Here is a 57671-nt window from a genome sequence, read left to right as displayed (position 1 = left end):
GGATGGTCGGCGAGCCGAAGGAGTCGACGATGACGATCGTGCGGCCCTTGCCGGTGATGCCCTCCTGGTACAACGGGTTCAGGTTGTAGGCGTTCCGGTACTGCAGCGGCGAGTAGCAGTGGATGCCGATCTGGCTGACGCACTGGGTGGTGGTCAGCGGGGCGGTGCGGCCCTGGGCGTTGTGGTGCCCGAAGGAGGCGGGGCGGACGTGGACGCCCGTGAGGTCGTGCGCGGGGGCGGCGGTCGCGGCGCCGACCGCCGGGACGGCGATGGTGCCGGCCGTGAGGGCGGTGGCCCCGACGGCGAGCAGAGCCAGGGCACGGCGAAGGGGGGCGGGGCTGCCCATGGGACTCCTTGGGGCGCAGGGCCCGACCTGGTCCGGTCGGGTCGGTCCGGCCATCCCATCGACTGCCGCATGATCATGCCATAGTCATTTGGTGGGGTCGCCCGATCAGAGGCATGGTCATGCTCGGCCACGCGAAAAGGTAAAGGCCGTCCCAGGTGAAGGTAACCCCACGCCCGAGACGGCTATGTGACAACACGTCAGTATTATCGTACTAATGCTGAAGGGTCCTTGAAGGTCCCTGCCCGGGCTAGACCTACCGCGCCCCGCCGTTGACGTACAGCGTCTGCCCGCTGACGTACGAGGCGTCCTCGCTGGCCAGGAAGGCGACCACGGACGCGATCTCCTCCGGCTGTCCCACCCGGCGCAGCGGGGTCCGGGCGGAGACCTCCGCCTGCTGGTCCTCGGCCGTGCTGCCGACCCGCTCGGCGGTGGCCGCGGTCATCGCGGTGGCGACGTACCCGGGGGCGACGGCGTTGACGTTGATGTTGAACGGCCCCAGCTCGATCGCGAGGGTCGCGGTGAGCCCCTGGATGCCGGCCTTGGCGGCCGCGTAGTTGGCCTGTCCCCGGTTGCCGAGGGCGGAGCGCGAGCTGAGCGAGACGATCTTCCCGTACTTCTGCGCCACCATGTACTTCTGCGCGACGTGGCTGCAGTTGTACGCGCTGGTCAGATTGACGGTCAGGACCGCGTCCCAGTCGGCCTTCGGCATCTTGAAGAACAGGTTGTCCCGGGTGATCCCGGCGTTGTTCACCAGGATGTGCACCCCACCGAGGTCCGCCGCGACCTGCGCGAACACCGCCTCGACGGCGTCGTAGTCGGCCACGTCGCAGCCGTACGCCCGTGCGGTGCCGCCCTTGGCGGTGATCGCCGCGACCGTCCCAGCGGCCCGTTCGGCGGTGAGGTCGACGACGGCGACGGCCGCGCCCTCCTCGGCGAGCCGGTGGGCGGTGGCCGCGCCGATGCCCTGCGCGGCGCCGGTCACAACGGCGACCCTCCCCGCGAACCTGCCCGCCAGGCCCGTCACTTCGGCCACTGCGGCTACTTCAGTCATTCCCGGTGCTCCCTTGAACTCGGACGTGAACTCGAACTCGGACGTGAACTCGGACGTGAACTCGAACTCGGACGTGAACTCAGACGTGAACGCGAACTCGGACGTGAACGCGAGCGCGAACGCGGGCGCGCACTCAGTCAACGTTCTCGACGAGGACGGCGGTGCCCTGACCGACCCCCACACACATGGTGGCGAGGCCGCGCCGGGCGTCGGTGCGGCGCATCCGGTGCAGCAGGGTGGTGAGGATGCGCGCGCCGGAGCCGCCCAGCGGGTGGCCGAGCGCGATCGCCCCGCCGCTCGGGTTGACCAGTTCGTCGGCCTGTTCGGGGGTGAATCCGATGCCGTCGGCGGAGGCCAGGGCCTGGGCGGCGAAGGCCTCGTTGAGCTCGGCGGTGTCGAGGTCGGCCAGCGACCAGCCGGCCCGGCCGAGCACCTTGCGGGTGGCCGGCACCGGGCCGATGCCCATCACATCGGGGTGCACCCCGACGGAGGCGCCGGCGACGTACCGGCCGAGCGGGCGCAACCCGAGGTCGCGCAGCGCCTCCTCGCCGACCAGGAGCAGCCCGGCCGCGCCGTCGTTCATCGGCGAGGCGTTGCCGGCCGTGACGGTGCCGCCGGGGCGAAAGGCGGGCTTGAGGCGGGTGAGCTTCTCCAGGCTGGTGTCCTCGCGGATGCCCTCGTCCTGGCTGACCATCACGCCGTCGGGCCGTTCGACCGGGATCAGCTCGGCGTCGAAGTGGCCGTCCTTGCGGGCGGCGGCGGCCCGTTGGTGGCTGCGCAGCGCGAAGGCGTCCTGGCGTTCCCGCCCGATGCCGTACCGGCCGGCCACCTCCTCGGCGGTCTCGCCCATGCTGAGCACGCCGTGCAGTTCGGCCATCCGGGGGTTGGTGAGCCGCCAGCCGAGCCGGGTGTCGTAGGTCTCGATCCGGTGCGGGAGGGCCTCGTCGGGGCGGGGGAGGACGAAGGGGGCGCGGGTCATCGACTCGCAGCCGCCGGCCAGGACGACGTCGGCCTCGCCGGAGCCGATGGCCCGGGCGGCGAGGGTGACGGCCTCCAGCCCGGAGGCGCAGAGCCGGTTGACGGTGGCGCCGGGGACGGTCTCCGGCAGGCCGGCCAGCAGGACGGCCATCCTGGCGGCGTTGCGGTTGTCCTCGCCGGCCTGGTTGGCGGCGCCCCAGTAGACGTCGTCGATGCGGGCGGGGTCGAGGGCGGGGACGTCGGCGAGCAGGGCGCGCAGCACGGTGGCCGAGAGGTCGTCCGGGCGGACCGTGGCGAGCGCTCCGCGCAGCCGGCCGATGGGTGTGCGGCGGGCTGCGGCGAAGTAGACGGGACGCACGTCGTCGGGCTCCTATCCGGTTGAATCCGAGTGATCTCAGTGATCCGAGTGATCTGAGCAGTCGGGGTGATCCGAGCAGTCAGGACGGTCCGGGTGGTCAGGACGGTCCGGGTGGTCCGATTGACCCGTCCTGGCTGATCGGATGGGATGAACGGGCTGGTCAGAAGGCGTTGACCCCAGTGAGGGCGCGGCCGATGAGCAACTGGTGGATCTGGCTGGTGCCCTCGTAGAGGGTCATGACCCGCGCGTCGCGCAGGTACTTGCCGACCGGGTACTCGTCGATGAAGCCGTAGCCGCCGAACACCTGGAGCGCGTTGTTGGCGGCCCGGACGGCGGCCTCGCTCGCGTAGAGCTTGGCGACGGAGGATTCGGTGGCGAACGGCAGGCCGCGTTCGATGTGGTCGGCGACCTTCCAGGTGAGCAGCCGGGCGGCCTCGACGTCGACGGCGATGCCGGCCAGCAGTTCCTGGACGAGCTGGTGCGAGGCGATCGGGCGGCCGAACTGCTCGCGCTCGCCGGCGTAGCGGACGGCGGCCTCCAGGCAGGCACGGGCGATGCCGACGCAGCCCGCCGCGACCGACATCCGGCCCTTGGCGAGCGCGGACATCGCCACCCGGAACCCCTTGTCGACTTCGCCGAGCCGTGCGCTGTCGGGCACCCGGACCCGGTCGAGGGCGAGTTCGGCGGTGGCCTGGCCGCGCAGGCCGAGCTTGCCGTGGATCTCGGTGCGGGTGAAGCCGGGCAGGTCGGTGGGCACCAGGAAAGCGGTGATGCCCTTGTGGCCCTGCCGGTCGGGGTCGTCGCCGCCGGTGCGGGCGAAGACCAGGGCGACGTCGGCCCAGGTGCCGTTGGTGATGAACATCTTGGCGCCGCTGATCAGCCAGTCGTCGCCGTCCCGGACGGCACGGGTGCTGAGGTTGGCCGCGTCGGAGCCGGTGCCGGGTTCGGTGAGCGCGAAGCAGCCGAGCGACTCGCCCGAGGTGAGCCGGGGGAGCCAGTGCCGCTTCTGCTCCTGAGTCCCGTAGCCGTTGACGGACTTGGCGACCAGGCCGAGCGTGACCGAGACGATGCCGCGGACGGCCGAGTCGCCGCGGCCGAGCTCCTCCAGGACCAGGCAGTACGCGAGGTGGTCGCCACCGCTGCCGCCGTACTCCTCGGGGATGGTGAGGCCGAGGAAGCCGAGCCCGGCCAGTTTGCCGATGATCGCGCGGTCGACGGACTCGGCGCGGTCCCACGCGGCGGCGTGCGGAGCGATCTCGCGATCGGTGAAGGAGGCGGCGAGGTCCCGGACGGCGCTCTGCTCCTCGGACAGCTCCAGGTTCACGGCGGCTCCAGATCCATTAAACTAGCGCTGCAAGTTTTATGGAGGGACTGTAGCCCCGGCCGGCCCGCGCTGGGAAGGGGCGCCTGCCAGAATCGGTCCCCGCCCCACCCGACCGGAGGAACCGGAGGCAGCACCCCGATGGCCCGCCCGCGCACCCCGCTGCTCAGCCGCGAGCGCATCGTCGCCGCTGCTCTGCGGCTGATCGACGCCGAGGGCCTGGCGGCCCTCTCCACCCGCCGCCTCGCCACCGAACTGTCGGTCAGCGGTCCCTCGCTCTACAACCACGTCGCGACCAAGGACGAACTGCTGGACGCGGTGGTGGACAGCGTGATCGGCGAGGTCGACTTGTCGATGTTCGGCACTCCCGACGGCACTCCCGACGGCACTCCCGACGGCGCGCCCGACCGCTCGCCCGGCGGTAGGCCGACGCCCTGGCCGGACGCGCTGCGCGACTGGGCCCGCTCCTACCGCGCCGCCCTCGCCGCCCACCCCAACATCGTGCCGGTGCTCGCCCAGGGCCCGGGCCGCCGGCCGAACGCGCTGCGCCTGGCCGACGCGGTCTTCGGCCACCTGGTCGAGGCCGGCTGGCCGCGCGGCCAGGCCACCCGGATCGGCGCGCTGATGCGCTACTTCGTCACCGGCTCGGCGCTGGCCTCCTTCGCGGCCGGCTTCCCCGCGGACGCCGAGGTGTACGACGCGGCCGACTACCCGCACCTCGGCGAGGCGCACCGGCTGGCCGGGCATCGTGGGACGGTGGACGAGGGCGCCTTCGAGACCGGCCTGGAAGCGCTGCTCGACGGGCTCGTCCTGCGCTTCGACCGCCTCACCGAACGCTCCTAGACTCCGCCGCCGGCCTTCCCCCCGTCCCGCTGCTTCCGCTGTTTCCGCCGTTCCCTCCCCCGCCGCCTCACCAGGGCTCGCGCGGCAGGAAGGCCGGCCGCAGCGACGGGTCCACCGGGTCGTAGTACCGGTGGTAGACGGGCGTGAGCCCGCCGGAGACCGGGGGCACGATCCAGCTCCAGTCCGCCGGGGTCGGCCGGCCGAGCCGCTTCTCCTGGGCGACGTGCCGGAGGAAGCGTTCGGACTCGGTGTGGTGGTCGGCGATCGTCACTCCGGCCTCCTGGAAGGAGTGCAGCACCGCGATGTTGAGTTCGATCAGCGCGCGGTCGCGCCAGAGCGTGCGCGCGCTGGAGGTGTCCAGGCCCAGGCGCTCGGCGACGGTGTCGAGCAGGTCGTAGCGGTCGGCGTCGGCGAGGTTGCGGGCGCCGATCTCGGTGCCCATGTACCAGCCGTTGAAGGGCGCGGCCGGGTAGCGGACGCCGCCGATCTCCAGCGTCATGTCGCTGATCGCGGGCACCGCGTACCAGCGCAGGCCCAGGCCGGCGAACCACTCGTACGCGGGGTGGGTGAGCGGTACCTCCAGAGTGGTGTCGTCCGGCAGCTCGTACCAGTGCGGGCGCTCGCCGGGGTGTTCCTGGACGAGCAGCGGCAGCACCTCGAAGCGGTCCTCGGCGCACTTCCAGCCGAGGTCGCGGGCGCGGGCGGCGAGTTCGGTGCCGGCCGGGTCGCCGACGACGGCGTCGCCGACCCGGTGGCCGGCGTAGCGGACCAGCTGCTGGTTGACGATGCGGGCGGCCGGGCGGCCCGGGCGGTCGGGGGCGAACACCGAGACCACCGGGCGGATCCGTCCGCCGTTGCCGGCCAGCCGCAGGTGCTCGAAGCACTCGGCGGCGATGTCGTCGGCCGAGCCGAGGTGGCGCAGGTCGCGCACCACCAGACTGCGCCAGTACAGCCGGCCGATGCAGCGGGCGGCGTTGCGCCAGGCGAGCTTGGCGCCGTAGGCGAGTTCGGCGGGGGTGTGCTCGTAGCTGCCGGTGCGCTCGATCTCGTCGAGGACGGCCCGTATCCGGGTGTCCGGGGCCCCGGTGGCGGGCTGCTCGTGATGGAAGCGGCGGATGAACTCGGCGGCCTGCTCCGGGTCGGTGAACGGTGGTGGGGACGGCGGCGGGGATGACGGCGGGGGCGACGGTGTGGGCGACGGCCGGGCCGCGGCCGGGGAGTGGGTGTGGGCGTGGGTGTGGGCGTACGGGCAGCCGGCGGTGGCGGTGGCGGTGACGGCGGCTGGTCTGCGGGCGCGGAGCCGGTTGAAGATCAAGGACACATCCCTCCTGGCGAACAGGAGTACCGGAGGTGTCCGGGCCGCCGCAGGGAGTGAACGATTCGGCCCCCGCACCCGCGATGATCGCGCTAGGGTGCGGGGGCCGATGGTCGGACTGTCGGATCAGCCCATGTCCTCCAGCCGGACGCCCTTGGTCTCCTTCATGAACTTCGCCACGAAGACGATCGACAGCGCCGCGAACGCCGCGTACACCAGGTAGGTCGCCGACAGGTTCCAGCGCGACATCGACGGGAACGACACGGTGATCGCCCAGTTGGCGATCCACTGCGCGGAGGCGGCGACGGACAGCGCGGCGGCCCGGATGCGGTTCGGGAACATCTCGCCGAGCATCACCCAGACGACCACGCCCCAGGACATCGCGAAGAACAGCACGAAGGCGTTGGCGGCGACCAGCGCGACGGTGCCCTGGAGGTCGGGCAGCGTGACGTTGTCGCCGCTGCCGGTGGCGGAGGAGAACGCCCAGCCGGCCGCGCCGAGCGCGACGGCCATGCCGGCCGAGCCGATCAGGGCGAGCGGCTTGCGGCCGATCCGGTCCACCAGCAGGATCGCGACCACGGTGCCGAGGATGTTGATGACCGAGCCGACGAAGCTGATCAGCAGCGAGTTGCTCTGGTCGATGCCGACCGACTGCCACAGGATCGACGAGTAGTAGAAGATCACGTTGATGCCGACCAGCTGCTGGAAGACCGACAGGCCGATGCCGACCCAGACGATCGGCAGCAGGCCGAAGCGCCCGCCGAGCAGGTCGCCGAAGCGCGGGCGGTGGTCGGAGGCGATCAGCCCCTGGACCTCGGCGATCCGGGCGTCGGTGTCGACGTCCTGGCCCTCGACCTGGGCGAGCACGGCGCGGGCGTCGTCCAGCCGGCCGGCCTGGATCAGGTAGCGCGGGGACTCGGGGATCACCGAGGCGAGGGTGAAGTAGACCGCGGCCGGGACGACGCAGATGCCGAGCATCCACTGCCAGGCCTCCAGGCCGAGCAGCTGGCCGCGGGTGTCGCCGCCGGCCGCGTTCGCCAGCAGCCAGTTGACCAGCTGGGAGATCGCGATGCCGAGCACGATCGCGGCCTGCTGGAAGGAGGCCAGTCGGCCCCGGTACTTGGTGGGCGCGACCTCGGCGATGTAGGTCGGGGCGATCACCGAGGCGATGCCGATGGCCGCGCCGCCGAGCACGCGCCAGAAGGCGAGGTCCCAGGCGGCGAAGGGGAGCATCGAGCCGATCGCGCTGACCGCGAACAGCAGCGCGCCCGCCTTCATGACCTTGATGCGGCCGTAGCGGTCGGCGAACCGGCCGGCCAGTGCGGCGCCGATCGCCGAGCCCAGCAGGGCGGAGGAGACGATCAGACCGGTCACGCCGTCGCCGACGCCGAACTTCTCCTGGATCCCGGAGACGGCGCCGTTGATCACGGAACTGTCGTAGCCGAACAGGAACCCGCCGAGGGCTGCGGCGGCGGTGATGAAGACGACGAAGCCGAGGCGGCCGGGCGCTGAGGCCTCGACCGCCCCGGAGGGCTGCTTGGTGACGCTCACGATCTTGACTCCTGGTACTCAACGCTGAGCTCGGTAGCCGAGATCGTAACCCTTATTCGTTTAAGTCTTGTGCACCGGAAACCTCAATTTTTGCTCTGAGGATTCGTAAGGTGAACAAGCAAATTCAGCTGCGCCGACCGTCCCTACGCCGGGGCGGACAGTGACAGCCCGAACCGGCCCTCCTCGTCCGTCCACCAGTGGCTCAGCCGCAGCCCGGCCGCCGCCAGCTCGGCGGACACCCGCTCCCGGCGGAACTTGGCGGACACCTCGGTGCGCAGTTCCTCGCCCCGGTCGAAGTGCACCGGCAGGTTCAGTGCCGGGATCTTCACGGTCTGCGCGCGCAGCGAGCGCAGCCGCATCTCGATCCACTCCCGGTCCGGGTCCCACCGCGCGACGTGCGCGAACGCGGTCGGGTCGAAGTCGGCGCCCAGCTCGCGGTTGAGCACGTTGAGCACGTTGAGGTTGAACTCGGCGGTCACCCCGGCCGCGTCGTCGTAGGCGGCGACCAGCACCGACGGGTCCTTGACCAGGTCGGTGCCGAGCAGCAGGAAGTCGCCCGGGTCGAGGGAGGCGCGCAGCCCGCGCAGGAAGGCCGCCCGCTCCTCGGGCAGCAGGTTGCCCAGGGTGCCGCCGAGGAAGGCGACCAGTCGGGGGCCGCCCTCCGGGGGCAGGCCGAGCCGGGCGGTGAAGTCGGCCAGCACGCCGTGCACGGCGAGCCCGGGGTACTCGGCGGCGAGCGCGACGCCGGCGGCGGTCAGCGCGCTCTCGCTGACGTCCACCGGGACGTACGTCTCCAGGGTGCCGAGCGCGCGCAGCGCGTCCAGCAGCAGCCGGGTCTTCTCGGAGGAGCCGGAGCCCAGCTCGACCAGCGTGCGGGCCCCGGTGGCGGCGGCGATCTCGCCGGCCCGGGCGGTCAGGATGGCCCGCTCGGCGCGGGTCGGGTAGTACTCCGGCAGCCGGGTGATCTCCTCGAACAGCTCGCTGCCCCGCGCGTCGTAGAACCACTTCGGCGGCAGCCACTTGGGTTCGGAGGTCAGGCCGTGCTGCACGTCGTGGCGCAGCGCGCTGCTGAAGTGGTCGGCGGGCAGCAGCCGGGTGAGATCAAATGTGTCCATGACAGGGTGGGTCCTCTGTTCAGAAGATGAAGGGGCGGTGGAGGATCAGTAGCGGCCGAGGAGCTGACGGACGGTGACGCCGCGCTCGTCGACCACCACCAGCGAGCCGTCCGGGACGGCCGTCCAGCCGGGAGCGTCGTCGTACGGCTCGGAGGCCACCACCGTGCCGAGCCCGGGCAGGTCGCGGTGGTGCAGGGTGTCGCCCCAGGCGGTCGCGGCGAGTGTGCGGCCGTCGGTGAGCAGCAGGTTGAGCCGGCCGGTGGTGTGCGCGGTGACGTCCGCGACGGTGCCCGCCAGCGCCTCGCCGAGCCCGGCCCCCGCCCGCAGCCGGTGCAGGACCAGGGCCCACAGCAGCGCCGAGTCGGAGCGTGCCTCCAGCTCCAGCAGCTCGGCCGGCGGGAGCAGGGCGGCCAGCGCGTCCAGCTTGCCCGGCCAGCCCGCCACCGCGCCGTTGTGGCTGAACAGCCAGCGCCCGGCCGCGAACGGCGCCGCCGCGCTCTCGCCCGCCGCGCAGCCCTCGGTGGCGGAGCGGACCGCCGCCAGCAGCGCCCGGGTGCGGATCACCCGGGCGAGGTCGGCGAACGCGGCGTCCGCCCAGATCGGCCCGTCACGGCGGTAGCGGGCCGGCACCTCGTCGCCGTCCGCGTACCAGCCGAGGCCGAAGCCGTCCGCGTTGACCGTGCCGTACTGCTGCGCCCGGGGTGCCCAGGACTGCCGGTACAGGCCGTGCGGCGGGTGCACCAGCAGCTCCCGTGGCGCCACCGGCCCACCCAGGTAGGCGAGGTGGCGGCACATCAGGCCACCTCCAGGTCGCGGGCGGTGCGGAACCCGGCGAAGATCTGCCGCCGGACGGGGTAGTCCCAGTTGCGGAAGGTGCCCCGGCAGGCGACCGGCGCCACCGCGAAGCAGCCGCCGCGCAGCACCTTGTACTCCGGTCCGAAGAAGACCTCCGAGTACTCCTGGTAGGGCCAGGCCCGGAACCCGGGGTAGGGGCGGAGGTCGCTGGCCGTCCACTCCCACACGTCGCCGATCAACTGCCGTACGCCGTACGGGGACTCGCCCGCCGGGTAGCCGCCGGCCGGGGCCGGGCGCAGGTGTCGCTGCCCGAGGTTGGCGTGCTCGGCTCCGGGGGCCTGGTCGCCCCACGGGTAGCGGCGGGAGCGGCCGCTCGCCGGGTCGTGCCGGGCCGCCTTCTCCCACTCCGCCTCGGTCGGCAGCCGCCGTCCGGCCCACCGGGCGTAGGCGTCCGCCTCGTACCAGCTGACGTGCAGGACGGGTTCGTCCGCCGGGACGGGCTCCACCGTGCCGAACCGGCGCCGCAGCCACTGGCCGCCGTCCAGGCGCCAGAACAGCGGGGCGGTCAGGTCGGCCCGCCGCCGGTGCTCCCAGCCCTCGGGCGTCCACCAGCGCGGCTCGTCGTAGCCGCCGTCCGCGATGAACCGCTGGTACGCGGCGTTGGTGACCGGCGTGGTGTCCAGCAGGAAGGCGGGCAGCTCGACCACGTGCGCGGGGCGCTCGTTGTCCAGTGCCCACGGCTCGGTGTCGGTGCCCATCGTGAACGGTCCTGCGGGGACGAGCACTTCGGCGGGCAGCGCGGCCGCGTCCGCCGGGGCGGGCGGCGGCGGGGGAGCGGCCAGCGCAGGCTCCCCCGGGCGGAGCTGGTGGGTGATCAGCATCGTCTCGTCGTGCTGCTGCTCGTGCTGGGCGATCATCCCGAACGCGAACCCGGCGTCCAGCAGCGGCGCCCCCTCCAGCGGACTGGCCGCCAGCAGGTCCAGCACCCGGCCGCGCACCTCGTGCGCGTACGCCCGGGCCTCGGCGGGTGCCAGCAGCGGCAGGCTCGGCCGCTCGGCCCGGGGGTGCTGGAAGGCGTCGTACAGCGGGTCGATCTCCGGGTGCATCGGGTCGCGGCCGCCGACGTTGCGCAGCAGCCAGAGTTCCTCCTGGTTGCCGATGTGCGCCAGGTCCCAGACCAGCGGGGACATCAACGGCGAGTGCTGGGCGGTGAGGTCGCCGTCCTCGACGCAGTCGGTGAGCGCGGCGGTGCGGGCGCGGGCGGCCAGCAGCTCGGCCGCGATGGTCTCGCGCAACTCCTCGGTGCCCGCCGCCGGGGCGGCAGGGGGGCGGACGTCGGTCATGGTGCGGCCTCCTCCGGAGGAGTGCGTCGGGTGCCGGAGCGCAGGGCGTCCAGCTGGTCGTCGGCCGGGCAGCGGCCGCGCGCGGGGTAGCGCTCGGCGAACTCGGCGACGGCGGCGCGCAGCCGACCGGCGCCGGGCAGGCGGCCCAGCGCGGCGTCGGCGGCGGCGAAGCAGGTCAGGGCGGCGCGGCGCAGCTCGGGATCGGCGACGGCCAGCGTCGCGGCCCGGCGCCAGACGTCGCTGCGCGGCGGGCGCGGACCGTCCGGGCGGCCCAGCGGCTCCAGCGCGGCGAGCGCGGCCTCGGCGGCCGGCACGTCGTCCAGCAGCGCGGTCACCAGGGCGGTGGGCACCACCCAGCCGTCCCCGGGCTGGGCGTCGATCATGCGCAGCTCCAGGTGGCCGTGCGGGCGCACCGGCGGGAACAGGGTGGTCCGGTGGTAGTCCAAGTCGCCCAGCGTGGGCGGGCGTTCGCCGCCGCCGCGGACCCAGTCGCGGAAGGTCAGGCCGGGTGGGGCCGTCCACGGCAGCCCCTCGGGGCGGCGCACGCACAGCACCTCGGCGTCCAGCACGTACTGCGCCCAGGCCTCGCGGGGGTCGCCGTGGTCCGGCTCCGGGGCGAGCGTGCGGGTCGGGTCCATCCGGGACCAGACGGTCTGCCGGGTGGAGCGGTGACCGGTCGGCCTGCCGTCCAGCAGTGGGGAGTTGGCGAAGGCGGCGACCAGGACCGGGCCGAGCAGGTGGGTCAGTCGCCAGCGGCGCTCCACCGCGTGCGGGCCGTCCGCGTCGCCGGCGTCCAGGCACACCTGCACCGAGGCCGTGCCGGTCATCATGATCCGGCCCCAGGGGCCGGCGGAGTCGAAGAACCGCTCCATCGCGAGGTAGCGGGGGTGGTCCAGGACCATCAGGCGGGGGCGGGCCAGCGGGTCCGTCCCGGTGCCGGTGAGGCGCAGGCCCTGCGCCGCGAAGGCGGCCCGCAGGGCGGTCAGATCGCGTCGGGTGTCCTCGACGCAGGCCAGGAGGCCGGTGGCGGGCGGGGAGCTGAGCTCGACCTGCCCGCCGGGTTCGAGCGTGAGCCGCGAGCCGGAGGGGAGCGAGGCTCCGTCCGGGCCGCCGAGTGGCAGCGACTCCAGTGCGGCGTGGACCAGTTCCGGTCGGACGGGCTTGCCGGGACATCGGTCGTCGTGGACGAACCACTCGACCTCGACGCCCACCAGCCGGGGCGGTCCGATCTTGAAGCAGACGCCCGACACGTGGCTGAGCGCCCCCGACTCGGTCAGCGGGGTCACCCCCGGCGGGGGCGCTGGGGGGCTCTGCCGGTCGGGCGGAGTGGTGCGGGATGTCGGTATCACCGGACTTACCATCCTCGGGGTCAGGATTGCGGCCCGAACTACCCTGCCCAGTCTGCTACGGAGCATGCGGGGGCGCTTCGCAAATATCGTGTGAACGTTCGTTTCTGCAGGTCAGGGGTGGCGCGATCGGGTGAATCCGGGGATCCGGGCGGCTTTCCGGGCGTGCGCGGGGGCGCCGGGCGGGACGTGCGCGGGGCTGCCGGGCGGGGTGGCCCGGTGGTTCGGTCACCGCCGGTCGAGGCGCTCCAGGACGGCGTCCAGCACCGGGCCCGGCAGGGCGTAGTTCAGCCGCAGCGCGCCCCGGCCGCCGGGGCCGAACTCGGCGCCGTCCGAGGCCTCCAGGCCGTAGCGCTCCAGCAGCGCCCGGCGGGCCCCGTCCGGTGGCAGCCCCAGGGCGGCGGCGTCCAGCCAGAGCAGGTAGGAGGACTGCGGCGCGGAGCGGACGGCGGGCCCCAGCCGGCCGGTGAGCCGGGCGCGGGCGGCGGCGAGGTGGGCGAGCAGCGCGTCCAGCCACGGCCCGCCCTCGGCCAGCGCCGCCCGCTGGACGGTCTGCTCCAGCAGACCGCCCTCCCAGAGGCCGAAGCCGGCCAGCACCTCGGTGAACCGGGCGCGCAGGCCCGGATCGGGGACGAGCGCGAAACTGCTCGGCAGGCCGGAGCAGTTGAAGGTCTTGCCGACCGAGTTCAGCGTGACCACCCGGGGCCGGAGCGCCGCGTCGACGGTGGCCACCGCCACCGGGTGGACGTACCCGGGGTGGGTGAGATCGCCGTGCACCTCGTCCGAGACCAGCAGCGCGCCGGCCTCCGCCGCCCGCTCGGCGAGGGCCCGCAGGTCGGCGGCCGGCCAGACCCGGGCGGAGGGGTTGTGCGGGCTGCTCAGCAGGACGGCTCCGGCCGGGTGGGGGAGCGGACCGTCCGGGAGCCGGTAGCCGTCCGGGCCGGCGGTCAGGGGCAGTTCCCGGTACGGGAGGCCGGCCGCCCGGCACAGCTGGGCGAAGCCGCCCCACTCCGGCGTCGGGAACAGCACCGGCGCCTGCGGGCGCACGGTCTCCAGCAGCAGGCGCAGGGCGGTGCGCGGGCCGCAGGGCAGCAGCAGCACCCAGTCCGGATCCACCTCGACGCCGTGCCGCGAGCGGTACCAGCGGGCCACCAGCGCCCGCCCGGCCGGGTCGCACACCGTGTACCCGTACGCGCGGTGGCGGGCCCGGTGCTCCAGCGCGGCGGCCACGGCCGGCGGTCCGGGCAGGTCCATGTCCGCCAGGCCCATCGCGATCACCCCGGGCGCCCCCGCGCGGGCCCACTTGCTGCTGCCCGTCCCGGTCCGGTCGAAGGGGGCCGCGAAGCCGAACGCGTCCGGTGCGGTGGTGGGCATCACGGCCTCCGGTGGTCGGGGGTGCGCCGCCACGCTAGAGCCGGACGGGTGCCGGCCGCCACCGGCTGCGTGGTCACCCGTTCGCCGGCCCGCTCCCGCTGCCCAGGTGTGCCGCCAGCCCCCGCCGCCCCCGGCGCATCATCACCGCGTGGTTGGCCCGGAAGAGCGGGTGCAGGGGCAGGGCGAGGCGGCGCAGCAGGGGTTTGCCGGGGCGGGTGTCCTCCTCGAAGAGCACGCGGCTGCCCGGCCCGTCCGAGGTGACGGTGAACCGTGACCACCCGGTGAGATCGCCCCGCATGACCGCCTCCAGCACTCCGGCGGCCCGGTCGCGCCGTCGCGCCTCCAGGCGGATCACCAGCCGGTACGGCAGCAGCGCGCGCACCACGAGGTCCCCGGACTCCTCGCCGGTCTGCCGGACTTCGAGGACCTCGGGCCACCACAGCGGGTAACTCCGCACGTCCTCCAGCGCCGCGTACACGTCGGGGGCCGGCGCCGCGAGTCGCCACATGCCCCGGAAGCGGTAGTGGTTGGGGTCCACGCGCCCCACCCTAGAGCGCCCCGGTCCGGGGCCGGCCCGTTTCGGTCGGGTTCCCTCGTCGACGGCCGGGCCCTACGGTGGCCCGGCCGTCGGCGGGACCGGTTCCGGTGAGACGGGAGGGGAACGCTCCGTAAACGTCGCATGCCAGGAGGGAGGTGTTCCGCTTGCAGCCGTTCGGGGTGCAGGGGAGGATCTTGTGTGCTTGTAGTCTCGTCTGTCACAGCAGTTGTCGCGAGGCACTGCATCCCCGGAAAACGGAGTGAAGGAGTCACAGGCATGCGGCGACCGAGCTGGGTACCGGAGGGCACGGACCTGGACAAACCGAACGCCGCGCGGGTCTACGACTACTACCTGGGGGGCTCGCACAACTTCGAGGTCGACCGGGAGATGGCGCGCAAGGCGATGGCCCTGTGGCCGGAGCTGCCGCAGATCATGCGCTCCAACCGGGCCTTCCTGCGGCGGGCCGTGTCCTACCTGGCCGAGCGCGGCGTCACCCGCTTCCTGGACATCGGCTCCGGCATCCCGACCTTCGGCGCGGTGCACGAGATCGCCCGCGCGATCCGCCCCGAGGCGACGGTCCTCTACGTGGACCGGGACCCGGTCGCCGTCGCGCACAGCCGCCTGCTGCTGGAGGACGACCCCGGCAGCGAGGTCGTCCAGGCCGACCTGCGCGACGTCCACGACCTGCTGGCCCGCCCCGAGGTGGCCGCGCTGCTGGCGCAGGGCGAGCCGGTGGCCGTCCTGCTGGTCGCCGTCGCGCACTTCGTCACCGACGACGAGGACCCGTGGAAGCTGATCGGCACGCTCCGTGACGCGCTCCCGCCCGGCAGCGCGCTGGTCCTCTCGCACGCCTCCCTGGAGGGCCGCCCGGACCAGGCGGAGGACCACCAGGAGCTCTACCGCAAGACGCCGACCCCGCTGACCATGCGCACCCACGAGCAGATCAGCGGGATGTTCGCCGGCTTCGAGCTGGTCGAACCGGGCGTGGTCTACCTGCCGCAGTGGCGTCCGGACCAGCCGGAGACGGTCGGCGAGCACCCCGAGCGGATGACCGGGGTGGCGGGCGTGGGGTTCCGCCCTTGAGCGGACGGATCGGGCGAGTGACCGACGGCCGCGGGCTCCGCGAAGCGGCCGCCGGTCCCCCCACCGTGCCCGCCGCGCGGACCACTGCTCACCCCACCGTGCCCGCCGCGCGGACCACTGCTCCCCCCGCCCGGTCCGCTGCCCGCGCCGACCACCCCGCAGCGGTGACCGCGCGCACCCGGGTGGACGCATGAGCGCCGCCCCGGTGTCCGGCAGCGCCGAACGGTTCCACGAGGCCTGGACGCGACTGCTCTCCGCCGACCACGGCACGGCCGTCCACCCCGGGCTGCTCGGCCGCCTCACCGCCCGGACCGCCGCCCTGCTCCACCGCGCGCAGCTGGGCGAGCCGTTCGAGCCCCGGCTGGCCGAGCAGGCCGGCGCGGAACTGGTCGACGCGCACTTCACCGACCCGGTGGTGCTGGCCCGGGCGGTGGAGCTGCTCCAGGCGCAGCCGCTCGGCGACGACCGCGGCCCGGCCCTGACCGGCGCCTTCGCGGCCGGCTGGGCCGCCGCCCTGCGCGAGCGCACGCTGCGGGAGCAGGAGGCGATCCGCACCGCCGCCGACACCGCCCGCAAGGAGGCCGAGCGGGCGCTGCGCGCCTCCGAGGCCCGGTTCCGGGCGCTGTTCGAGAGCGCCGCCATCGGGATCGGCATCGGCGACACCGACGGCAACATCCTGGCGGTCAACAAGGCGCTCCAGGAGCTGTTCGGCGCGAGCCCGGAGGACATGACCGGCCGCCGGGTCGGCGATCTCGTCCACCCCGAGGACACCCCGGGCGTGTGGGAGGCGTACGAGGAGCTGATCAGCGGCAAGCGGGACTACTTCCAGTTCGACAAGCCGTACTACCGCCAGGACGGCGAGGTGGTCTGGACCCATCTGACCGTCTCGCTGATCCGCGACGACGACGGCGTCCCGCAGTACCAGGTCGCGATGCTGGAGGACGTCACCGACCGCTACCGGCTCCAGGAGCGGCTGCGCCACCAGGCCACCCACGACCCGCTGACCGGCCTGCCGAACCGGGCGGCCTTCTTCGAGCGGCTGGAGAAGCTGTTCGAGGATCCGGATCCGGGCGCCAGGTTCGGCCTCTGCTACGTCGACCTCGACGGCTTCAAGGTGGTCAACGACAGCCTCGGCCACGACACCGGGGACCAGCTGCTGTCCGCCGTGGCGGCCCGGCTGAAGGCCGCGCTCAACCCGCTCGGCCACCTGGTGGCCCGGCTCGGCGGCGACGAGTTCGTGGTGCTGCTGGAGAACTGCCGGGGCGAGCAGGAGGCCGTCGCGGCGGCGAAGACGGTGCTCAAGGCGCTGGCCGGGCCGGTGCTGATCGGCGACCACAAGCTGGCCGTGGGCGCGAGCGTCGGCGTGCTGGAGCGGCGGGTGTCCACCACCACCCCGGGCGCGGCCGTCCGGGCCGCCGACCTGACGCTGTACCGGGCCAAGGAGGCCGGCCGCGGCCGCTGGACGCTGTTCGACCCCAAGGAGAACGCCCGCGCGGTCAGCCGCTACGCGGTGTCGGTGCGGATGCCGGCCGCCCTCGACCGGGGCGAGTTCTTCATCGACTACCAGCCGCTGTACGCGCTGGCGGACGGCCGGCTGGCCGCGGTGGAGGCGCTGGTGCGCTGGCGCCACCCGCAGCTCGGCGTCCTCGGCCCGGACGAGTTCGTGACCACCGCCGAGGAGACCGGGCTGATCATGCCGCTCGGTCGCTGGGTGCTGGAGCAGGCCTGTGGCCAGGCCGCGGACTGGGTCAAGCGGTTCGGCGACGCCGCGCCGCAGCTGAACGTCAACCTGGCGGTCCGCCAGGCGCGCAGCGCGGCGCTCGTCACCGACCTCGGCCGGATCCTCGACACGACCGGCCTCGAACCGGCCAGGCTGCAACTGGAGATCACCGAGTCGACCGTGGTCGGGCCCGAGGACGAGGCGCTGCGCACCCTGCACGGGCTGGTGGACCTCGGCGTGTCGCTGGCCGTGGACGACTTCGGCACCGGCTGGTCCAACCTCGCGTACCTGCGCGACCTGCCGGTCTCCGGGCTGAAGATCGCCGGTTCCTTCGTCGGAGACCTGCACGATCCGGAGAAGGACGAGTCCACCGGGTGGCGGATCGTCAGCGGCCTGGTGTCGATGGCGCACGCACTCGGGCTGACCGTCACCGCCGAGGGCGTGGAGACCCGCAAGGACGCCGAACGGCTGCGGACCATCGGCTGCGACTGGGCCCAGGGCTGGCACTTCGGCCGCCCGGTGCGGCCGGACGAGATCGCCCGCCGGATCGCCGAGGAGCCCCGGGGACGCCCGGTCGGGGGCTGACGCGTCGGGGGTGTCGGCTCCGCGGCCGAAGGGGACAGGGCCGGGCAGGTGGGGGAGGCCCGCGGCGGCGTTCGGCGGCGTTCGTGCAACCGCTCGGTCGCGTTCCGGAAAATCGGCCAACACCACGGCCCACCATGCGGGATGATGGCGCGTCAAAATCACCACCCGGGGCCGTGCGGCGCGCGGCTACGGCCCCGCGCCGGCCCCGGGAAGCGGGGAGGAGAGCGCCGCCATGGCCACACCGGAGGACGCCGGCCCAGCCGACGACGACCGACGAGGCCCCTGGCCGGAGAGCGGCCCCGGGGTCCGGCCCGAGCCCCCGACCAGGGCGGACCGGCGGCCGTGGGGGCGGCGCCTCGGTGTCGTGCCGGACCGGCCGTCCCGGCTCGGCGCCGTCCCGCGCACCCGGACGGACCCCGACGCCGCGACCGGGCGGGAGCCGGACGGCGGGGCCCGCTTCGACCCGGAGGCGCCGACCAGGGTCCAGCGGGCCGCGCCGGAGCGGGTCGACCCGGAGGCGCCGACCAAGGTCCAGCGGCGCGCGGGCACCGGGCGCGCCGCCGCCCCCGGCTGGGCCGACAACGTCGGCCCCGGGCCCAGCCGGAGGGGCGAGGGCCCCGTGGGCGGGGTGTCAGGGGGTGGGATATCGGCGGGCGGGGCGCCGGAGGGTGCGGGGCCCACCGGCGGACGGTTCGCGGGCGCTTTCCCGGACGCCCTGCGCGGCCGCTTCGACCCGCTCGGCGTGGCCGGCTCCGGCACCGAGGGCACCGTCTGGCACGTCCGGCGCACCGACGGCGGCGGCGAGGCCGCGGTGAAGGTGACGGCCGCCGGCCAGTCCATGGACGCCGACCTGCTCGGCTACCTGCGCAACGACGACTACCGCCGCCACGTCCCGCACATCGTCGACTTCGGGCGGGTCGGCCACCACGGCGCCGAACTCGACTGGGTGGCCATGGAGTACCTGCCGGTCACCCTCGCCGACCACTTCGCCGAACTGCGCGAGCGCGGCCGGTACACCGACCCGCGGGAGGCCGAGCGGATCGTCTACGAGCTCGTCGCCCTGCTCGACTTCTGGCAACGGCGGATCGAGCGCAACCCGCTGGACTTCAAGCCGGCCAACGTGCTGGTCCGCCCCGGCCGCGCGCCCGGGGAGTTCGTGATAGCCGACTTCGGCGGCGTCGCCCGGCTCACCGCCAGCCGCCGCTTCACGCCCGAGACGATCGTCACCATCCCGTACATGGCCCCCGAGCTCCTGGCCGGCCGCAATCACGAGGCCGGGCCCTGGTGGGCGCTCGGCAACGTCCTGTACGAGCTGTTCACCGGCCGCCCCCGCTTCCTCGGCGCGGACGGCCTGCTGATCAGCGACGAGGTGCTGCAACTGGAACTGGTCCTGGGGGACGAGGTCGACCTCTCCGCCCTCGCCGACCCCCGCCAACTGCTGCTCCTCCAAGGGCTGTTCACCAAGAACCCGGAGGACCGCTGGACCGCCCCGCAGGTCCGCAGCTGGCTGGCCGGCGGCAGCCCCGCGGTGGTCCGGCGACAGACCCGGGCCGACACCGGCCGCACCCACCGGCCGATCACCTTCCTCGGCTCCCCCTTCACCGATCCGGCCAAGCTCGCCGAGGTCCTGCTCAGGCGCTCCGGCGACGCGGCCCGCTGGCTCTCCGCCGGGGGAGCGGAGCGGCTGCGCGACTGGCTGCGCGACGACGTCCAGGACAACATCTTCGACCTGCACCACCTGACCGACGTCGCCCGGGCGCCCGGCTCCCGCCGCGACGCGGCGGGAGCCCTCGCGGTGCTCGCCTTCGGCGCCGCCTTCGCCCCCTCCGCCACCCCCTACTACCTCGACCGCCCGATCGACACCCCCGGGCTGGAACGCATCGCCACCGAACCGGACGGCGCCGTGTTCATCGACGCGCTGGTCCGGGGCGGCGCCCCGGCCGTCGCCGCCCGCTACGACTGCTTCCACCCTGAGTGCTCCGGCGAACACTGCTCCCGACTGCTCGCCCTGGCCCGGCTCCCGGACGTCCTGGCCGAAGTGGACCGTGCCGCCCGCACCGTCGGCGGCGGCCGGCGGGGCGGCGACGGGCTCAGCCCGCAGGAGCGCGAGGAGGCACACCGGCTGGTGGTGTGGCTGAGCGTGCGCCCCGAGGAGCGCGACCGGCTGCTCGGCCGGCTCTCGCCGCTGCCCACCGCCCTGCACCGGCTGCCGCTGCCCGAACGGATGGCGGAGCTCGCCGCCCTCGTCGCGGCGGTGGTGGTGGACGCGGCCCTGGCCGCCGGCTCCGGGATCCGCACGGCCGTACGCGCCGCGGTGCGCCGGCCCGCGCCGGACCCGACCGCCGCGCCGGAGGCGGTCCGGCGCCGCTGGTCGGCGTTGCGGCGGCGGGCGGTGGGCGCCGACCCGGGGGACGACGCCGGGCGCGCGGCCCTGGTCGCCGCCGAGACGCTGCGCCCGCGCGGCCGGGGCCGGGGCGAGCGGCCCGACGACGCGGATGGCCGGGAGGGCGGGGCCGGGCGGGAGAGCCGGGCCGGCCGGGACCGGTGGCTGGGGCGGCTGTGGCAGGGCGGGCGTGGACGGACGCCGGTGGACTGGGCGGCCCGGCTGCGGGCGTGGTGGCCGCACGCCCGGACCGGCCTGCCGCGCCGGGCGGGCGCCGTGCTGCTGCTGTTCCTCGCGCTCGGGTTGCTGCTGTGGGCGGGGGCGGTGTTCCGCTACCCCGTCGAGGCCGGGGTCCAGCTCAGGATCTCGCCGGACGGCGCCTTCGGCGGGCCGTTGAAGAAGGCCGGCGAGCACGCGGCCCAGCAGGTGGTCGGCCAACTGGGGGCGGCACTGGTCGCCGCCGCCGTCCTGGCCTTCTTCCCCGCCCGGGTCGGCCTCGGCACGGCGGCCCTGACCGGCGTCGGGGCCTTCGCCATCGGCTACCTGCGGCTCGGACCGCCGATGACGGGCCTGGAGATGCCGAGACCGGTGGCCGAGCGGGTGGTCATGTTCGAGGGCGGGATGGGCAGTTGGGCCGGCTTCGCGGCGGTGGCGGCGATCGTGGCGTCGTTCGCGCTGATCGAGCGCGCTGCGGACCGGTTGCTGAAGCCCGCGCACGAGGCCCGGCGGCAGGTGCGGGAGGCCTGGCGGCGGCTCGCCGGGCGGGGCGCGGCGGCACGGTGGGACGGCAAGCAGTGGCGGACGGGCCCCGTGGGCGCCCGTGACCGCGTGCTCTTCGCGCTCGGGAGCACCTGTGTGCTGGCCCTGCTGCTGTGGGCGGCGGTCGAGGTGCGGCTGGCGGCCACCGGGCACCACCCGACGCCGGACTCCTGGGGGACCGGCCGGACCGGCGCGGCCTACCAGTCCGGGTTCGTCGTCCTGCTGGCCGTCGTCTCCCTCGCGAGCACCCTGGGGACGCCGGGTACCGCCCGGGCGCTCCTCGGCTGCTGGATCCCCGCCACCCTGGTGCTCGGCGCCTGGCCCGGACCGCTCGGCCCGGTCGAGGCGCTGCGGATCCCGGTGTTCAAGGGGCAGCTCGCGGCCGTCGCGGAGTTCTGGGGGCACGGCGCGTTCTGGGCCGCGCTGCTGGTCGCGCTCCCGCTCGCGGCGTACGGGGTGCTGCGCACGGTCCGGGCGCGGGGGGCGGGTGCGGGGGTGGACGGCTGACGGTCCGGCCGTCATCCGGTCCGGCCGTCATCCGGCTCAGCCGACCAGCCGGGACAGTTCGATCGAGTGCCCGGTCCGCTCCACCTTCGCCCGCAGGTAGCGCACGTTGCTCGCGGACAGATGCACGCCGGTCGGCACCCGCCGCCGCACGGTGATCCCGAGGTCGGCCAGCTGCTGCGCCTTGTCCGGGTTGTTGCTCAGCAGGTCGATGCCGGTGGCGCCGAGGGTGGTGAGCATCTGGGCGGCGGCGGTGTAGTCCCGGCCGTCCTCGGGCAGGCCGAGCGCCGTGTTGGCGTCGTACGTGTCCAATCCGGAGTCCTGCAAGGAGTAGGCCTCCAGCTTGTTGTAGAGCCCGATGCCCCGGCCCTCCTGCCGCAGGTACAGCAGGTAGCCGCCGGCCTCGGTGATCCGCTCGACCGACTCGCGCAGCTGCGGGCCGCAGTCGCAGCGGTCCGAGCCGAAGACGTCGCCGGTCAGGCACTCCGAGTGCAGGCGCACCAGTGGCGTCCCGCCCTCCGGCACCTCGCCGAACGCGAGCGCCAGGTGTTCGGCGCCGTCGGCGAGGTCGTGGAAGGTGAGGGCCTCCGCCTCGGCGCGGTAGCCGTCGGAGAAGGTCAGCGGGATGCGCACACGCGAGCGCACCGTGGCGGGACCGGGCTGCGGCATGGGTGGGCCTCCGTCGATGAGGAGATGGGTCGGCGAACCGACGAACCGATGGGGTCGAGAGGGGCGGACCGGGTGGCCCGGGGTGGAGCGGATGTCGATGACCGTACTCGGTAGTTCCAATTTGAACAACTAAATACCGCCCGTGCCCGATGCGACTACGGACCGTGGTTCAGCCGGGCTCCGTGCGGACGCGAGGGCGCTGGTGGATCGTACGGTCCGCGAGGCGTGGGGGTTTCAGCATGTGGATGCGTCGGGAGCCGGACTGTGGACACTGCGAGGATTCCCCCGTTTCCTGGGCACGGGAATGCCTCGCGAACGAGCACCGACGACCACGGAAGGTCCTGATCAGATGCCCACAACCCCTCCCGCCGCCACCTCCCCGACCTCCTTCGACGCCGAGCAGCGCGTGATCGAGGCGCTCTACGCGGACGTGGTCCGCCGGAACAGGGGTGAGACGGAGTTCCACCAGGCGGTCCACGAGGTCCTGGAGACCCTCGGGCCGGTGCTCGCCCGCCGTCCCGAGTTCGTCGACGCCCGGATCATCGAGCGGATCTGCGAACCCGAGCGGCAGCTCATGTTCCGGGTGCCGTGGACGGACGACTCCGGCGACATCCACGTGAACCGGGGCTTCCGGGTGGAGTTCAGCAGCGTCCTCGGCCCGTACAAGGGCGGGCTGCGCTTCCACCCCTCGGTGAACCTCGGCATCGTCAAGTTCCTCGGCTTCGAGCAGATCTTCAAGAACGCGCTCACCGGGCTGTCGATCGGCGGTGGCAAGGGCGGCTCCGACTTCGACCCCAAGGGCCGCTCGGACGCCGAGGTCATGCGGTTCTGCCAGTCCTTCATGACCGAGCTGTACCGCCACCTCGGCGAGCACACCGATGTCCCCGCCGGGGACATCGGCGTCGGCGGCCGGGAGATCGGCTACCTGTTCGGCCAGTACAAGCGGATCACCAACCGCTACGAGACCGGCGTGCTCACCGGCAAGGGCCTCGGCTGGGGCGGCGCGCAGGCCAGGACCGAGGCGACCGGCTACGGCTGCGTGCTGTTCACCGCCGAGATGCTGCACAGCCGCGGCGAGAGCCTGGACGGGCGCCGGGTCGTCGTCTCCGGCTCCGGCAACGTCGCCATCTACGCGATCGAGAAGGCGCAGCAGCTCGGCGCGACCGTGCTCACCTGCTCCGACTCCACCGGCTACGTGGTGGACGAGAAGGGCATCGACCTCGCGCTCCTCAAGGAGGTCAAGGAGGTCCGGCGCGGCCGGGTCGCCGACTACGCCGAACTGCGCGGCAGTCACGTCCGGTTCGTCGAGGGCCCGGGCGTGTGGAGCGTGCCCTGCGACGTCGCGCTGCCCTGCGCCACCCAGAACGAGCTGACCGAGACGGACGCGCTGGCCCTGGTGCGGGGCGGGGTGCTGGCGGTCGCCGAGGGGGCCAACATGCCCACCACCCCGGAGGCGGTCCGGGTGTTCCAGGAAGCCGGGGTGGCCTTCGGCCCGGGCAAGGCGGCGAACGCGGGCGGCGTCGCCACCAGCGCCCTGGAGATGCAGCAGAACGCCTCGCGCGACTCCTGGACCTTCGCCCGCACCGAGGAGCGGCTGGCCGGGATCATGAAGCACATCCACGACTCCTGCTTCACCACCGCCGAGCGCTACGGCCACCCGGGCGACTACGTGGTGGGCGCGAACATCGCCGGCTTCGAGCTGGTCGGGGACGCGATGCTGGCCCAGGGCCTGATCTGAGCCCTGCCGCCCGCCACCCGGCGATCGGTACCCGACCGGATCGGGCACCGATTGTCGGGTGCGGCAGGGTGGGTCCTTCCTACGGTGGTGATCAGTAAGGGAAGGACGGGGTCGGAGTGCTGGAACACCTGAACCGGGCGATGGATCACATCGAACGGAACCTGGACCAGGAGGTCGAGGTCGCCGAGCTGGCCCGGATCGCGATGACGTCGGAGTACCACTTCCGGCGGCTGTTCTCGATGCTCTCCGGGATGCCGCTGTCGGACTACGTCCGGCGCCGGCGGTTGACCGTCGCCGGGGCCGAAGTCCTCGGCGGGGAGCGGACGTTGCTGGAGGTCGCGATCCGGTACGGCTACACCTCGGGGGAGGCGTTCGCCCGGGCGTTCCGGGCGATGCACGGGGTCGGGCCCGGTGAGGCCCGGCGCGAGGGCGCGGTGCTCAAGTCCCAACCCCGGATGTCCTTCCGACTCGTCGTGGAGGGAAGCAGCAGTATGGAATACCGGATCATCGAGCAGCCGGACTTCCGGATCATCGGTCGGCGGGCTCGGGTCCCGCTGGTGCACGAGGGGGTGAACCCGGCCATCGCCTCGTTCATCAAGGGGCTCGGCCAGGAGACCGTCGACCGGATCTCGGCGCTCTCGGGCCGTGAGCCGGAAGGCATCCTCTCGGTCACCGAGTTCTTCTCGGAGAGCCGCGAAGAGGGTGTCGAACTCGACTACTACCACGCGGTGGTGGCGGACGCGGGCACCGTCGTCCCGGACGGCCTGGACGTTCGGGAGGTGCCGGCGGGGACCTGGGCGGCCTTCTCCAACACCGGGACCTTCCCGAAGGCCCTCCAGGAGATGTGGCGGGACGTCTTCACGCAGTGGTTCCCGTCCAATCCGTACGAGTTCCGGCCGGGGCCGGAGATCCTGCGTACCCGGTTCCTGCCGGACGGCCAGGCGGAAGCCCAGCTGTGGATCCCGGTGGCACGGGCGCCGCGCTGACGGACGGCCGTTGACAGCTGACAACTGACAAAAAACAGATGACAGATAACAGATTTCGAAATCTGTTATCTGTCATCTGTTTTTTGTTCGCCCGCCAATGCCCGCCAACGCCCACTGCCGCCGCCCGCCGCCCCGCCCGCCCCCGTTCGGCCCAGCAGCGCCCGCACCCGTCCTCCCCCGCCCGCATGCTGGGGCGGGGGAGGACGGGGGATCGCAGCCGCTACCCGAGGAGTGGGATCACCGATGGCCAAGGCATTCGGCTTCGTCGACTACGGCGGGCCGGAGACACAGGAGTTCCTGGACCGCCCGGCGCTGGAGCCCGGCCCCGGGCAACTGGCGATCGCGGTCGGTGCGGCCGGGGTGAACCCGGTGGACTGGAAGATCCGCACGGGCCTGCTCGGCCGGGAGCGCGAACTCCCCGCCGTCATGGGCCAGGAGGCCTCGGGCGTGGTCCTGCAAGTCGGCCCCGGGGTCACCGGGTTCACCCCGGGCGATGAGGTGTTCGGCCTCGCGGCCGCCGGTGCCTACGCCGAACAGACGCTGATGCTCGCCGAGTTGAGTGCCCTCAAACCCGAGGGTGTCGGCTTCGACCAGGCCGCCGTCCTGCCCGTGTCGGCGGCCACCGCGGACGACGCCGTCCGTGACCTCGGCCTCGGCGCCGGCCGGACGCTGCTGATCCTCGGCATCGCCGGCGGTGTCGGCAGCGCGGCCGCCCAGATCGCCCGCAGTCGCGGCCTGACCGTTCTCGGCACCGCGAGCGACGCCAATCACGCGTACGTGGAGTCCCTCGGGGCGGTGCCGGTCCGCTACGGCGACGGCGTCGCCGAACGGATCGCGGCCGCGGCGCCCGACGGCGTCGACGGCATCCTCGACCTGGTCGGCGGCGACGCCCTGCGGGCCGCCGCCCCCGTGCGCACGGACCGTACGGAACTGGTCAGCACCGCCGACCCGGCCACCGTGGCGGAACTCGGCGGCCGCTACATCACCCGCTCGACGACGTCCGAGACCCTGTCCGCGCTGGCGGCCCTGGTCGCCGCCGGTGAGCTGGACCCGCACATCACCGGCCGCTACCCGCTGGCCCGGGCCGCCGAGGCGCTCGCCTTCGTCGAGTCCGGCCACGCCAGCGGCAAGGTGGTCATCGAAGTCGCTTGACGCGAATCAAGAGTGACGATCAGTCAGTGAAGACCGAGAGATCGAGAACCGAGAGAAGAAGTCGAGAGAAGAAGCCATGAAGCAGAACTCCGTGACCATCGGCGGCCCCTGCTGGGTCGAGCTGGGCACCTCCGACCCGGCCGCCGCCAGCACCTTCTACAGCGAGTTGTTCGGCTGGCGGGCCGAGGCCGATGTGCGCCCCGAGGCCAACGGCTACACCCAGATGTTCCTCGGCGACGCCCCGGCGGCCGCCGTCAGCCCGCGGTTCGCGCCGCAGCAGCCCATCGCCTGGTCGACCTGCTTCGCGGTCACCGACACCGACGCCACGGTCGCGAAGGTCGAGGACGCCGGCGGCAAGGTCCTGAAGGAGCCCACCGACGCGTCCGACCTCGGCCGCTTCGCGGTGGTCGGGGACAGCTCCGGCGCGGTCTTCCTGCTCTGGCAGGCCCGCGCGTTCGCGGGCGCCGGTGTGTTCAACGAGCCGGGCTCGCTCGGCTGGGTGGAACTGCTCACCCGCGACCCGGCCGGTGCGACCGCCTTCTACCCGGCGGTCTTCGGCTGGTCCGTTAGCCCGTCCGAGCAGTACACCCAGTGGGGCCTGGGCGGCGATGACTTCGGCGGCATGCTGGTGATGGACGACCGCTTTCCGCCGCAGGTGCCGCCGCACTGGCTGCCGTACTTCTCGGTCGCCGACGTCGACAACACCGTCGCCCGGGCGAGCGGCCTCGGCGCGGACGTGCTGATGGCGGCCACCGACGTGCCGGGCGGCCCCCGGATCGCCGTGCTGCGCGACCCGCAGGGCGCGTCGTTCGGCGTCTACCTGGCCGGCACCGAGGGCTGACCCGCCGGAGGCCACGCCCCTGCCCACGCCCCTGCCCACGCCCCTGCCGAGGACCCCGCCGCCCTCACGCCGGGCGCCGACTGCGGCTGGAGCGCCACGCCGCCGCCGTCGCGCCCGCCGTGACGAGCAGCGCGCCGATCGGCACCACGTCGCCGATCCGGTCGTACCAGGTCAGCGTCCCGGGCTCGGTGAGCGGCAGTCGGACGGTCAGCGCTCCGGTGCCGTCGGTACCGAGCCGGGCGAGCTCGCGGCCCTGCGCGTCGAAGGCCGCCGACACCCCGGTCAGCGAGGCCTGCACGGCCGGCCGGCCCGTCTCGGCGGCCCGGATCGCCGCCAGCGAGACGTGCTGTTCGGGTGCCCAGGTGTGCTGGAAGGTCGAGGTGGAGGACTGGTAGACCAGCACCCGGGCGCCGTCCCGCGCGGCGGTGCGGGCCAGGTCGGGGAAGGCCGACTCGAAGCAGATCAGCGCGCCGACCGGCAGCGGCCCGCCGGCCCGGTCGGTGGCCGGCAGGACGTGGAAGGCGGTGCCGGGCGCCCGGTTCTCGCCGGCCGCCCGGCTGACGCCGGCGATCCAGCCGAGCACCGGCCGCAGCGGGATGTACTCGCCGAAGGGCACCAGCCGGATCTTGCGGTAGCGGTCCAGCACGCCCGCGGGGGAGACCAGCACCGCGTCCTTGGAGATCCGCCCGTCCGCCTTGCGGGCGTCCTCCCCGGCGATGATCTGGGCCCCCGTGACGGTGGAGAGTTGGCGCAGCCGGTCGAGCGCGGCCGGGTCGCGGTCGAGGTCGGCGGTGGTGCTGCTCTCGCCCCAGACGACCAGGTCCACCGGCTGCCCGCCGAGCGCGGCGGTGGCCCGGGCGCTGGCCTCGAACCGGGCCTGCGGGTCGTCCACGATGCCGGGCTGGACCAGCGCGACGGTGACCGCCCCGGCCGGGGCGGGGGCGTCGCGCAGCGCGAACAGCAGCGGGCCGGCGGCCAGGACCAGGACGGTGGTCAGCGCCGCGAGGGCGCGCGGCCGCCGGTGCACGGCGGTCAGGACGATCAGCACCCCGGTGTTGGCGGCCGCGACGGCCGCGCTGACCAGCCAGATCCCGCCGGTCGAGGCCAGCCCGAGGATCGCCGGGTGCTGCCACTGGGTGGCGCCGAGCAGCGCCCACGGCCCGCCGAGCGCGTCCCAGGAGCGCGCGTACTCGGTGGTCACCCAGACCGCCGGGACGACGAGCAGCGCGAGCAGTGCCCGACGGCCGGTCAGCGGCGGGTGCAGCAGCCGGTGGACGGCGTACCCGAAGCCGCCCTGGAGCGCCCCGAACAGCACGGCGAGCACCGGTAGTCCCGGCCCGATGGACGGGACCAGCCAGTACATCGCGGTCAGGATGAAGCCCGCCCCGAACCACCACCCGCGCACCGCCGCCTCCCGCCCGCCGGGCGCGCGCTGCATCAGCAGCATCCCGGGGACGAGCGCGACCCATGCCAGCCAGGCCTGCCCCGGCGCCGGGAAGGCGAGCACCGGTACGGCCCCGGCCGCCAGGGCACCGAACCGCGCGCGGTAGCGGTGCGGGCGCGCCTGCGGGTGGCCGCCGTTTCCGGGGTGCCCGCCGTGTTCGGGGTGCCCGGGAGGTTCGGGGCGCCGGGGGTGCCCGGGATTCGAGGAGTGTCCGGAGTGCCCGGGGTGATCGGGGTGCGAGGAGTGCGGCGTGCGCCGGGCGGGGCTGGTGAGGGCGAGGCGGCGGGGCATGCCCCGTATTGTCCGCTTGGACGGACTACGCCACCAGTGTTCCTGTCACCCGAATGGGCTACGGGAACACTGGTGGCCACCCCCGTGACTCAGCCCTCGTCGCCCTCCAGGTCCCCCTCGGTCTCCAGGAACGCGGCCTGCAACTGCGCGATCAGCTCCGGGTCGGGCTGCTCCCACAGCCCGCGGCTGGCCGCCTCCAGCAGCCGCTCGCTGATCCCGTGCAGCGCCCACGGGTTGGCGCCGGTCAGGAACTCCCGGTTGACCGGGTCGAGCACGTACTCCTGGGTGAGCTTCTCGTACATCCAGTCCGCGACCACGCCCGTCGTGGCGTCGTAGCCGAACAGGTAGTCCACCGTCGCGGCCATCTCGAACGCGCCCTTGTACCCGTGCCGGCGCATCGCCTCGATCCAGCGCGGGTTGACCACCCGGGCGCGGAAGACGCGGGCGGCCTCCTCGGTCAGCGTCCGGGTGCGGACCGTCTCCGGGCGGGTCGAGTCGCCGATGTAGGCGGTCGGCGCCTTGCCGGTGAGCGCCCGGACGGTGGCCACCATGCCGCCGTGGTACTGGAAGTAGTCGTCCGAGTCGGCGATGTCGTGCTCGCGGGTGTCGGTGTTCTTCGCGGCGACGGTGATGCGCTTGTACGCGGTCTCCATCTCCTCGCGGGCCGGCCGCCCGTCCAGCCCGCGGCCGTAGGCGTAGCCGCCCCAGACCGTGTACACCTCGGCCAGGTCGGCGTCGGTGCGCCAGTCCCGGCTGTCGATCAGCTGGAGCAGGCCCGCGCCGTAGGTGCCCGGGCGGGAGCCGAAGACGCGGACGGTGGCCTTGCGCTCGTCGCCGTGCACCGCGAGGTCGGCCTGGACGTGGGCGCGTACGAAGTTCTGCTCCGCGGGCTCCTCCTGGGCGGCGGCCAGGCGCACCGCGTCGTCCAGCAGGGCGACCACGTGCGGGAAGGCGTCGCGGAAGAAGCCGGAGATGCGCAGCGTCACGTCGATGCGCGGGCGGCCCAGCTCGGCGAGGGTGATCGGCTCCAGGCCGGTGACCCGGCGCGAGGCGTCGTCCCAGACCGGGCGGACGCCGAGCAGGGCGAAGGCCTCGGCGATGTCGTCGCCGGCGGTGCGCATCGCGCTGGTGCCCCACAGCGACAGCCCGACCGAGGGCGGGTAGTCGCCGTCGTTGTCGGTGGTGTACCGCTCGACCAGCGAGGTGGCGAGCGCCTGGCCGGTCTCCCAGGCGAGCTTGCTCGGGACGGCCTTCGGGTCGACGGAGTAGAAGTTGCGGCCGGTCGGCAGCACGTTGACCAGGCCGCGCAGCGGCGAGCCGGACGGCCCGGCCGGGACGAAGCCGCCGCGCAGCGCGTGCAGCACGGCGTCCAGCTCGTCGGTGGTGGCGGCCAGTCGCGGCACCACCTGGGTGGCGGCGAAGGTCAGCACCTCGTGGACGGCCTCCGGCAGCCCGGCGGCGACCTTCTCCACCGCCTCGACCGCCCAGTCCTGCGCCTCCATGGCCTCGACCAAGGCGCGGGCCTGGGCCTCGGCGGCGTCGGTGGCCCCGAGGGTGAGCGCGGCCTCGTCCAGCCCGAGCGCCTCGCGCAGGCCCGGCAGCGCGCTGACACCGCCCCAGATCTGGCGGGCGCGCAGGATGGCGAGCACGATGTTGACCCGGTCGGTGCCGGCCGGCGCCTGGCCGAGGACGTGCAGGCCGTCGCGGATCTGGGCGTCCTTGATCTCGCACAGCCAGCCGTCGACGTGCAGCAGGAAGTCGTCGAAGCCGTCGTCCTCGGGGCGCTCGTCCAGGCCGAGGTCGTGGTCCAGCTTGGCGGCCTGGATGAGGGTCCAGATCTGCGCGCGGATCGCGGGCAGCTTGGCCGGGTCCATCGCGGCGATGTTGGAGTGCTCGTCCAGCAGCTGCTCCAGGCGGGCGATGTCGCCGTAGGAGTCGGCGCGGGCCATCGGCGGGACGAGGTGGTCGACCAGGGTGGCGTGGGCGCGGCGCTTGGCCTGGGTGCCCTCGCCCGGGTCGTTGACCAGGAACGGGTAGATCAGCGGCAGATCGCCCAGGACGGCGTCCGGGCCGCACTCGGCGGACAGCGCGGCGGTCTTGCCGGGCAGCCACTCCAGGTTTCCGTGCTTGCCGAGGTGGATGACGGCGTGCGCGCCGAACCCGCCGTCGGCCTGCGCGGCCTCGATCCAGCGGTAGGCGGCCAGGTAGTGGTGGCTCGGCGGCAGGTCGGGGTCGTGGTAGATGGCGACGGGGTTCTCGCCGAAGCCGCGCGGCGGCTGGATCAGGACGAGCAGGTTCCCGGAGCGGATCGCGGCCAGCACGATGTCGCCGTCCGGGTTCTGCGAGCGGTCGACGTAGAGCTCGCCGGGGGCCGGGCCCCAGTGCTCCTCGACCTGCTCGCGCAGCGCCTGGGGGAGCGTGGCGTACCAGCGGCGGTAGTCGGCGGCGGGGATGCGCACCGGGTTGCGGGCCAGCTGGTCCTCGGTGAGCCAGTCCTGGTCGTAGCCGCCGGCGGCGATCAGGGCGTGGATCAGGGCGTCGCCCTCGTGGGAGGCGTCGAGCGAGGAGTCCTGGGACGCGTCGTGGGAGCCCTTGCGGGAGCCGTCGGAGGACGCGTCGTGGGAGCCGTCGTGGCCGTCCCCGTTCGTTCCGTCCACCCCGGGGAGGTCCGAACCCAGGTCCATGCCCTCCGCGCGCAGCCGGTTCAGCAGGCGGATCGCGCTGGCCGGGGTGTCCAGGCCGACGGCGTTGCCGACCCGGGCGTGCTTGGTCGGGTAGGCGGACAGCACGAGCGCGAGGCGGCGCTCGGCGGCCGGGATGTGCCGCAGCCGGGCGTGCTTGACGGCGGTGCCGGCCACCCGGGCGGCGCGCTCCGGGTCGGCGGCGTAGACGGTGAGGCCGTCCTCGTCCAGCTCCTTGAAGGAGAACGGGACGCTGATCAGCCGGCCGTCGAACTCCGGCACCGCGATCTGGGTGGCGGTGTCCAGCGGGGACAGGCCGTCGTCGCTGGCCTCCCACTGGGCGCGTGACCAGGTGAGGCAGAGCGCCTGGAGGATCGGCCGGTCCAGGGCGGCGAGCGCGCCCGCGTCCCAGGCCTCCTCGTCGCCGCCGGCCTGCGCGTCCGCCGGGCGGGTGCCGCCGGCGGCGAGCACGGTGGTGACGAGCGCGTCGGCCTCGCCGAGCGCGGCCAGCAGTTCGGGCTCGGCGCCGCGCAGCGAGGCGCAGTAGTAGGCCCTGGCCTGCGCGCCCTGGTCCTCGATCGCCCGGCAGAGCGTCTCGATGAAGGCGGTGTTGCCGCTCATGTGGTGGGCGCGGTAGTAGAGCACCGCGACCGTCGGGCCGTCCTGCGTACGGGCTTCGCGCTCCAGCGGCCCCCAGGCCGGGGCGGAGGCGGGCGGGGCGAAGCCGTGGCCGGTCAGCAGCACGGTGTCGGAGAGGAAGGCGGCCAGCTCGGCGAGGTTGGCGGCGCCGCCGTGCGCGAGGTAGGCGTGCGCCTCGGCGGCGATGCCGGCCGGGACGGTGGACAGCTCCATCAGCTGGGCGTCGGGGGCCTGTTCACCGGTCAGCACGATCACCGGGCGGGGGCCGGCCAGCAGCGTGTCCAGGCCCTCCTGCCAGGCGCGGCGACCGCCGAGCAGGCGGACCACGACGAGGTCGGTGCCCTCCAGCAGCGCGGGCAGGTCCTCGGGGGTGAGCCGGGCCGGGTTGCCGAGCCGGTAGCGGACCGGGCCCTCGGCGGCGCGGGCACTGAGCAGGTCGGTGTCGGACGTCGACAGCAGCAGGATCATGCGAAGGCCCTCCCGGCCTCGGAGCCGCCCCGAGCCGAAGGGCGCGCCGGCGTGGAAAGTGACGAGTGACGAGCGACGGACGAAAACGCGTGGTGCGCGGCGGACGAAGGCGCGTGGCATCTGGCGGACGAAAGCGAGCGACGGCGCGTGGCCGGCGACCGAAGGAGCGCCGAGGCGTCGGCGAAGCGCCCGGAGTCGGGCGGGCGTGAGGCGCCCGGGGACCCGGGCGCGGGCATGCGGCAGCGCATTGCTCTTCGAGCCTTCCTCGGGGTCCGCGCCCCGGGCCGGTGGAGGACGGCAGGAGTTCCTGGCTCCCGCGGCCCTCCGGTCTCCCGGTGAACCGCGGTCACAGTGGCGGGACCGCACCGGGCTTGCACCGGTTTCCTCCCCTGCGCCGTCGCTGGCGTGCGGACGGCCCGCGGGGACCGTCCGCCAGCATCGTACGGGGTGCGGCTGACCTGGGGGAGGGCGATCCCGGGGAGGCCGCCCGGAGCGCCCGGGGTGTGAGGCGACGGACAAAGGCAACCGATCGGATCATCTGTATGCTCGCGGCCATGCCACCGACACCCGACGCCACCGCGCCGGGCGCCGCGGTGCCCGACCGAGGGCGCGCGGACGCCTGCCCAGGGGCCCTTCGTCTACACCCGGCCGACGACGGCGCCCTGGCCCGGGTCCGCCTGCCCGGCGGCCTGCTGACGGTCCGTCAGGCGCTGGCGCTGGCCGACGCCGCCGAGGCGCTCGGCGACGGCGAACTGGAGACCACCTCCCGCGGCAACGTCCAACTCCGCGGCCTGGCTTCGCACTGCGGGGCCGAACTCGCCGAACGGCTGCGCGCCGTCGGCCTGCTGCCCTCGGACACGCACGAACGGGTCCGCAACATCGTGACCTCCCCGCTCGCCGGGCTCGACGGACACGGCTTCGCCGACGTGCAGGCCTGGGTGCGGGAGCTGGACGCGCGGCTGTGTGCGAGCGACTGGGCGGCCGGACTCTCCGGCAAGTTCCTGTTCGCGCTGGACGACGGGCGGGGCGACGTCGCCGCGTTCGACGCCGATGTGACATTGATCGCAGGCCCGGACGGGTCGGCGCTGCTGCGCCTCGGACGGGCCGCCCACGGGCGTCCGGTGCCGGCGGGGCAGGAGGTGACGGCCGTGCTCGACGCGGCCCGGACCTTCCTGGACGTGCTGCGGGAGAGCGGGCGCAAGGCCTGGCACCTGCGCGAGGTCCCCGAGCTGCTGCCGGCCGGGCCCGTGCCGGTGCCCGCTTTCGCCGGGGCCGCGCCCGCGGTCGGCGTGGTCCCTACGGCCGGTGCGGTCCGGACGGTCGGCCCGCTCGCCACGGTGGCGGGCGGGGCCGTGGCGGGCGGGCTGTCGGTGGGCATGCGCTTCGGCCGGGCCGGTGCCGCGCAGTGGCGGGAACTCGCGGGCGCCTGCGCCGGGGAGATCCGGCTGACGCCCTGGCGCGGCGCGGTGCTGCCGGGGGCGCCGGCCGACCGGCTGCCCGCGCTGGCGGCGGCCGGGTTCCGGACCGCGCCCGGCTCGCCCTGGGAGCGGGCCACCGCCTGCACCGGGCTGCCGGGGTGCGCCAACTCGCGGGCCGACGTCCGGGCCGACGCGGCGCGGGCGCTCGATGCGGCGGCCGTCGCCGGGAGCCCGCCGGTTATGGGCCTTCCGGCCGCCGGTCTCCCGGTGCACTGGTCGGGGTGTGAACGGCGCTGCGGTCATCCGGCCGGGCGGTGGGTGGACGTGCTCGCCACTGGGCAGGGCTACCGGGTGACGGTGAACGGTCCGGCGTCCGCCGGGGCGGCCGTGGACGTGACGAACGAGGAGATGGCCGAGGCGGTCGCCGAGGCCAGGAGGACCACGAAGTGATCGAGTACGAGAAGGACGGCGCGTCCATCTACCGCCAGTCCTTTGCCACCATCCGTGCGGAGGCCGACCTGGCCGCCCTCCCGGCGGACGTCTCCCAGGTCGCGGTGCGGATGATCCACGCCTGCGGGATGGTCGACCTGGTCGAGGACCTGGTGTACTCGCCGGGCGTGGTCGCCTCCGCGCGCGCGGCGCTGCGGGCCGGGGCGCCGATCCTGTGCGACGTGAACATGGTGGCGAGCGGCGTCACCCGCAAGCGGCTGCCCGCCGACAACGAGGTCGTGTGCACCCTCACCGACCCGTCCGTGCCGGAACTCGCCCGGAAGATGGGCAACACCCGCAGCGCCGCCGCCATGGAACTGTGGCTGCCCCGGCTGGAGGGCGCGGTGGTGGCCGTCGGCAACGCGCCGACCTCGCTGTTCCGGCTGCTGGAGATGATCGAGGCCGGTGCGCCGCGCCCGGCCGCGGTGATCGGCGTCCCGGTCGGCTTCATCGGCGCCGCCGAATCCAAGCAGGCCCTGGCCGAGCACCCGTCCGGCCTGGAGCACCTGGTGGTGCGCGGCCGGCGCGGTGGCAGCGCGATCGCCGCCGCCGCCGTCAACGCGATTGCGAGCGAAGAAGAGTGACGGATCGTCAGACCCCTGGTGTCGGCCGGCTCTACGGCGTCGGGCTCGGCCCCGGCGACCCGTCGCTGGTGACCGTCCGGGCGGCCGAACTCATCGGCAAGGCCGACGTGGTGGCCTACCACAGTGCCCGGCACGGCCGGTCCATCGCCCGTTCGATCGCCGAGCGCTATCTGACGGGTGGTCAGGTAGAGGAGAAGCTGGTCTACCCGATCACGGTCGAGACCACCGACCACCCGGGCGGCTACCGGGGCGCGCTGGACGACTTCTACGAGGAGGCCGCCGCCCGGCTGGCCGCCCACCTGGACGCCGGCCGCGACGTCGTGGTCCTCGCCGAGGGCGACCCGCTGTTCTACGGCTCGTACCAGCACATGCACAAGCGGCTCGCGCACCGCTACCCGACCGAGGTGGTGCCGGGTGTGACCTCCGTCAGCGCCGCGGCCGCCCGGCTCGGCCAGCCGCTGACCGAGGCCGAGGAGACGCTCACCGTCATCCCGGGCACGCTGCCCGAGGAGGAGCTGACGGCGCGGATCGCCGCCGCCGACTCCGCCGTGATCATGAAGCTGGGGCGCACCTTCCCGGCCGTCCGGCGGGCGCTGGAGCGGGCCGGACGGCTCGACGACGCGCAGTACGTCGAGCGCGCGTTCATGGACGGGGAGCGCATCCTGCCGCTCGCGGAGGTCGAGGGCGAGACCGTCCCGTACTTCTCGGTGGCGGTGCTGCCGAGCAAGGTCGCGCCGCTGGAGCCGGTGGAGCGGCGGACGGACGGTGCCGGCGCGGTGGCCGTCATCGGCACCGGTCCGGCCGGGCCGCTCTGGCTCACCCCCGAGGCGCGCGGCGTCCTGGCCGAGGCGACCGACCTGGTCGGCTACACCACCTACCTGGACCGGGTGCCCGAGCGGCCGGGGCAGCGGCGGCACGCTTCGGACAACAAGGTGGAGTCGGAGCGCGCCGAGTACGCCCTCGAACTGGCCCGCCGCGGGCACAAGGTCGCGGTGGTGTCCTCGGGCGACCCGGGCGTCTTCGCGATGGCCACCGCCGTCCTGGAGGTCGCCTGCGAGGAGGCCTACCGGGACGTCCCGGTGCGGATCGTCCCGGGGATGACCGCGGCCCACGCGGCCGCCTCCCGGGCCGGCGCCCCGCTCGGGCACGACTACGCGGTGGTGTCGCTGTCGGACCGGCTCAAGCCCTGGGACGTGGTGGCCCGCAGGCTGCGCGCGGCGGCCGAGGCGGACCTGGTGCTCGCGCTCTACAACCCGGGCTCGAAGTCGCGCACCACGCAGGTCGCCCTCGCCCGGGACCTGCTGCTGGAGTACCGCGCGCCCGAGACGCCGGTGGTGATGGCGCGCGACGTCGGCGGGCCGACCGAGCGCGTGCGGATCGTCCGGTTGGGCGAGCTGGATCCGGCGCTGGTCGACATGCGGACGATCCTGCTGATCGGCTCCTCGCAGACCCGGGCGGTCGAGCGGGGCGGCGGCGTGGAGGTCGTCTGGACGCCGCGGCGGTACCCGGAGGAGTAGCGGGCGACGACTGACAGATGACAGCTAACAGATTTCATCATCTGTTAGCTGTCATCTGTTTTCTGTTACTTGTTCGCCGCTGCCTCCGTCACCGGGTCGGCTTGGCGATCACCAGCTCCGTGTTGTGGTCCTCGCCCGCGCCCAGCAGCGCCGCCGGCCGGCCGTTCGGGTCGTTGTACGACAGTTCGCGGTACAGCGCGGCGAGGTTGGCGTCCGAGGTGCTGCCGAAGTCCGTGCCGTACGGTGCGGAGGACTCGATCAGCGTCGTGAACAGGGAGAGCGTGCCGTCCCCGTTGTCCGCGATCTCGATGATGCGCCCGTGCTGCGGGTAGTCGATGTGCGAGGCGGTGTTGATCTCCCAGAACGCCCGCTCCGGCACGGCGTGGCCGTGCGCCGTGACCTTGTTCATGTGGGTGTGCCCGTTCACCCACGCGATCACGTTCGGGTAGCGCTGGAGCAGCGCCACCAGTTCGTTGCCGTCGTGCCGCTTCTCGAAGATGTTGCGCGGGTCGGGCAGCAGGTTGCCCATGGTGGTGCTCGTGTGGTGGCTGAACAGGAGGATCACCTCGTCCGTGCTGCCGCCCGTCACCTTGCGTCCGTCGGTGTCGTACCAGTGCCCGCTGTGCGCCTTCAACTGCTGCTCCAGCCAGCGCAGTTGCGCGGTGCCCAGTGAACCGTCCGCGAATCCGGCCTGGTTGGTGGTGTCCAGGCTGATGCCGACCACCTTCTCCGAGATGCGGAAGGTGTAGTAGAGCTTGCCGCTGCCCACCATGTCCGAGGTGAAACCGTGCCCGTACGGGCCGGCGCCGGTGTGCGCCGGGTTCAGGTGGGCCTTGGCGAACTCCTTGAGCGTGAACGGCCGTCGGCGCTCGTCCGGGGTGATCCGGCGCACCGCGTCGCCGCTCGCGAGCAGCTTCGCGAGCAGGAGCGCGGCGCCGGCCGGGTCGCGGCGCAGCGAGTCCATCAGCTGGGCCGCGTCCGCGTCGTTGCAGCCCTCCAGCTTGTACTGGCCGGTGTAGAGGTCGTTCAGTAGCCCGAGGTCCGGCAGCGAACCCTCAAGGCTGTCGTCGTGGTTGCCGACCGTCGTGTACCAGGGCGTACGCAGGCCCGGCGCGTCGAACGGCCGGCCTGCGGCGTCGAGGAAGCCCGGTATCTGCGGGAAGCCCTTCGCCTTGTAGCCGTCGCTGTAGGCGAGTTCGGGGTTCCAGTAGGCGGCGTTGCCCGAGTTCTGCACGCCTTCGTAGCGGTTCGGGTCGCCGGTGTTCTGGGCGAGTCGGCCGCCGCCCATGACGGTGAGGTACCAGTCGAGTTCGGCCTGCTCGTGGTTGTCGGTGTTGTCGCCGGTGGCCATCACCATGCTGAACGGCATCCCGGTGTAGGGGCCGCCGTCGAGCGCGTTGACCCGTTCGACGAGGGCCGAGACGCCGCGGGCGTTCAGGGCCTCCTGCGGCCGGTACGCGCTGCCGTTGAACCGGGCCAGGTACTCGAATCGCACCGGGGACTCGGTGTCCACCAGGTGCAGGTCGCTGAACTGGACGAAGCTGGCCAGCCCGGTCCGCCGGTCGTCCCGCCCGGTGCCCGGCGCCGCCAGGTCGCCGCGCACCACCAGCGGCCAGCCCTGCCCGGCCGTCAGTCGCTTGTACCCGCCGGTGCCGACGGGCGTGGCCACCTGGTCGAGCGTGGTGCCCGTCGTCCTGACCGCCCGCGCGGCGGTGGCCGCCAGTGCGCGCTCGCGCTCCGCCGCCGAGGCGAACTGCCCGCCGCCCAGCGACAAGGCCGACCAGGCGGCGGCCACCGACGTACCGGTGAGGAACGTACGCCGACTCATCCCTGCCACAAGAACCCCCACATGCTGATGGCCCGGCCGGACAACCCGGACACCGGACCCCGTGTCATGAACCCGCCTCTGGCGGACCGCCAGATTACTCACTGGTAGGCACGAGGTGCGAGGCCCGTGCGGAGAACTCTTCGGGAACGCGGGGCAGCGGCCGCTCCCCGACTCGGACACCGGGTCGCGGGGCCCTGCTGACCGCCCCCGGTCGGGGCGCGGTCAGGCGAATGGGGGAAAATCGGTACCGACGGTCGGTGCGGCCGCACCTCAACGGAGTCGGAAGCGAGACGCAGGTGGCCGAAGCGGGAGCCGAAGCGGGAGTCGAGGCCGGGGGCAAGGCCGGGGCCGAAGCGGCGGCCGAGGCCGGGGGCCGGGCCGGCCAGCTGAAGAGCAGCGGCCTGCGGCACGGCTGGACCACGGGCGCCTGCGCCACCGCCGCCACCAAGGCCGCGTACACCGCGCTGCTCACCGGCGAGTTCCCGGACCCGGTGACCATCACCCTCCCCAAGGGCCAGCAGCCGGCCTTCGCCCTCGCCGCCGAGGAGCTCGCCGCCGAGGAGCTCGCCGCCGAGGAACTCGCCCCCAGGGCCGGGGGACTGGCCGCCGGGGTCCTCGCGGCCGGAGGTCGAGCCGCCGTCCCGCCCGAGCCGGCGAGCGCGATGGCCGCCGTGGTCAAGGACGCCGGCGACGATCCCGACGTCACCCACGGCGCGCTGATCCGCTCGACGGTGCGGGTCGGTGAGCCCGGCGCCGGAGTGGTGTTCCGGGCCGGACCGGGGGTGGGGACGGTCACCAAGGCGGGCCTGCCGCTGCCCGTCGGCGAGCCCGCGATCAACCCGGTGCCCCGGCAGATGATCCGCGACGCCGTGGCGGAGGTGGCCGCCGCGCACGGCGGCAGCGGGGACGTGGTGGTCGAGATCTCCGTGGACCACGGCGAGGAGATCGCCCGTTCCACCTGGAATCCACGGCTGGGCATCCTCGGGGGCCTGTCCATCCTCGGCACCACCGGCATCGTCGTCCCCTACTCCTGCTCCGCCTGGATCGACTCCATCCGCCGCGGCGTGGACGTGGCCCGGGCGGCGGGCCGCACCCACGTGGCCGGCTGTACCGGCTCGACCTCCGAGAAGGTCGCCGTCGCCGTGCACGGACTGCCCGAGGACGCGCTGCTCGACATGGGCGACTTCGCGGGCGCCGTCCTCAAGTACCTCAAGCGCCACCCGGTGCCCCGGCTGACGATCGCGGGCGGCTTCGCCAAGCTGTCCAAGCTCGCCGCCGGTCACCTCGACCTGCACTCGGCGCGCTCCCAGGTGGACAAGGGGTACCTGGCAGAACTGGCGCGGCGCGGCGGGGCCGACGGGGTGTTGGCCGAGGCGGTGGCCGCCGCCAACACCGGGTTGGAGGCGGTGCAGTTGTGCCGGGCGGCCGGGGTGCCGCTGGGCGATCTGGTCGCCGAGGCGGCGCGGGCGACGGCGCTCGGCGTGCTGGTCGGCTCGCCGGTGGCGGTGGACGTCATCTGCATCGACCGCGCGGGCACCGTCGTCGGCCGGGCGGAGCCGCTCGGGCCGTGACGCTCTCACAGAATCGCGGCAATACCACCTGGTGATGTGAAGATCTGACGTTCATACGGGGTGAGAAACGGACAAAAGGAGTGTCGCGCCCACCCCCGGCTCTGTTGTCATCTCAACCATGAGATATGGTCTGGCGAGTGACAGGCGACTACCTCACCCGTATCGGCACCCTCATCCGTACCGCCCGCCAGCACCGCGGCTGGTCCCAGGCGCAGCTCGGCGAGGCCCTCGGCACCAGCCAGAGCGCGGTCAACCGCATCGAGCAGGGCAAGCAGAACGTCAGCCTTGAGATGATCGCGCGCATCGGCGAAGCCCTCGACAGCGAGATCGTCTCCCTCGGCTACTCCGGCCCGATGCACCTGCGGGTCGCCGGCGGCACCCGACTCTCCGGCGCCATCGACGTTCGCAGCAGCAAGAACGCCTGCGTCGCGATCCTCTGCGCCTCACTGCTGACCACCGGACGCACCACGCTGCGCAGCGTCGCCCGGATCGAAGAGGTCTACCGCATCCTCGAGGTGCTCACCAGCATCGGCGTCAAGAGCCGCTGGACCAACGACGGCCGCGACCTCGAACTCACCCCGCCCGCCGAGCTCGACCTCGCGGCGATGGACGTCGAGGCAGCCCGCCGCACCCGCAGCGTGCTGATGTTCCTCGGCCCGCTGATGCACCGCGCCAGCCGCTTCGCCATCCCGTACGCGGGCGGCTGCGACCTCGGCACCCGCACCGTCGAGCCGCACCTGACCGCGCTGCGCCGCTTCGGGCTGGAGGTCGCCACCACCGGCGGCGCCTACCACGCCTCGGTCGAGCCGGGCACCCCGCTGGACCGTCCGATCGTGCTGACCGAGCGCGGGGACACCGTCACCGAGAACGCCCTGCTGGCCGCCGCCCGGCACGACGGCGTCAGCGTCATCCGCAACGCCTCGCCCAACTACATGGTCCAGGACTTGTGCTTCTTCCTGGAGAAGCTGGGCGTGCGGATCGAGGGCATCGGCACCACCACCCTCACCGTCCACGGCGTCCCGGAGATCACCTGCGACGTCGACTACACCCCGGCCGAGGACCCGGTGGAGGCGATGAGCCTGCTCGCCGCCGCCGTCGTCACCTCCTCCGAGCTGACGATCCGCCGGGTGCCGATCGAGTTCCTGGAGATCGAACTCGCGGTGCTGGAGGGGATGGGCCTCGACTACGACCGGACCCCCGAGTACCGGGCCCACAACGGCCACACCCGCCTGGTCGACCTCACCGTGCGCCCGTCCAAGCTGACCGCGCCGATCGACACCATCCACCCGATGCCGTTCCCCGGCATCAACATCGACAACGTGCCGTTCTTCGCGGCCATCGCCGCGGCCGCCCACGGCACCACGATGATCCACGACTGGGTCTACGACAACCGTGCGATCTACCTCACCGAGCTGACCCGCCTCGGCGCCGACGTCAAGCTCCTCGACCCGCACCGCGTCCTGGTCCAGGGCCCCACCCGCTGGCGCGCCGCCGAGATGATGTGCCCGCCGGCGCTCCGCCCCGCGGTCGTCATCCTCCTCGCGATGCTCGCCGCCCAGGGCACCTCCGTCCTGCGCAACGTCTACGTCATCAACCGCGGCTACGAGGACCTCGCCGAGCGCCTCAACTCCATCGGCGCGCAGATCGAGACCTTCCGCGACATCTGATCCGATCCGGATCTGAATGGCAGTCGGATGGCCGACCGGCCCCACGCGTTGGGGCTGGTCGGCCGTTTCGGCTACTCGCCGGTGGTGCCGTCGAGGTGTTCGCGCAGGAGGTCGGCGTGGCCGTTGTGGCGGGCGTACTCCTCGATCATGTGGGTGAGGATCCAGCGCAGCGAGAAGACCTCCTCGCCGTAGTGCCCCAGAACGTCCAACGACTCGGTGGCCGCGACGAGTTGCCGGGCGTGGTCGCACTCGCGGCGCCAGACCGCGAAGGCCTCGTCCGGGTCGGCGGTGTCGGCGTCGAACTCGGCGAAGGAGCCGTCGGGGTTCTTCCAGAAGGCGGGCTTGGCCTCGTCGTTGAGGACGTTGCGGAACCAGCTGCGCTCCACCTCGGCGAGGTGGCGGACCAGCCCGAGCAGGGAGAGACCGGAGGGTTCGAGGGCCCGGGTGCGGAGCTGTTCGGGGGTGAGGTCGGCGCACTTCAACGCGAGCGTGTCGCGCTGGTAGTCCAGGAAGCTGGCCAGGGTGGCCCGTTCGTCGGCCGTGCGCAGGGTCATGGTGCGGTGATCGTCTGCCATCGGCCCATCCTGCCGGTGCGGCGCCGAAACCCGCCCGGTAATTTCTCGCGGCCCGGTCGGCCCGGTCGGCCCGGTCGGCCCGACCCGCAGTTCTAGCGCAGGTGCTGCAACCACCGCACCGCGCCCGGTACGTCCGGGGCCACCGGTACGCCGTCCGGGACCGGCGGACGCCGCACGATGACCACGGGCAGGTGGAGTTCGCGTGCGGCGGTGAGTTTGGGTGCGGTCGCGGCGCCGCCGCTGTCCTTGGTGACCACGACGTCGATGCGGTGCTCGCGCAGGAGTGCCCGTTCGCCGTCGAGCGTGAACGGCCCCCGGTCCAGCAGGACTTCGAAGGACGGTGGCAACGGGGGCTCGGGCGGGTCGACTGACCGGGCGAGGAAGTGGACCCCGTCGAGGTGGGCGAAGGTGGCGATGCCCTGTCGCCCGGTGGTGAGGAAGACCCGTCGCCCGAGGCCGGGCAGGAGTTCGGCCGCGGCGGCGAGCGAGGGGACGGGGAGCCAGCGGTCCCCGGCGACGGGTGTGAAGCCGGGGCGGCGTAGCACCAGCAGCGGTACGCCGGTGGCCGCCGCCGCGAGGGCCGCGTTGCGGGACATCCCGGCGGCGAACGGGTGGGTGGCGTCGACGACCGCGTCGACCCGTTCGCCGCGCAGCCAGTCGGCCAGCCCCTCGGGGCCGCCGAAGCCGCCGATCCTCACCTCTCCGGCGGGCAGCCGGGGTTGGGCGACCCGGCCGGCCAGCGAACTGGTGACCCGCAGGGACGGCAGCTCGGCGAGTGCGGCGGCCAGCGCCCGCCCCTCCGTCGTCCCGCCGAGGATCAGGACGTGCCGGGTCATGGGGTTCACGCCCCGCAGGGCTCGTGCGGGCGTTCGCGCTCCGCCGAGTAGAGGTGGCTGTCGCGGAACTGTTCGGCGGCCAGTGTCCGTCCGACCAGGATGACGGCGGTGCGCACCACGCCCGAGGCCTTGACCTGCCCGGCGATGTCGGCGAGGGTGCCGCGCAGCACCAGCTCGTCCGGCCGGCTGGCCATCGCGACGACGGCGGCCGGGCAGTCGGCGCCGTAGTGCGGGAGCAGTTGCTCGACGACGTCGTCCACGTATCCGGCGGCCAGGTGCAGTACCAGCAGGGCGCCGCTGCGGCCGAGGGTGGCCAGGTCCTCGCCCTCGGGCATCGGGGTGGCGCGCTTGGCGATCCGGGTGAGGATGACGGTCTGGCCGACGGTCGGGACGGTCAGCTCCCGCTTGAGCGCGGCCGCTGCGGCGGCGAAGGCGGGCACGCCGGGGACGATCTCGTACGGCACGCCGGCCGCGTCGAGGCGGCGCATCTGCTCGGCGACGGCGGAGAAGACGGACGGGTCGCCGGAGTGCAGCCGGGCCACGTCCTGTCCGGCCTGGTGCGCGCGGACCAGCTCGGCGATGATCTGGTCCAGGTTGAGCTGCGCGGTGTCGACGAGGCGGGCGCCGGGCGGGCATTCGTCGAGCAGTTCGCGCGGCACCAGGCTGCCGGCGTAGAGGCAGACCTCGGCGCGGGCCAGGAGGCGCTGGCCGCGCAGGGTGATCAGGTCGGCGGCGCCGGGGCCGGCTCCGATGAAGTGGACGGTCACGACGCGTTCTCCTGAGGGGTGTTGGGCTTGACGGCGGACCACTGGGTGACCGGCATGGCCTGCCGCCACCCGGTGAAGCCGCCCACCGGGACGGCGTGCGCGACGGCGAGCTTGACGAGCTCCCCGCCGTTGCGCCGGTACCACTCGGTGAGCAGCGCCTCGGATTCCAGCGTCACGGTGTTGGCGACCAGCCGGCCGCCCGGCCGCAGGGCGGCCCAGCAACTGTCCAGCAGGCCGGTCGCGGTGAGGCCGCCGCCGATGAACACCGCGTCGGGGGTGGGGAGTTCGGCGAGCGCGGCGGGGGCCGGACCGGTCACCACGCGCAGTCGTGGCACGCCCAGGGCGGCGGCGTTGCGGGCGATCCGCTCGGCCCGCACCGGGTCGCGTTCGATGCTGACGGCCCGGCAGTCGCGGTGCGCGCGCAGCCACTCGACGGCGATCGAGCCGGAGCCGCCGCCGACGTCCCAGAGCAGTTCGCCGGGGGAGGGGGCGAGGGCGGCGAGGGTGGCGGCGCGCACGTGCCGTTTGGTGAGCTGGCCGTCGCTCTCGTAGGCGGCGTCGGGCAGGCCGGGGACGAGCGAGCTGCGGGGGCCGTCGCCGAGGTCGACCGCGATGACGTTCAGGGGGTCGCCGGGCGGGTGCGGCCAGCCGTCGGCGGTGCCGTCGAGCTGTCGTTCGGTCGGGCCGCCGAGCTGTTCGAGCACGCGCAGGCGGGCGGCGCCGTAGCCGCGCGCGGTGAGCAGCGCGGCGACGGCGGCCGGGGTCGTGGCGTCGGCGCTCAGCACGAGCAGGCGGCGGCCGGGGTTCAGGGCCAGGGCGAGGGTGTCCAGCGGGCGGCCGACCAGGCTGACCACCTCGGTGGACTCCAGCGGCCAGCCGAGTCGGGCGCAGGCGTGGGAGACGGAGGAGGGGTGCGGCAGGACGCGCAGCCGCCCGGCGCCGACCGTCTCGGCGAGGGTGCGGCCGATGCCGTGGAACATCGGGTCGCCGCTGGCCAGGACGGCGACCCGGCGGTCCGCGTGCGCGGCGAACAGTCCGGGGACGGCCGGGCGCAGGGGGGACGGCCACGGGACGCGCTCGGCGGCGACCTCGTCGTGGGGGAGGAGGTTCAGCTGCCGGGGGCCGCCGACGACCACCTCGGCTGCCCGCAGGGCGGCGCGGCCGATGGTGGAGAGGCCGGGCCAGCCGTCGGCCCCGATCCCGACGACGGTGATCGGGGGTGGCAGCTCGGGCACCGGGTGGCTCCTTGTCGTTCGGCGGGCGCCGTGAGTAGAGAGAACAACTGTCGGGGCAGCCTACCTGGCGGTATCCGGCCGGTCGTCTCCCGCCCGTCCTCCGCTACCGGTCCGCCCAGTCCCCCGAGTCGATCACCGCGGGCCGCTCCCGCAGCCGGCTCTCGACGACGGGCCCGGCGAAGTACACCCAGGCCTCCCGCACCTCGCCCGCCGCCGTCCGCACCGGCAGCCGCCGCCGTACGTACAGGCCGGTCCCGTCCGCCCGGCAGTCCTCCAGCCGGTCCAGCGCCGCGAGCGCTCCGGCGTACGCGCCGGGCCGTACGGTGATCAGCTCGCCCACGATCCGGCGCCCGGGCGTCGCGTCCGGCACCGCGTACGGGTACCCGGGGCCGTCGTGCAGCGTGGCGCCGTCCAGCACGGCCGGGCGGATGTCGGCGCAGCGTCCGGCCAGGTGGGCGGCGTGGTTGCGGCCGCCGCTGCGCAGGGTGCCGTAGACGAAGAACGGCAGGGCCTCCTCGGACACGGGTTCGACCTCTCGGCTTGGGGAGCGCCCACGGTACGTCCTCGTGCCCGCGCCGCGATAGCGCCTCTCGCCCCGTGTGTCCCGTGCCCCGCGCCCCGCGCGTCCGCCCGGTGGTGGGCGTCAGGCGGCGTCCGGGGTGGTCCGCACGTAGGTGAGGACGACGTTGCCGTGCTCGAAGACGCGGCTGTCGGTGAGCGTGAAGGCGCGGGGCTCGAACTCCGCGCGGAACAGCGGGATGCCCGACCCAGCCACCACCGGGTACTGCTTGATGATCAACTCGTCGATCTCGGGCAGCAGCTGGCCGGCCAGGTCGGCGCCGCCGCAGAGCCAGATGTCGAGCCCGTCCTGCTGCTTCAGCCTGCGGACCAGGGCCACCGGATCCTCCGCGGTGACCTCCACCGCCGGGTCCGGGCCGGCACCGAGGGTGCGGGAGACCACGATCTGCCGCAGGTGGGCGTAGGGGCTCGTGAGGCCCACGGCCAGCCCCGGTGCGTAGGTGCCGCGGCCCATGACGACGGTGTCGAAGCGCTTGTTGGGTGCCTCCGCGATGCCGAACGCCGCGCGGCCGGGGGTGGGGATGGTCTCCGGGTACTCGGCGAAGAGCGCCGAGGTGTAGTCCTCGGTGAGGAACGGCGCGAAGAAGTCGAAGCTGTCGTCCGGGCCGGCGATGAAGCCGTCGATGGTGGTGCCGATGAAGTAGCTGAGCTTGCGCATGCAGGTCCTCTGGAGTCGGGAAGCGGCGCGGACCGCGCGGCCTGTCGCCTAACCACTCCGACTATAGTACTCCAGCCATAGTGGTTGCCAGGATGTTTTCAGGCCCGGGCGCCCCGGTCCCCGAAAACCCCGCGAGAGAGAATCGGCCCATGGTCCAGAACCCCGCCCGCCGCACCGCCCTCGCCGACGCCGCCATCGAGGTCCTCGCCCGCGACGGCGCCCGCGGCCTCACCTTCCGCGCGGTCGACGTGCAGGCCGGCGTCCCCAACGGCACGGCCTCCAACTACTTCGCCAACCGCGACCACCTGCTCCACCAGACCGCCCGGCACATCCACCACCGGCTCACCCCGGACCCGGCCGTCATCGCCGACCTGCTGCGGGCCCCGCGTGACCGCGCCCTGGTCACCGCCCTGATGCACGACCTGATCCGCCGCATCTCCGCCGACCGGGCCGGCTACCTCGCGATGCTCGAACTGCGCCTGGAGGCCACCCGCCGCCCCGGCCTGCGGGCCCAGCTCACCGGCACCATCCGCGAGCAGCTGGAGGCCAACGTCGCCTACCACCTCGACGGAGGACTGCCCGGCGACCGCGAGACCGTCCTCGTCCTCTACCTCGCGATGACCGGCCTGATCGTCGAACACCTCACCCTGCCCGAGGTGTTGGGCACCGACACCCTGCCCGCCCTGATCGAGACCATCGTCGAGCGCATCGTCCCCGCCACCTGACCACCCGGCGGGCACGGCGAGTTGGGCGGGCCGCCGGCCTCGCGTTCCGGCGGGCGAGGGGGCGGCTCTGCCGGAGGGGGTGTCAGAGGGTGTGCGGGGGCTTGCCCGTCCACCAGTTGCCGGGGGCGTCGGGGTCGCGGCTGGTCCAGAACTCGATGATCGCGCTGGTGAACTCGGCTGCGGAGAGGGTGCCGTCGCCGTCGCGGTCGAGGTGGCGGAAGGCCTCGTCGGCGTCGTCGCGGGAGAGGCCGGCGAAGTGGCCGCGCTGGAAGACGAAGAACTCGCCGGCGTCGACCGTTCCGCTGCGGTCGGTGTCGGCGACGGCGAGGAAGGCGTCGGCGAGTGCGCCGAAGCTGGTCCGCGCGGCCTCGGGGTCGTCGGAGAGGGCGCCGGTCGAGCGGACGAACTGTTCGCGGGTGATCGCCTCGGTGCCGGCGGGCAGGTGGGCGAGGTGCAGGTCGTGCCAGACCGTCAGGTACGCGCGGACGATGACGGCCTCGGCCTCCGAGCCCTCCTGGTGGCCGAGCGAGCGGGCGACGGCGATGCCCATGAGGGCGTGGTCCCGTTCGGTGAGGAGCCCGTCGCCGTCGGCGTCGAGGTGGTCGAACCCGTGGTTGATCTTTGCTGTGAGCAGGTCGTCCGACAATGTGCCCCCTCGGTTGGCGATCACTACGACACGTCGCCAGCACGCTAGTGCCTGGAGTCGCGCTCGCGCAGCCGAACGACGGGCGAACGGCCACTCGGGCGACTCGAAGGCAGGGCCGCTAGCCGTCCTGGTGCTCGGCCCAGACGTACGCCTCGGGGAGCAGGTCGAGGATGGGCAGGGCGAGCAGCTCCGTTCCCCGCTTGACGATGACCTCGACCGTCGGGAAGTAGTCGAGCAGCACCTGCCGGCAGCGGCCGCACGGCGGCACGACGCCCCGGTCCTGGTCGCCGACCGCGACGACCGTGGTGAGGTCGTACGCGCCCTGGCCGGCGGCCGCGCCGATGAGGACGAGCTCCGCGCACGGGCCGCCGGTGAAGTGGTAGGCGTTCACGGCCGTGACGATCCGCCCGTCGGCGTTGCGCCCGGCGGCCGCGACGGTGTGGTTGTCGCCCCGGCAGTAGCGCCGGGCCACCGCCCGGGCGGCCTCGACGAGCTCGCGGTCGACGGCTGCGCGGTCTCCTGCGGAGTCGGATTGATCGCTGGCGGACATATTCGCTGGGGCTCCTTGATCGCACATGACAGGCTTCGAGCATGGACCGAGGGCCCCTGATCGTGCCAACGCTTTACGAGGGCCCCTTCATCCTTCGCCCCTGGCGCCTCACCGACCTCGCCGTGGTCCGGGAGGCGGGCACCGACCCGTACGTCCCGCTGGTCACGACCGTCCCGGCCGCCTCCGCCGGGTACGACGACGAGCGCCGCGACATGCGCCTCTACGCACTCCTCCCCACCGACCCCCGCGAGGCCACGGCCAGTCCCCTCACGGCCGCCGCCCCCCGCGAGGACCGGCGCCAGCGCTAGTGCACTGCGGCCAGCAGTTCCCGGGTGTACTCGGTGTGCGGCGCGCTGAACAGGCGGTCGCGGTCGGTGGACTCGACCAGTCGGCCCCGGTGCATGACGGCCACCCGGTCGCAGAAGTGCCGTACCACGGCGAGGTCGTGCGAGACGAACAGGAAGGCGACGCCGAGGCGTTCGCGCAGCTCCATCAGCAGGTTGAGCACCTGCGCCTGGACCGAGACGTCCAGGGCCGACACCGGTTCGTCCGCGATGATCAGGCGCGGCTGCGGGGCGAGGGCCCGCGCGATGCCGATCCGCTGGCGCTGTCCGCCGGAGAACTCGTGCGGGTAGCGGTCCAGGTGGGCGGCGGGCAGCCCGACCTGGTCCAGCAGTTCGGCCGAGCGCTCCCGCCGCTGCGCCGCGTCGAGTGAGGTGTGCAGGCGCAGCGGGGTGTCGAGGGTCTGGGCGACGGTGCGGCGCGGGTTGAGGGAGGCGTACGGGTCCTGGAAGACCAGCTGGATCTCCCGGCTGAGCCGGCGCCGCAGCTCCCGGCCCGGGCGGGTGACGTCCTGGCCGTCGTACAACACCGTTCCCGAGGTGGGCTGTTGGAGGCCGGCCAGGACGCGGGCGGTGGTGGACTTGCCGGAGCCGGACTCGCCGACCAGTCCGAGCGTCTCGCCGGGGGCGATCCGCAGTCCTACGCCCTCCACTGCCCGGACGGGCTCGGCGCGCAGGCTGGGGAGGCGGCGCCGTCCGGGGAAGTGGACGGCGAGGTCCGCCACCTCGGCGAGCCAGCGCTCGGGGCGTCCGACAGCCCGGGGCGCGAATGCGGCGATGGGTGACGGATCGTCAACTGTCGGCAGTGGTGAGCCGGGTACGGAGTCCAGGGTGAGCGCCGCCCCGACCAGTGCGCGGGTGTACGGCTCGCGCGGCGCGGCCAGCAGCTCGGCGGTCGGCGCGGACTCGACCTGGACGCCGCCGCGCAGCACGAGCGTGCGGTCCGTCGTCCCGGCGACCACGCCGAGGTCGTGGCTGACCAGCAGCACCGCCGTGCCGTGCTCGCGCTGCAACTCGCCGAGCAGGTCGAGGACTTGCCGCTGCACTCGGGAGTCCAGGGCGGTGGTGGGCTCGTCGGCGATCAGCACCTGCGGGTCGTTCATCAGCGCCATGGCGATCATCACCCGCTGGCGCATCCCGCCGGAGAACTGGTGCGGGAAGTCACGCACCAGGGCGGCCGGGATGCCGACCCGGTCGAGCATCGCGGCGGCGCGTCGGCGGGCCTCGGCGCGACCGGCGCCGGGGTGGTGCAGCCGGTACATCTCGGCGAGTTGGGCGCCGACGCCGTGGAAGGGGCTGAGCGAGGTGAGCGCGTCCTGGAAGACCAGCGCGGCCCGGCCGCCCCGGACCGGACGCAGCGCGGACTCCGTCGCGCCCACTAGCTCCTGCCCGTCCAGCCGGATCGAGCCGGTGACGGTGGTGGTGCGCGGGTCGTGCAGGCCGAGGACGGCGAGTCCGGTGGCCGACTTGCCGGAGCCCGACTCGCCGACCAGGCCGAGGACTTCACCGGCGGCCAGGTCGAAGGAGAGCCCCCGGACGGCGGTCACGGGAGCGCCGCCGCGCGGGTCGGCGAAGGTGACGGTCAGATCGCGAACGCTCAGCACGGGCTCTGCGGCAGGCGCGGCACCAGGCCCAGGAACGGCCTCCGACACGGCTCCGGGCGCGCCCCCGGGCACGGACTCAACAGTGGACGTCATCGAACGGCTCCAGTCAGCTCAGGCGGATTCGCGGGTCGAGCCAGGCCACCACCAGGTCGGCCAGCGCGACGAACAGCACCACGAAGCAGGCGGCCAGCAGTACCGCGCCGACCACTGCGGGCAGGTCCTGCCCGGACACCGCCTGGGCGGCGAACCGCCCGACCCCGTTCAGCCCGAACACCGTCTCGGTGATGACCGCCCCGCCGAGCAGCACTCCGGCCTCCAGGCCGAGCAGTTGCACCAGCGGCCCGGCGGCGCCGCGCGAGGTGTACTTGAGGTGGGCGCGCAGCCGGCCGAGGCCCTTGCCGCGCGCGGTGCGGACGTACTCCTCGTTCATCGTCTCCAGCAGCTGGGAGCGTGAAAGCCGGGCGAACACGGCGGAGTTGACGAATCCGAGGACGAGCCAGGGGAGCAGCAGCCCGCCCGCCCAGGCCGCGAGGTCCTCGGTCGGCGGGGTGTAGGAGGGCAGTGGCAGCAGGCCGGTGGAGTAGACCAGTGCCCACTGGGCGACGTATCCGAGGAAGTAGATCTGCACGCTGGCGCCGACGAGGGTGAAGCCGGAGAGCAGCCGGTCGGTGCGGCCGCCGTGCCGTAGCGCGGAGACGAACCCGGTGCCGAGGCCGAGCACCAGCAGGACGGCGAGAGCGCCGGCGGTGAGCGAGAACGTGACCGGCAGGTGGTCGGCCAGGGCCTCGGTGACGGGCTGGTGCAGCCGGTAGGAGTAGCCGAGGCAGGGCGCGTCGCAGTGGATGACCGAGCCGTCCACGTCGCCGATGTCGCGCCCGGCGACGACCCCGGTGAGGTAGTCGGTGTACTGGGTGAGCAGCGGCTGGTCCAGGCCCATGCTCTGGCGCACCGCCGCGACTTGGCCGCTGTCGCAGCGCGGGCCGCAGGCGGCGCGGGCCGGGTCGGCGGGCGCGGCGTAGAAGAGGGCGAAGGCGGCGGCGGAGACCGCGACCAGGACGGCGAGGGCCTGGAGGGTCCGCCGCAGGGCGAAGGAGAGCATGGCCGGTCCGGGGTCGACGGGACGGGGAGGCGTACGCGGGGCAGGACTACGTGGAGTGCACGGGGAGTGCGGGAGTTCAGGGGCCCGCCCCCGCACCGACCGGCGCGGGGGCGGGTGCGGCGGTCAGGACTTCAGGTACAGCCACGCCAGGCTGACCGTGCCGTAGATGGGGTGGATGAACGCCCCTCCGACGTTGGAGCCGCGCACCTGGTTGACGTTCGCGTAGACGAACGGCAGCACCGGGACGTCCTGCATCACGGTCTTCTCCAGCGCGTACAGCTCCTTGGCCTTGGCGCGCGGCTCGCCGATCTGGTTGATCCGGTCGATCTCCTTGTCCACCGCCGGGTTGCGGTAGCGCGCGGAGTTGAGGTCGCTGCCGGCGCGGCCGTCGAAGGAGAACGGGATCAGCGTGGACGGGGTCGGCCAGTCGACGGAGGAGGTCTCCTCGAACAGGTCGTACGGGGAGTCGGCGCGGTGCACCTCGTCCAGGAACGCCTTGGGGTCGATCGGCTTGGGCACGATGGTGATGCCCGACTTGGCGAAGCCGTCCACCAGCACCTGCGCGGTGCGCTGCCCGTCCGGGGTGTTCTTGTACCCGTAGGTCAGGCTCGTCGGCGCCTGCTTGGCCTTGGCGAGCGCGGCCTTGGCGGCCTCCGGGTCGCCTTCGGGCTTGACCGGGTGGAGGTCGTACTTCTCCCAGTCGATCAGTGCCGGCGAGCTGAGCGTGGTGGCGAGTTCGCCGATCCGGGAGCCGCCCTGGACCTGGCGGGCCTGCTGGCGGGGGTAGCCGAGGTGCAGGGCCTTGCGGACCTCGACGTCCGGCACCCGCTCGTTGTTGATCACCAGCTGGGTGACGAAGGCGCCCTGGCGCCCGGAGACGACCAGGTCCTTGGCCTTCGGGTCGGTGTCGGCGGTCTGGTACAGCTCGGGGGAGAGCACGTCGGAGGCGGTGGTGGCGCTGGCGCCGCCGTCGCGCCCGGACAGGATCTCCTGGTTGATGTTGAGCGCCTCCTTGCCGAACGTGAAGACGAACTTGTCCGGGTACTGGCTGCGGATCGGGTCGGTCTCGGCCTTCCAGGCGGGGTTGCGCTCCAGCACCATGCGGGTGTTCTGGACGTGCTCGACGATCCGGTAGGGGCCGGTGGCGAACGGCTGCCGGTCGTAGTCCGTCCCGGTGTCCTTGTCCCGGCGCACCGGCGAGGACGAGGACTGCGCGGCCATGTACGGGACGTCGGCCTGCGGCTGCGGGAAGTGGAAGACGATGGTGTGCTCGTCGGGCGTCTCGATCGCGGCCAGGTCGCCGTCCTGCGGGCCGGCGTACTTGGCGCGCGCCGCCTCGTAGCTGGCCTCACCGGTGAGCCACTGCGGCCAGTACGGCGGGCCGACCTCGTAGCCCTTGCCGAAGCTGCGCTCGATGCCGTACTTGACGTCCTGGGCGGTGATCGGCTTGCCGTCCTCCCAGGCCACGCCGTCCTTGAGCTTGTACGTCCAGGTGCGCCCGCCGTCGCCGGAGGTGCCGGTGTCGGTCGCCAGGTCGCCGACCAGCTTGGCCTTGCCGTCGACGACCTGGTACTGCGTCAGCTGGCGGCCCCAGAGCAGCGAGGCGTTGTACGTCGCGCCCGCGTAGACCTTCTGCGGGTCGAGGTGGCGGAACTCGACGCTGTTGTACACGTTCACGGTGCCGCCCACGCGGGCGCCGGCAACGGCGGGGGCCGGTCCGGCGCTCTCCTTCTCGCCGCCGAGCGCGGCGGTCAGCGGGGACGTCTCCTTGGCGGCCGCCCCGGCGGGCGCCGGGCCGGTGCCCGCGCCGGCCGAGCAGGCGGTCGCCAGCAGGGCGGTGGCGACGACGGCGAGGGACGGTCTGGTCCAGCGCATGGCGAATCTCTCCTTGCCCCGGGAGCCGGGGCGGGTCGGGGCGGGCGTGGGGTGATGGACGGAGAAGGGCGGGGCTCAGCGGGCGGCGCGCGGGTCCAGCGCGTCCCGGACGGCGTCGCCGAGCAGGTTGAAGGCGAGCACGAAGAGCAGCAGGGCGACACCGGGGAAGACCATGTAGGTCGGATCGGCCTGGAAGACCTCGGAGCCGCGGGAGATCATCCGCCCCCAGTCCGGGATCGGCTCCGTGATGCCGACGCCGAGGAAGGACAGCACCGCTTCGGAGGCGACGAAGGTCGGCACCGCCATGGTGGCGTGCACCAGCAGCTGCGAGCGGACGTTCGGCAGCAGTTCGTGGACGACGACATGGAATCGGCCGGCGCCCTGGGCCCGGGCGGACTGCACGAAATCCCTTTCCCGGAGCGACCGCACGGTGGCCCGCAGGGAAAGCGCGAGCGGAATCCAGCCGAACGCGGAGAAGACCAGGATCAGCACCAGGAACTGCATCCACTCCGGTTCCGCGGTGCCCGGATCGACCAGTCGGGACTGGATGACGGGGCTCAGCGCGAGGAGCAGGAGCAGGGTCGGAAAGGCCAGCAGCACGTTGGCCAGGAAGCCGAACAGCCGGTCGGCGATCCCGCCGAGGTAGCCGACCGCGACCCCGGCCAGCACACCGAGCGTGGTGGTCACGGCGGCGGAGGCGAAGGCGATCAGCAGCGAGGTGCGGATGCCGTAGAGCAACTGGGTCAGGACGTCCCGGCCGAGCCCCGGCTCCAGGCCGAACCAGAAGTCGCCCGAGATGCCGCCGTTCGGCAGGACGGGCAGGCCGCTGTCGCTCAGCAGGCCGGGGGAGTTCTGGCCGTAGTGCTCGACCGGGTTCTTCCCGTACAGGGCGGCGATCAGCGGGGCGGCGAGGGCGAGCAGCAGGAAAAGCAGGACGACGGCGAGGGCGGCGGCGCCGACCCGGTCGCGCAGGAGCCGGCCGAGCAGCCTCGGCGCGGCGGGTGCGGGGACGGAGCCCGCTGCTGTTTCGACCACGGCCATGAGAGGCGTACTCCCCGAATTCTCCGCCGCCCTGTGGGTGAGGGTGCGCTGGTGTGCATTTCCGAACCGGCCCCCGGGGGTTTCCCGTCGGCCGTTCGAGCGCCATCAGACCGGATGCGCGGGGAGGTCCGCAAATCACCTCCGGCGGTTTTTCCCGGCATTGTTTCGGCGCGTATTGCGGCTTCATTCGGCGTCATTGCGCCGCAATACCGGCGTTGCGGAAGAACGGACATCGAGGGGCGAAACGGGCGTGCCGTCCCGAATCCTGAGATCTCCGCCACATCCCCCCGGGCATTGGTACGATCCCGGGGAGCCGCGACTGGCGCGCACGGATGGAACCGACCATCGGGAAGCGGCTCCGTGCACCCGCACGACAGTTGCCGAGCGCCTGGGCCGTCCGTACTCGTCCGTGCACCACGAGGAGACCGCCTTGGCCACCCCGCACACCCCTCATGCCGTTGAGGCCGCCCAGGCCCCGCACACCGCCGCCGGCGCGGCCGCCGACACCGCCTTCCGCAGCGCCCTCGACGTGGTCGCCGGCGTGGAGCCGCGGATCGCCGCCGCCATCGGCCGGGAGCTGGAGGACCAGCGCGCCTCGCTCAAGCTGATCGCCAGCGAGAACTACGCCTCCCCGGCCGTGCTGCTCGCCATGGGCAACTGGCTCAGCGACAAGTACGCCGAGGGCACCGCGGGCCGGCGCTTCTACGCGGGCTGCCGCAACGTCGACACCGTCGAGACCATCGCCGCCGAGCACGCCCGCGCCCTGTTCGGCGCCGACCACGCCTACGTCCAGCCGCACTCCGGCATCGACGCCAACCTCACGGCCTTCTGGGCCGTCCTCTCCCGGCGGGTGGAGAGCCCGGCGCTGGAGCGGGCCAAGGTCCGGGGCGTCAACGACCTCACCGAGCAGGACTGGGCGCAGCTGCGCCAGTCGCTCGGCAACCAGCGGATGCTCGGCATGTCCCTGGACGCCGGGGGCCACCTCACCCACGGCTTCCGACCCAACATCTCGGGCAAGATGTTCGACCAGCGCAGCTACGGCACCGACCCGGCCACCGGCCTGATCGACTACGACGCGCTGCGCGAGACCGCCCGGGAGTTCCGCCCGCTGATCCTGGTCGCCGGCTACTCCGCCTACCCTCGACTGGTCGACTTCCGGCGGATGCGCGAGATCGCGGACGAGGTCGGCGCGACCCTCATGGTCGACATGGCGCACTTCGCCGGCCTCGTCGCGGGCAAGGTGCTGACCGGCGACCACGACCCCGTCCAGCACGCCCAGATCGTCACCACGACCACCCACAAGTCGCTGCGCGGCCCGCGCGGCGGCATGGTGCTGTGCGACACCGAACTGGCCGAACACGTCGACCGCGGCTGCCCGTTGGTGCTCGGCGGGCCGCTCTCGCACGTCATGGCCGCCAAGGCGGTCGCCTTCGCCGAGGCCCGCCGGCCCGAGTTCCGGACCTACGCCCGCGCCGTCGTGGACAACGCCCGGGCGCTCGCCGAGGGCCTGCTGCGCCGCGGCGGCCGGCTGGTCACCGGCGGCACCGACAACCACCTCGTCCTCGCCGACGTCTCCGGCTACGGCCTGACGGGTCGTCAGGCGGAGGCGGCGCTGCTGGACTCGGGCGTCGTCACCAACCGCAACTCCGTCCCGCAGGACCCGAACGGCGCCTGGTACACCTCGGGCGTGCGCCTCGGCACCCCGGCGCTCACCACCCGCGGCCTCGGCACCGCCGAGATGGACGAGATCGCCGCCCTGATCGACACCGTGCTGCGCGCCACCACCCCGACCACCACCGCGGGCGGCGCCCCCTCCAAGGCCCAGTACCGCCTCGACGACGCCGTGCGCGACGGCGCCGCCAAGCGCGCCGCCGACCTCCTCGCCCCCTTCCCCCTCTACCCGGGCGTCGACCTCACCTGACCGGCCCCGCCCGACCGGCCTCGATGCCCGAACCCCCGGGCCCGCCGCCCCACGTGCGGCGGGCCCGGAGCCGGTGCCGCGGCCGGTACCCCGCTCGGCGCCGCGGTCAGTACTGGAGCGACTTGCACTGGAGGAACTCCTCCAGGCCGTGGCGGCCCAGTTCGCGGCCGAGGCCGGAGCTCTTGTAGCCGCCGAACGGCGCGAGCGGGTTGAAGCGGCCGCCGTTGAGGTCGACCTGGCCGGTGTCGAGGCGGCGGGCGAAGGCGGCGGCGGTGTCGGTGTCCGCGGCCCAGACGCCGCCGGCCAGGCCGTACTCGGTGTCGTTGGCGAGTTCGGCGGCGTGGTCCTCGTCCCGGTAGGGGAGGACCACCAGGACGGGGCCGAACACCTCCTCCCGGGCGATCGCCATGTCCCCCGTGACGTCGGCGAGCACGGTCGGGTGGACGTAGAAGCCGGCGGGCAGGCCGGGGACGGGCTCCGCGCCGCCGACGACCAGCCGGGCGCCCGCGGCGAGCGCGCCCTCGACGTAACCGCGCACCCTGGCCAGCTGCTTGGCGTTGACCAGCGGGCCGATCCGGGTCTGCGGGTCGGTCGGATCGCCCGGGGCGTACTTGGCGGCGGCCTTCGCGGCCGTCGCGACGGCCTCCTCGTACTGGTCCTGGTGCACCAGCAGGCGGGTCCACGCGCTGCACGTCTGGCCCGAGTTGGCGAACACGTTGGCGATGTTGACGTTGACCGCCCGGGCCAGGTCCGCGCCCGGCAGCACCACGTTGGCGGACTTGCCGCCGAGTTCCAGGGCGACGCGCTTCAGGCCCCGGCCCGCCGTCTCGGCGACCTGTCGGCCGACGGCGGTGGATCCGGTGAACGAGACCATGTCCACGCCCGGATGGGCGGCGAGCGCCGCACCCGCCACCACGCCCGTGCCGGTCACCAGGTTGAACGTGCCCGCGGGGAAGCCCGCCTCGTGCACCAGCCGGGCGAACAGCCGGGCCACCAGCGGGGTGTCCTCGGCGGGCTTGAGGACCACCGGGCAGCCGGCCGCCAGGGCCGGGACGGCCTTGGCGACGATCTGGTGCAGCGGGTAGTTCCACGGCGTGATCGCCGCGACCACCCCGGCGGGCTCGGCGAGCACCACCGAGTTGCCGATCCGTTCCTCGAAGGGGTGCTCGGCGAGCAGTGTCAGGTAGGAGGTCGCCACGGTCAGCGGCGCTCCGGCGTGCACGGCGGCGGCGAAGCCGACCGGGGCGCCGAGTTCGGCGACCACGGTGGCGGTGATCTCCTCCTGGGCGGCGGCGATTCCGTCCCGCAACCGGGTCAGCAGGGCGAGCCGGTCCGCGCGGGCGGTCGTCGCCCAGCCGCGGGCCGCCCGGCGGGCCGCGGCGACCGCGGCGTCGATGTCGGCGGGCCCGCCGGCCGGCACGGTGGCGAGCACCTGCTCGGTCGCCGGGTTCAGCACCTCGATCGACCCGGCGTCATCCAGGGAGGGCCGCCAGGCGCCGTCGATGTACTGGTCGCCGTACTCCGCGTGCTGCTGCACCGAGTGTCCTCTCATCCGGTCGGCCGATTGACCAACAGCGCTAGTCAAAGGGCCAGTCAAGGCGGCCCGGTCGGCCGCGCGCAAGAGCCAATCCGGCCCGGTGGGCCGACGGGTCACCCCGGGGCGAACCGCGCGGTGTACTCGTCGGACGGCTCGGCCCCGCGCCCGCGCGCCGCTCGTCCGACCGCTCAAGGGCCTCGCACGGCCACGGCACCGGGCCGCCCCCCACCGCCTCCGCCGTCAGCTCCACCGCCCGCCGTCGGACGTCCAGTTGACGATCAGCGTGCGGGGGGGGGGGGGGGGGGGGGGGGGGGGGGGGGGGGGGGGGGGGGGGAGAGGGGGGGAGGGGGGGGGGGTATCCTGCAGGCGCGGAATGCAGGCCCACGGAGAT

General features: G+C 73.8%; 45 protein-coding genes and 2 riboswitches (1 of these 47 cut by a window edge). Of the genes, 16 read left to right on the top strand and 29 right to left on the bottom strand.

Features of this window, described 5'->3' with window-relative positions:
- The 4 genes from AC07AL_RS02775 to AC07AL_RS02760 form a co-directional block, all read right to left on the bottom strand.
- Positions 1-346 carry the start of a S53 family peptidase gene (locus AC07AL_RS02775; protein ID WP_363579160.1) on the bottom strand. It extends 1025 nt beyond the left edge of the window, so the window shows 346 of its 1371 coding nt (coding positions 1-346); the start codon lies at positions 344-346; the stop codon falls past the left edge of the window.
- Positions 347-599: 253 nt separating this feature from the next.
- Positions 600-1397: a 3-oxoacyl-ACP reductase FabG gene (fabG, locus tag AC07AL_RS02770; RefSeq protein ID WP_363579158.1), complete on the bottom strand. Its 798-nt coding sequence runs from the start codon at positions 1395-1397 to the stop codon at positions 600-602.
- A 133-nt stretch (positions 1398-1530) separates the two neighbouring features.
- The gene (locus AC07AL_RS02765) at positions 1531-2733 is read right to left on the bottom strand and encodes a thiolase family protein (RefSeq protein ID WP_363579157.1); all 1203 of its coding nucleotides are present in this window, start codon (positions 2731-2733) and stop codon (positions 1531-1533) included.
- Positions 2734-2893: 160 nt separating this feature from the next.
- Entirely contained in the window at positions 2894-4057 is a 1164-nt protein-coding gene (locus tag AC07AL_RS02760; RefSeq protein ID WP_363579155.1) for an acyl-CoA dehydrogenase family protein, read from the bottom strand.
- A gap of 138 nt (positions 4058-4195) precedes the next feature.
- On the opposite strand from AC07AL_RS02760, the gene AC07AL_RS02755 reads away from it, so the two are divergent.
- The gene (locus AC07AL_RS02755; RefSeq protein ID WP_478316553.1) at positions 4196-4897 is read left to right on the top strand and encodes a TetR/AcrR family transcriptional regulator; all 702 of its coding nucleotides are present in this window, start codon (positions 4196-4198) and stop codon (positions 4895-4897) included.
- A 67-nt stretch (positions 4898-4964) separates the two neighbouring features.
- On the opposite strand, the gene AC07AL_RS02750 is transcribed toward AC07AL_RS02755, so the two are convergent.
- From AC07AL_RS02750 to AC07AL_RS02715, 8 genes are all read right to left on the bottom strand, one after another.
- Positions 4965-6212, bottom strand: coding sequence for a nitric oxide synthase oxygenase (locus AC07AL_RS02750; RefSeq protein ID WP_478316690.1), 1248 nt, complete (start codon positions 6210-6212; stop codon positions 4965-4967).
- A gap of 126 nt (positions 6213-6338) precedes the next feature.
- Positions 6339-7763 (bottom strand): sugar porter family MFS transporter, encoded by a 1425-nt coding sequence (locus AC07AL_RS02745; protein ID WP_363579150.1) that lies wholly within the window; start codon positions 7761-7763, stop codon positions 6339-6341.
- 143 nt (positions 7764-7906) lie between these two features.
- On the bottom strand, positions 7907-8878 hold the full coding sequence (gene egtD / locus AC07AL_RS02740; RefSeq protein WP_363579148.1) for an L-histidine N(alpha)-methyltransferase: 972 nt from the start codon (positions 8876-8878) through the stop codon (positions 7907-7909).
- A gap of 45 nt (positions 8879-8923) precedes the next feature.
- Positions 8924-9673, bottom strand: coding sequence for an ergothioneine biosynthesis protein EgtC (gene egtC, locus AC07AL_RS02735; protein ID WP_363630631.1), 750 nt, complete (start codon positions 9671-9673; stop codon positions 8924-8926).
- Positions 9673-11016 (bottom strand): ergothioneine biosynthesis protein EgtB, encoded by a 1344-nt coding sequence (gene egtB, locus AC07AL_RS02730; protein WP_363579144.1) that lies wholly within the window; start codon positions 11014-11016, stop codon positions 9673-9675. The genes egtC and egtB overlap by 1 nt, the downstream gene beginning before the upstream one ends.
- The gene (egtA, locus tag AC07AL_RS02725; RefSeq protein WP_400984412.1) at positions 11013-12302 is read right to left on the bottom strand and encodes an ergothioneine biosynthesis glutamate--cysteine ligase EgtA; all 1290 of its coding nucleotides are present in this window, start codon (positions 12300-12302) and stop codon (positions 11013-11015) included. Before egtA ends, egtB begins: the two co-directional genes overlap by 4 nt.
- A gap of 288 nt (positions 12303-12590) precedes the next feature.
- Positions 12591-13736 (bottom strand): aminotransferase class I/II-fold pyridoxal phosphate-dependent enzyme, encoded by a 1146-nt coding sequence (locus AC07AL_RS02720; protein ID WP_363630630.1) that lies wholly within the window; start codon positions 13734-13736, stop codon positions 12591-12593.
- A gap of 73 nt (positions 13737-13809) precedes the next feature.
- Complete coding sequence (locus tag AC07AL_RS02715) at positions 13810-14274, bottom strand: SRPBCC family protein (RefSeq protein WP_363579139.1); 465 nt, start codon at positions 14272-14274, stop codon at positions 13810-13812.
- A 276-nt stretch (positions 14275-14550) separates the two neighbouring features.
- Between AC07AL_RS02715 and AC07AL_RS02710 the strand changes: the two genes are divergently transcribed.
- The 3 genes from AC07AL_RS02710 to AC07AL_RS02700 all read left to right on the top strand — a co-directional run bounded on the left by AC07AL_RS02710 (position 14551) and on the right by AC07AL_RS02700 (position 21311).
- Positions 14551-15357, top strand: a complete 807-nt coding sequence (locus AC07AL_RS02710; protein WP_363579137.1) for an SAM-dependent methyltransferase — start codon at positions 14551-14553, stop codon at positions 15355-15357.
- 190 nt (positions 15358-15547) lie between these two features.
- Positions 15548-17662: a putative bifunctional diguanylate cyclase/phosphodiesterase gene (locus AC07AL_RS02705; RefSeq protein ID WP_363630628.1), complete on the top strand. Its 2115-nt coding sequence runs from the start codon at positions 15548-15550 to the stop codon at positions 17660-17662.
- 232 nt (positions 17663-17894) lie between these two features.
- Entirely contained in the window at positions 17895-21311 is a 3417-nt protein-coding gene (locus AC07AL_RS02700; protein WP_363579133.1) for a protein kinase domain-containing protein, read from the top strand.
- A 36-nt stretch (positions 21312-21347) separates the two neighbouring features.
- Here AC07AL_RS02700 and AC07AL_RS02695 read toward each other — a convergent pair whose 3' ends face one another.
- Positions 21348-21977: a GTP cyclohydrolase II gene (locus tag AC07AL_RS02695; RefSeq protein WP_363579131.1), complete on the bottom strand. Its 630-nt coding sequence runs from the start codon at positions 21975-21977 to the stop codon at positions 21348-21350.
- A gap of 349 nt (positions 21978-22326) precedes the next feature.
- Here AC07AL_RS02695 and gdhA point away from each other — a divergent pair, with 349 nt between their 5' ends.
- From gdhA to AC07AL_RS02675, 4 genes are all read left to right on the top strand, one after another.
- Positions 22327-23715: an NADP-specific glutamate dehydrogenase gene (gene gdhA / locus AC07AL_RS02690; RefSeq protein WP_363579129.1), complete on the top strand. Its 1389-nt coding sequence runs from the start codon at positions 22327-22329 to the stop codon at positions 23713-23715.
- Positions 23716-23831: 116 nt separating this feature from the next.
- Positions 23832-24701 carry an AraC family transcriptional regulator gene (locus AC07AL_RS02685; RefSeq protein WP_363579127.1) on the top strand — a complete coding sequence of 290 codons (870 nt, stop codon included), beginning with the start codon at positions 23832-23834 and terminating at the stop codon, positions 24699-24701.
- Between the two features lie 243 nt (positions 24702-24944).
- Positions 24945-25853, top strand: coding sequence for an NADP-dependent oxidoreductase (locus tag AC07AL_RS02680; protein WP_363579125.1), 909 nt, complete (start codon positions 24945-24947; stop codon positions 25851-25853).
- A gap of 76 nt (positions 25854-25929) precedes the next feature.
- Positions 25930-26694, top strand: a complete 765-nt coding sequence (locus AC07AL_RS02675; RefSeq protein ID WP_400805088.1) for a VOC family protein — start codon at positions 25930-25932, stop codon at positions 26692-26694.
- 64 nt (positions 26695-26758) lie between these two features.
- Here the strand turns inward: AC07AL_RS02675 and lnt are convergent, their stop codons facing one another.
- Both lnt and cobN read right to left on the bottom strand, forming a co-directional pair.
- A complete protein-coding gene (lnt, locus tag AC07AL_RS02670) occupies positions 26759-28429 on the bottom strand; it encodes an apolipoprotein N-acyltransferase (protein ID WP_363579121.1) in 1671 nt (556 codons plus the stop codon).
- Positions 28430-28518: 89 nt separating this feature from the next.
- On the bottom strand, positions 28519-32217 hold the full coding sequence (gene cobN, locus AC07AL_RS02665; RefSeq protein WP_478316548.1) for a cobaltochelatase subunit CobN: 3699 nt from the start codon (positions 32215-32217) through the stop codon (positions 28519-28521).
- 301 nt (positions 32218-32518) lie between these two features.
- A riboswitch (cobalamin riboswitch) is annotated at positions 32519-32604 on the bottom strand.
- 167 nt (positions 32605-32771) lie between these two features.
- Between cobN and AC07AL_RS02660 the strand changes: the two genes are divergently transcribed.
- Genes AC07AL_RS02660 through AC07AL_RS02650 form a run of 3 tightly spaced genes read left to right on the top strand, consistent with a single transcriptional unit; the run spans position 32772 to position 36225 of the window.
- Positions 32772-34085 carry a hypothetical protein gene (locus AC07AL_RS02660; protein WP_478316546.1) on the top strand — a complete coding sequence of 438 codons (1314 nt, stop codon included), beginning with the start codon at positions 32772-32774 and terminating at the stop codon, positions 34083-34085.
- Positions 34082-34708 carry a precorrin-8X methylmutase gene (locus AC07AL_RS02655; protein WP_063350072.1) on the top strand — a complete coding sequence of 209 codons (627 nt, stop codon included), beginning with the start codon at positions 34082-34084 and terminating at the stop codon, positions 34706-34708. The genes AC07AL_RS02660 and AC07AL_RS02655 overlap by 4 nt, the downstream gene beginning before the upstream one ends.
- A complete protein-coding gene (locus tag AC07AL_RS02650) occupies positions 34705-36225 on the top strand; it encodes a precorrin-2 C(20)-methyltransferase (RefSeq protein ID WP_363579113.1) in 1521 nt (506 codons plus the stop codon). Before AC07AL_RS02655 ends, AC07AL_RS02650 begins: the two co-directional genes overlap by 4 nt.
- Before the next feature lie 88 nt (positions 36226-36313).
- On the opposite strand, the gene AC07AL_RS02645 is transcribed toward AC07AL_RS02650, so the two are convergent.
- Positions 36314-38053 carry a TIGR03767 family metallophosphoesterase gene (locus AC07AL_RS02645; RefSeq protein WP_478316544.1) on the bottom strand — a complete coding sequence of 580 codons (1740 nt, stop codon included), beginning with the start codon at positions 38051-38053 and terminating at the stop codon, positions 36314-36316.
- A 296-nt stretch (positions 38054-38349) separates the two neighbouring features.
- Between AC07AL_RS02645 and AC07AL_RS02640 the strand changes: the two genes are divergently transcribed.
- Both AC07AL_RS02640 and AC07AL_RS02635 read left to right on the top strand, forming a co-directional pair.
- Positions 38350-39624, top strand: a complete 1275-nt coding sequence (locus tag AC07AL_RS02640; RefSeq protein WP_478316542.1) for a cobalt-precorrin-5B (C(1))-methyltransferase — start codon at positions 38350-38352, stop codon at positions 39622-39624.
- Positions 39625-39761: 137 nt separating this feature from the next.
- A complete protein-coding gene (locus AC07AL_RS02635) occupies positions 39762-41291 on the top strand; it encodes a UDP-N-acetylglucosamine 1-carboxyvinyltransferase (RefSeq protein WP_363579107.1) in 1530 nt (509 codons plus the stop codon).
- A 71-nt stretch (positions 41292-41362) separates the two neighbouring features.
- On the opposite strand, the gene AC07AL_RS02630 is transcribed toward AC07AL_RS02635, so the two are convergent.
- From AC07AL_RS02630 to AC07AL_RS02605, 6 genes are all read right to left on the bottom strand, one after another.
- The gene (locus tag AC07AL_RS02630) at positions 41363-41866 is read right to left on the bottom strand and encodes a DinB family protein (protein ID WP_363579105.1); all 504 of its coding nucleotides are present in this window, start codon (positions 41864-41866) and stop codon (positions 41363-41365) included.
- Between the two features lie 92 nt (positions 41867-41958).
- Positions 41959-42702 carry a cobalt-precorrin-6A reductase gene (locus tag AC07AL_RS02625; protein ID WP_363579650.1) on the bottom strand — a complete coding sequence of 248 codons (744 nt, stop codon included), beginning with the start codon at positions 42700-42702 and terminating at the stop codon, positions 41959-41961.
- A gap of 5 nt (positions 42703-42707) precedes the next feature.
- On the bottom strand, positions 42708-43469 hold the full coding sequence (cobM, locus tag AC07AL_RS02620; protein ID WP_387814506.1) for a precorrin-4 C(11)-methyltransferase: 762 nt from the start codon (positions 43467-43469) through the stop codon (positions 42708-42710).
- On the bottom strand, positions 43466-44704 hold the full coding sequence (gene cbiE / locus AC07AL_RS02615) for a precorrin-6y C5,15-methyltransferase (decarboxylating) subunit CbiE (RefSeq protein ID WP_478316540.1): 1239 nt from the start codon (positions 44702-44704) through the stop codon (positions 43466-43468). The genes cobM and cbiE overlap by 4 nt, the downstream gene beginning before the upstream one ends.
- A 103-nt stretch (positions 44705-44807) precedes the next feature.
- On the bottom strand, positions 44808-45227 hold the full coding sequence (locus AC07AL_RS02610; protein ID WP_063350078.1) for a gamma-glutamylcyclotransferase family protein: 420 nt from the start codon (positions 45225-45227) through the stop codon (positions 44808-44810).
- A 120-nt stretch (positions 45228-45347) separates the two neighbouring features.
- Positions 45348-45941: a dihydrofolate reductase family protein gene (locus AC07AL_RS02605; RefSeq protein WP_478316538.1), complete on the bottom strand. Its 594-nt coding sequence runs from the start codon at positions 45939-45941 to the stop codon at positions 45348-45350.
- A gap of 149 nt (positions 45942-46090) precedes the next feature.
- Here AC07AL_RS02605 and AC07AL_RS02600 point away from each other — a divergent pair, with 149 nt between their 5' ends.
- Entirely contained in the window at positions 46091-46666 is a 576-nt protein-coding gene (locus tag AC07AL_RS02600) for a TetR/AcrR family transcriptional regulator (protein WP_363585852.1), read from the top strand.
- An 82-nt stretch (positions 46667-46748) separates the two neighbouring features.
- On the opposite strand, the gene AC07AL_RS02595 is transcribed toward AC07AL_RS02600, so the two are convergent.
- Positions 46749-47312, bottom strand: coding sequence for an EF-hand domain-containing protein (locus tag AC07AL_RS02595; RefSeq protein ID WP_363585853.1), 564 nt, complete (start codon positions 47310-47312; stop codon positions 46749-46751).
- A 118-nt stretch (positions 47313-47430) separates the two neighbouring features.
- Positions 47431-47862 carry a cytidine deaminase family protein gene (locus AC07AL_RS02590; protein WP_363616899.1) on the bottom strand — a complete coding sequence of 144 codons (432 nt, stop codon included), beginning with the start codon at positions 47860-47862 and terminating at the stop codon, positions 47431-47433.
- Positions 47863-47903: 41 nt separating this feature from the next.
- Here AC07AL_RS02590 and AC07AL_RS02585 point away from each other — a divergent pair, with 41 nt between their 5' ends.
- Entirely contained in the window at positions 47904-48170 is a 267-nt protein-coding gene (locus AC07AL_RS02585) for a hypothetical protein (RefSeq protein WP_400843575.1), read from the top strand.
- On the opposite strand, the gene AC07AL_RS02580 is transcribed toward AC07AL_RS02585, so the two are convergent.
- The 4 genes from AC07AL_RS02580 to AC07AL_RS02565 form a co-directional block, all read right to left on the bottom strand.
- A complete protein-coding gene (locus tag AC07AL_RS02580) occupies positions 48167-49807 on the bottom strand; it encodes a dipeptide ABC transporter ATP-binding protein (RefSeq protein ID WP_478316536.1) in 1641 nt (546 codons plus the stop codon). The genes AC07AL_RS02585 and AC07AL_RS02580 overlap by 4 nt on opposite strands.
- A 106-nt stretch (positions 49808-49913) precedes the next feature.
- Positions 49914-50906, bottom strand: coding sequence for an ABC transporter permease (locus AC07AL_RS02575; RefSeq protein ID WP_363616905.1), 993 nt, complete (start codon positions 50904-50906; stop codon positions 49914-49916).
- Between the two features lie 123 nt (positions 50907-51029).
- Entirely contained in the window at positions 51030-52781 is a 1752-nt protein-coding gene (locus AC07AL_RS02570; protein ID WP_363585857.1) for an ABC transporter substrate-binding protein, read from the bottom strand.
- Between the two features lie 75 nt (positions 52782-52856).
- On the bottom strand, positions 52857-53822 hold the full coding sequence (locus tag AC07AL_RS02565) for an ABC transporter permease (protein WP_363585858.1): 966 nt from the start codon (positions 53820-53822) through the stop codon (positions 52857-52859).
- Between the two features lie 305 nt (positions 53823-54127).
- A riboswitch (ZMP/ZTP riboswitch) is annotated at positions 54128-54223 on the top strand.
- 29 nt (positions 54224-54252) lie between these two features.
- Here AC07AL_RS02565 and AC07AL_RS02560 point away from each other — a divergent pair.
- Entirely contained in the window at positions 54253-55743 is a 1491-nt protein-coding gene (locus tag AC07AL_RS02560; RefSeq protein ID WP_363585859.1) for a glycine hydroxymethyltransferase, read from the top strand.
- 106 nt (positions 55744-55849) lie between these two features.
- On the opposite strand, the gene AC07AL_RS02555 is transcribed toward AC07AL_RS02560, so the two are convergent.
- Positions 55850-57280 carry an aldehyde dehydrogenase family protein gene (locus AC07AL_RS02555; protein ID WP_363585860.1) on the bottom strand — a complete coding sequence of 477 codons (1431 nt, stop codon included), beginning with the start codon at positions 57278-57280 and terminating at the stop codon, positions 55850-55852.
- Positions 57281-57671: the final 391 nt, after the last annotated feature.

This window comes from Kitasatospora sp. NPDC043949 (assembly GCF_056435365.1).
The sequence above is the reverse complement of the archived record's forward strand: the minus strand, read 5'-3'. Positions and strand labels throughout refer to the sequence as shown.

Coding starts and splice junctions, on each gene's coding strand:
- AC07AL_RS02565 (WP_363585858.1), bottom strand. CDS start 53,822: ATGGCCGTGGTCGAAACAGCAGCGGGCTCCGTCCCCGCACCCGCCGCG.
- AC07AL_RS02695 (WP_363579131.1), bottom strand. CDS start 21,977: ATGCCGCAGCCCGGTCCCGCCACGGTGCGCTCGCGTGTGCGCATCCCG.
- egtB (WP_363579144.1), bottom strand. CDS start 11,016: ATGACCGACGTCCGCCCCCCTGCCGCCCCGGCGGCGGGCACCGAGGAG.
- egtC (WP_363630631.1), bottom strand. CDS start 9,673: ATGTGCCGCCACCTCGCCTACCTGGGTGGGCCGGTGGCGCCACGGGAG.
- AC07AL_RS02660 (WP_478316546.1), top strand. CDS start 32,772: ATGCCACCGACACCCGACGCCACCGCGCCGGGCGCCGCGGTGCCCGAC.
- cobN (WP_478316548.1), bottom strand. CDS start 32,217: ATGATCCTGCTGCTGTCGACGTCCGACACCGACCTGCTCAGTGCCCGC.
- AC07AL_RS02600 (WP_363585852.1), top strand. CDS start 46,091: ATGGTCCAGAACCCCGCCCGCCGCACCGCCCTCGCCGACGCCGCCATC.
- AC07AL_RS02590 (WP_363616899.1), bottom strand. CDS start 47,862: ATGTCCGCCAGCGATCAATCCGACTCCGCAGGAGACCGCGCAGCCGTC.
- lnt (WP_363579121.1), bottom strand. CDS start 28,429: ATGCCCCGCCGCCTCGCCCTCACCAGCCCCGCCCGGCGCACGCCGCAC.
- AC07AL_RS02605 (WP_478316538.1), bottom strand. CDS start 45,941: ATGCGCAAGCTCAGCTACTTCATCGGCACCACCATCGACGGCTTCATC.
- AC07AL_RS02700 (WP_363579133.1), top strand. CDS start 17,895: ATGGCCACACCGGAGGACGCCGGCCCAGCCGACGACGACCGACGAGGC.
- gdhA (WP_363579129.1), top strand. CDS start 22,327: ATGCCCACAACCCCTCCCGCCGCCACCTCCCCGACCTCCTTCGACGCC.
- AC07AL_RS02585 (WP_400843575.1), top strand. CDS start 47,904: ATGGACCGAGGGCCCCTGATCGTGCCAACGCTTTACGAGGGCCCCTTC.
- egtD (WP_363579148.1), bottom strand. CDS start 8,878: ATGGACACATTTGATCTCACCCGGCTGCTGCCCGCCGACCACTTCAGC.
- AC07AL_RS02720 (WP_363630630.1), bottom strand. CDS start 13,736: ATGCCCACCACCGCACCGGACGCGTTCGGCTTCGCGGCCCCCTTCGAC.
- AC07AL_RS02675 (WP_400805088.1), top strand. CDS start 25,930: ATGAAGCAGAACTCCGTGACCATCGGCGGCCCCTGCTGGGTCGAGCTG.
- AC07AL_RS02755 (WP_478316553.1), top strand. CDS start 4,196: ATGGCCCGCCCGCGCACCCCGCTGCTCAGCCGCGAGCGCATCGTCGCC.
- AC07AL_RS02630 (WP_363579105.1), bottom strand. CDS start 41,866: ATGGCAGACGATCACCGCACCATGACCCTGCGCACGGCCGACGAACGG.
- AC07AL_RS02625 (WP_363579650.1), bottom strand. CDS start 42,702: ATGACCCGGCACGTCCTGATCCTCGGCGGGACGACGGAGGGGCGGGCG.
- AC07AL_RS02710 (WP_363579137.1), top strand. CDS start 14,551: ATGCGGCGACCGAGCTGGGTACCGGAGGGCACGGACCTGGACAAACCG.
- AC07AL_RS02575 (WP_363616905.1), bottom strand. CDS start 50,906: ATGCTCTCCTTCGCCCTGCGGCGGACCCTCCAGGCCCTCGCCGTCCTG.
- fabG (WP_363579158.1), bottom strand. CDS start 1,397: ATGACTGAAGTAGCCGCAGTGGCCGAAGTGACGGGCCTGGCGGGCAGG.
- AC07AL_RS02705 (WP_363630628.1), top strand. CDS start 15,548: ATGAGCGCCGCCCCGGTGTCCGGCAGCGCCGAACGGTTCCACGAGGCC.
- AC07AL_RS02570 (WP_363585857.1), bottom strand. CDS start 52,781: ATGCGCTGGACCAGACCGTCCCTCGCCGTCGTCGCCACCGCCCTGCTG.
- AC07AL_RS02680 (WP_363579125.1), top strand. CDS start 24,945: ATGGCCAAGGCATTCGGCTTCGTCGACTACGGCGGGCCGGAGACACAG.
- AC07AL_RS02645 (WP_478316544.1), bottom strand. CDS start 38,053: ATGAGTCGGCGTACGTTCCTCACCGGTACGTCGGTGGCCGCCGCCTGG.